General features: G+C 52.0%; 44 protein-coding genes (1 of these 44 running past the window's edge). 13 read left to right on the top strand and 31 right to left on the bottom strand.

Translation table 11 applies throughout. The features are described from left to right. The 6 genes from cas9 to pta form a co-directional block, all read right to left on the bottom strand. Positions 1 to 2,011 carry the start of a type II CRISPR RNA-guided endonuclease Cas9 gene (cas9, locus tag K5753_01650; protein ID MCR4725908.1) on the bottom strand. The gene continues 2,012 nt to the left of window position 1, outside the view, so 2,011 of the gene's 4,023 nt are visible here — the first part of the coding sequence; its start codon is at positions 2,009 to 2,011; its stop codon lies off the left edge, out of view. Between the two features lie 156 nt (positions 2,012 to 2,167). After that, entirely contained in the window at positions 2,168 to 3,241 is a 1,074-nt protein-coding gene (locus K5753_01645) for a cation diffusion facilitator family transporter (protein MCR4725907.1), read from the bottom strand. Between the two features lie 119 nt (positions 3,242 to 3,360). After that, positions 3,361 to 4,398, bottom strand: a complete 1,038-nt coding sequence (locus K5753_01640) for a WYL domain-containing protein (protein ID MCR4725906.1) — start codon at positions 4,396 to 4,398, stop codon at positions 3,361 to 3,363. Between the two features lie 183 nt (positions 4,399 to 4,581). Then, on the bottom strand, positions 4,582 to 4,773 hold the full coding sequence (rpmF, locus tag K5753_01635; GenBank protein MCR4725905.1) for a 50S ribosomal protein L32: 192 nt from the start codon (positions 4,771 to 4,773) through the stop codon (positions 4,582 to 4,584). A gap of 103 nt (positions 4,774 to 4,876) precedes the next feature. Further along, positions 4,877 to 6,070: an acetate kinase gene (locus K5753_01630; protein ID MCR4725904.1), complete on the bottom strand. Its 1,194-nt coding sequence runs from the start codon at positions 6,068 to 6,070 to the stop codon at positions 4,877 to 4,879. A gap of 11 nt (positions 6,071 to 6,081) precedes the next feature. Then, positions 6,082 to 7,077 carry a phosphate acetyltransferase gene (pta, locus tag K5753_01625; GenBank protein ID MCR4725903.1) on the bottom strand — a complete coding sequence of 332 codons (996 nt, stop codon included), beginning with the start codon at positions 7,075 to 7,077 and terminating at the stop codon, positions 6,082 to 6,084. 114 nt (positions 7,078 to 7,191) lie between these two features. On the opposite strand from pta, the gene K5753_01620 reads away from it, so the two are divergent. Continuing rightward, positions 7,192 to 8,358, top strand: coding sequence for a nucleotidyltransferase family protein (locus K5753_01620; protein ID MCR4725902.1), 1,167 nt, complete (start codon positions 7,192 to 7,194; stop codon positions 8,356 to 8,358). On the opposite strand, the gene K5753_01615 is transcribed toward K5753_01620, so the two are convergent. From K5753_01615 to K5753_01500, 24 genes are all read right to left on the bottom strand, one after another. Beyond that, positions 8,359 to 9,300 carry a hypothetical protein gene (locus K5753_01615; protein ID MCR4725901.1) on the bottom strand — a complete coding sequence of 314 codons (942 nt, stop codon included), beginning with the start codon at positions 9,298 to 9,300 and terminating at the stop codon, positions 8,359 to 8,361. It abuts the gene before it with no gap. A 79-nt stretch (positions 9,301 to 9,379) separates the two neighbouring features. Continuing rightward, on the bottom strand, positions 9,380 to 9,850 hold the full coding sequence (locus tag K5753_01610; GenBank protein MCR4725900.1) for a hypothetical protein: 471 nt from the start codon (positions 9,848 to 9,850) through the stop codon (positions 9,380 to 9,382). Continuing rightward, entirely contained in the window at positions 9,843 to 10,319 is a 477-nt protein-coding gene (gene coaD / locus K5753_01605; GenBank protein ID MCR4725899.1) for a pantetheine-phosphate adenylyltransferase, read from the bottom strand. The genes K5753_01610 and coaD overlap by 8 nt, the downstream gene beginning before the upstream one ends. Before the next feature lie 9 nt (positions 10,320 to 10,328). After that, entirely contained in the window at positions 10,329 to 10,907 is a 579-nt protein-coding gene (gene rsmD, locus K5753_01600) for a 16S rRNA (guanine(966)-N(2))-methyltransferase RsmD (protein ID MCR4725898.1), read from the bottom strand. Further along, a complete protein-coding gene (locus tag K5753_01595) occupies positions 10,904 to 11,443 on the bottom strand; it encodes a 5-formyltetrahydrofolate cyclo-ligase (GenBank protein MCR4725897.1) in 540 nt (179 codons plus the stop codon). The genes rsmD and K5753_01595 overlap by 4 nt, the downstream gene beginning before the upstream one ends. Next, the gene (locus K5753_01590; GenBank protein ID MCR4725896.1) at positions 11,433 to 12,458 is read right to left on the bottom strand and encodes an alanine racemase; all 1,026 of its coding nucleotides are present in this window, start codon (positions 12,456 to 12,458) and stop codon (positions 11,433 to 11,435) included. Before K5753_01590 ends, K5753_01595 begins: the two co-directional genes overlap by 11 nt. A gap of 31 nt (positions 12,459 to 12,489) precedes the next feature. Further along, positions 12,490 to 14,730 (bottom strand): hydratase, encoded by a 2,241-nt coding sequence (locus K5753_01585; protein MCR4725895.1) that lies wholly within the window; start codon positions 14,728 to 14,730, stop codon positions 12,490 to 12,492. Positions 14,731 to 14,758: 28 nt separating this feature from the next. Then, positions 14,759 to 15,166, bottom strand: a complete 408-nt coding sequence (locus tag K5753_01580; protein ID MCR4725894.1) for a F0F1 ATP synthase subunit epsilon — start codon at positions 15,164 to 15,166, stop codon at positions 14,759 to 14,761. Then, positions 15,163 to 16,530 carry a F0F1 ATP synthase subunit beta gene (gene atpD, locus K5753_01575; protein ID MCR4725893.1) on the bottom strand — a complete coding sequence of 456 codons (1,368 nt, stop codon included), beginning with the start codon at positions 16,528 to 16,530 and terminating at the stop codon, positions 15,163 to 15,165. Before atpD ends, K5753_01580 begins: the two co-directional genes overlap by 4 nt. Continuing rightward, a complete protein-coding gene (locus tag K5753_01570) occupies positions 16,527 to 17,345 on the bottom strand; it encodes a F0F1 ATP synthase subunit gamma (protein MCR4725892.1) in 819 nt (272 codons plus the stop codon). The genes atpD and K5753_01570 overlap by 4 nt, the downstream gene beginning before the upstream one ends. Continuing rightward, positions 17,342 to 19,057 (bottom strand): F0F1 ATP synthase subunit alpha, encoded by a 1,716-nt coding sequence (gene atpA / locus K5753_01565; protein MCR4725891.1) that lies wholly within the window; start codon positions 19,055 to 19,057, stop codon positions 17,342 to 17,344. Before atpA ends, K5753_01570 begins: the two co-directional genes overlap by 4 nt. Further along, the gene (locus K5753_01560; GenBank protein ID MCR4725890.1) at positions 19,050 to 19,550 is read right to left on the bottom strand and encodes an ATP synthase F0 subunit B; all 501 of its coding nucleotides are present in this window, start codon (positions 19,548 to 19,550) and stop codon (positions 19,050 to 19,052) included. Before K5753_01560 ends, atpA begins: the two co-directional genes overlap by 8 nt. 12 nt (positions 19,551 to 19,562) lie before the next feature. Then, the gene (gene atpE, locus K5753_01555; protein ID MCR4725889.1) at positions 19,563 to 19,826 is read right to left on the bottom strand and encodes an ATP synthase F0 subunit C; all 264 of its coding nucleotides are present in this window, start codon (positions 19,824 to 19,826) and stop codon (positions 19,563 to 19,565) included. Positions 19,827 to 19,837: 11 nt separating this feature from the next. Then, positions 19,838 to 20,551 carry a F0F1 ATP synthase subunit A gene (locus K5753_01550; GenBank protein MCR4725888.1) on the bottom strand — a complete coding sequence of 238 codons (714 nt, stop codon included), beginning with the start codon at positions 20,549 to 20,551 and terminating at the stop codon, positions 19,838 to 19,840. A gap of 25 nt (positions 20,552 to 20,576) precedes the next feature. Then, entirely contained in the window at positions 20,577 to 21,050 is a 474-nt protein-coding gene (locus K5753_01545; protein MCR4725887.1) for a hypothetical protein, read from the bottom strand. A gap of 177 nt (positions 21,051 to 21,227) precedes the next feature. Continuing rightward, positions 21,228 to 23,258, bottom strand: a complete 2,031-nt coding sequence (gene ugpC, locus K5753_01540) for a sn-glycerol-3-phosphate ABC transporter ATP-binding protein UgpC (protein ID MCR4725886.1) — start codon at positions 23,256 to 23,258, stop codon at positions 21,228 to 21,230. Between the two features lie 14 nt (positions 23,259 to 23,272). Continuing rightward, positions 23,273 to 26,149 carry a hypothetical protein gene (locus tag K5753_01535; GenBank protein ID MCR4725885.1) on the bottom strand — a complete coding sequence of 959 codons (2,877 nt, stop codon included), beginning with the start codon at positions 26,147 to 26,149 and terminating at the stop codon, positions 23,273 to 23,275. A 9-nt stretch (positions 26,150 to 26,158) separates the two neighbouring features. Beyond that, the gene (locus K5753_01530) at positions 26,159 to 27,055 is read right to left on the bottom strand and encodes a sugar ABC transporter permease (GenBank protein ID MCR4725884.1); all 897 of its coding nucleotides are present in this window, start codon (positions 27,053 to 27,055) and stop codon (positions 26,159 to 26,161) included. Beyond that, entirely contained in the window at positions 27,055 to 28,554 is a 1,500-nt protein-coding gene (locus K5753_01525; GenBank protein ID MCR4725883.1) for a sugar ABC transporter permease, read from the bottom strand. The genes K5753_01530 and K5753_01525 overlap by 1 nt, the downstream gene beginning before the upstream one ends. A gap of 10 nt (positions 28,555 to 28,564) precedes the next feature. Continuing rightward, positions 28,565 to 29,923 carry a hypothetical protein gene (locus K5753_01520; protein ID MCR4725882.1) on the bottom strand — a complete coding sequence of 453 codons (1,359 nt, stop codon included), beginning with the start codon at positions 29,921 to 29,923 and terminating at the stop codon, positions 28,565 to 28,567. A 36-nt stretch (positions 29,924 to 29,959) separates the two neighbouring features. Beyond that, on the bottom strand, positions 29,960 to 33,268 hold the full coding sequence (locus K5753_01515; GenBank protein ID MCR4725881.1) for a starch-binding protein: 3,309 nt from the start codon (positions 33,266 to 33,268) through the stop codon (positions 29,960 to 29,962). After that, positions 33,265 to 35,862 carry a hypothetical protein gene (locus K5753_01510; protein MCR4725880.1) on the bottom strand — a complete coding sequence of 866 codons (2,598 nt, stop codon included), beginning with the start codon at positions 35,860 to 35,862 and terminating at the stop codon, positions 33,265 to 33,267. Before K5753_01510 ends, K5753_01515 begins: the two co-directional genes overlap by 4 nt. An 11-nt stretch (positions 35,863 to 35,873) precedes the next feature. After that, the gene (locus tag K5753_01505) at positions 35,874 to 38,741 is read right to left on the bottom strand and encodes an InlB B-repeat-containing protein (protein MCR4725879.1); all 2,868 of its coding nucleotides are present in this window, start codon (positions 38,739 to 38,741) and stop codon (positions 35,874 to 35,876) included. A 91-nt stretch (positions 38,742 to 38,832) separates the two neighbouring features. Continuing rightward, the gene (locus tag K5753_01500) at positions 38,833 to 44,376 is read right to left on the bottom strand and encodes a starch-binding protein (protein ID MCR4725878.1); all 5,544 of its coding nucleotides are present in this window, start codon (positions 44,374 to 44,376) and stop codon (positions 38,833 to 38,835) included. 739 nt (positions 44,377 to 45,115) lie between these two features. Here K5753_01500 and K5753_01495 point away from each other — a divergent pair. The 12 genes from K5753_01495 (at position 45,116) to K5753_01440 (ending at position 54,428) form a co-directional block, all read left to right on the top strand. Next, positions 45,116 to 45,634 (top strand): hypothetical protein, encoded by a 519-nt coding sequence (locus K5753_01495; GenBank protein MCR4725877.1) that lies wholly within the window; start codon positions 45,116 to 45,118, stop codon positions 45,632 to 45,634. 14 nt (positions 45,635 to 45,648) lie between these two features. Continuing rightward, positions 45,649 to 46,488, top strand: coding sequence for a hypothetical protein (locus K5753_01490; GenBank protein ID MCR4725876.1), 840 nt, complete (start codon positions 45,649 to 45,651; stop codon positions 46,486 to 46,488). Between the two features lie 87 nt (positions 46,489 to 46,575). Continuing rightward, positions 46,576 to 47,376: a hypothetical protein gene (locus K5753_01485; protein ID MCR4725875.1), complete on the top strand. Its 801-nt coding sequence runs from the start codon at positions 46,576 to 46,578 to the stop codon at positions 47,374 to 47,376. A 438-nt stretch (positions 47,377 to 47,814) separates the two neighbouring features. Next, positions 47,815 to 48,588 (top strand): hypothetical protein, encoded by a 774-nt coding sequence (locus tag K5753_01480; protein ID MCR4725874.1) that lies wholly within the window; start codon positions 47,815 to 47,817, stop codon positions 48,586 to 48,588. 181 nt (positions 48,589 to 48,769) lie between these two features. Continuing rightward, positions 48,770 to 49,591: an alpha/beta hydrolase gene (locus tag K5753_01475; GenBank protein ID MCR4725873.1), complete on the top strand. Its 822-nt coding sequence runs from the start codon at positions 48,770 to 48,772 to the stop codon at positions 49,589 to 49,591. A 45-nt stretch (positions 49,592 to 49,636) separates the two neighbouring features. After that, the gene (locus K5753_01470; protein ID MCR4725872.1) at positions 49,637 to 50,338 is read left to right on the top strand and encodes an MBL fold metallo-hydrolase; all 702 of its coding nucleotides are present in this window, start codon (positions 49,637 to 49,639) and stop codon (positions 50,336 to 50,338) included. Positions 50,339 to 50,397: 59 nt separating this feature from the next. After that, complete coding sequence (locus K5753_01465; protein MCR4725871.1) at positions 50,398 to 51,402, top strand: alpha/beta hydrolase family protein; 1,005 nt, start codon at positions 50,398 to 50,400, stop codon at positions 51,400 to 51,402. Positions 51,403 to 51,626: 224 nt separating this feature from the next. Continuing rightward, positions 51,627 to 52,208: a hypothetical protein gene (locus K5753_01460; protein MCR4725870.1), complete on the top strand. Its 582-nt coding sequence runs from the start codon at positions 51,627 to 51,629 to the stop codon at positions 52,206 to 52,208. Next, the gene (locus tag K5753_01455) at positions 52,205 to 52,432 is read left to right on the top strand and encodes a hypothetical protein (GenBank protein ID MCR4725869.1); all 228 of its coding nucleotides are present in this window, start codon (positions 52,205 to 52,207) and stop codon (positions 52,430 to 52,432) included. The genes K5753_01460 and K5753_01455 overlap by 4 nt, the downstream gene beginning before the upstream one ends. Positions 52,433 to 52,737: 305 nt before the next feature. Beyond that, positions 52,738 to 53,217, top strand: a complete 480-nt coding sequence (locus K5753_01450; protein MCR4725868.1) for a hypothetical protein — start codon at positions 52,738 to 52,740, stop codon at positions 53,215 to 53,217. Positions 53,218 to 53,430: 213 nt separating this feature from the next. Continuing rightward, a complete protein-coding gene (locus tag K5753_01445; protein MCR4725867.1) occupies positions 53,431 to 54,057 on the top strand; it encodes a hypothetical protein in 627 nt (208 codons plus the stop codon). Continuing rightward, positions 54,054 to 54,428, top strand: a complete 375-nt coding sequence (locus tag K5753_01440) for a hypothetical protein (protein ID MCR4725866.1) — start codon at positions 54,054 to 54,056, stop codon at positions 54,426 to 54,428. The genes K5753_01445 and K5753_01440 overlap by 4 nt, the downstream gene beginning before the upstream one ends. 542 nt (positions 54,429 to 54,970) lie before the next feature. Here the strand turns inward: K5753_01440 and K5753_01435 are convergent. Then, a partial coding sequence (locus K5753_01435; GenBank protein ID MCR4725865.1) for a hypothetical protein occupies positions 54,971 to 57,671 on the bottom strand: 2,701 nt, incomplete at its 5' end.

Below are 57,671 nucleotides of genomic sequence, written 5' to 3'. Positions count from 1 at the left end.
CGAAATCCTTAAAGACAAGCCCTTTGATCCTTCCCATATTCTCACGGATCTCGGGGATCGAACCATACTTATTCTCTACAAGTTTCATAACGACGTTTTTGTCGGTATTCAGCGTGTGCCATAAGATAATGTCTTCGCAAACGCGACCGCCGCTCCTATAATCGCGATCGACAAAATCACCGAGGACGCTTTTCAGCGCGAGATAAGAAGACATGCTTGCCTTAAAATCTTCCTCTCCCGATATTTGAACGTTTGATTTCTCGGATTCGGATATTCTCCCGCTTCGAACGAGATAATCCTTGATCGATTTTACGGTGACGTTCTTTTTTACAAGGAAAAGATTATTAAAAACCTCCTGTTTCAATTCCAAAGAAATGCGCTGCCCATTCAAGAGAAGTGTGTTCAGTTGGTTCAATACGTCGTACTTTTGATAGTAAACGGAACCTTTCGGCAAAACGTCCTCGGCGTGCAAATAGGTACACTTATTCGTCATTCGACGCATAAACTCTTCATTAGACGCGGCTTTATCCACGACTTCGTCAAAATTCCACGGAGTTATTCTTTCACCTTCCATTCCCGGTTTTTTGACCATCCAACAATTAGAACGATCGGTTCCGGAAAGCGGCCCGACGTAATACGGGATTCTATACTCGAAAATCGGTTTGATTTTTTCCGCCATTTCCGCGGTTTCGGGAAGATTTCGAACCATATTCCGAACAATTTTTTCAAGTTCCGCTTTATTGATTTGATTCGGAATCAAGCCGTTATCCGAGTGCAATATCTGCGGAAGAAAAGTCTTTTCTTCGACTTCCGAAAGAATAGCATCCCGCTCGGCAACGTCTTCGCAAGAAAGCTCGTTCAAAAACTTCTTCAAGTATTCCAAAAATCCTTCGTAAGGAACGTGCGTACGTGTGACTTTTTTACCCCTTTCTTTCGTAAAACCGACGTAATTCGCATAGTTCCCCGTTTTTTTAACGGAATCGTACGCATTATCCGAAAACATTTTTTTATACGTTTCTTTATCGCAATTCTTTCTTAAAAACTCCTTCAAACGCTTCAAATCACTCTTGTGCTTTTCATAAACGGCAATCATCGCAGAAGAAATATCCGATTGGTTTTTGAGAAGCCTTTCGAAAACAAAATAGTTATATAATGACCTCATCGCTTCAAGAAGCAAAAAATCGTCGCCGTAGGTCGCTTGAAGCGCTTCAAACGTTTCTTCGTTCATTTCTGCCAAAGAAAAGGACTTCTCTTCTTTATATTGATCTGGGAAAAGTTTTTTCGGATCGAATTTTGCGCCGCAAATACCTTTTATTATTTCTTTCCCGCTCGGATCCGCAATACCGAAAAGCCTTTCCAATTCCGACTGTTTGTCGCGAAGCCGCTTTTTTCCGTCCAACAAAATCCCTTTTGCGTCTTCGATTTTCGCGGAATCAAAAGAGGGTTTGTTTTCCCATCCCAAATCTTCCAAAGCGGATTCCAACGCTTTGAATAATCTATTACAATCTCTGAAATCCGATCCCGCCTCCCCTTCAAAAAGGAAATGTCCGCGATATTTAATGATATGATGCAAAGCAAGATAATAAAGCCGAATATCTTTTTCGTCCGCAGTTTGCAAATACTTTCTCCAATGATATATCGTCGGAAATTTCTTGTGGAACGCTTTATCGTTAAATTCAATATCCGCAAACAATGAATTTTTATCGCCACCGAGAGACTCATCTTTATCTTCCGGCAAAAGTTGGCTGTTTTTCAAACGAATAAAAAACTGCTTGTCCGAAATAAAGGGCGAAAACACTTCTTGCAAATACGAAATACGTTGCTTTCTCCTTGCCAAACGCCGCCTAGCCGTCCGCTTAACTCTTCGATCCGCGGCGGTACTTGCTTCGTCAAAAAGCCTTGTCGCCCAGCAATCTTTACCTTTCGCACGAACAAGATCGTAGTTCTCGTCCGAGCAAGCGATTCCTGCGGAATTTGTTCCGATATCAAGTCCTATGTATAATTTTTCCATATTTTTCTCCTTTTATATTGACAAACAGCGACAAGCGTCGTATAATAACATTACAAACAACAAGGCAAGTTCAAATAAAACTATGTCTACCCATTTATTCGCATTGTGCGATAGAGAGCTCTCCGAAAGGAGAGTTTTTTCTTTATAAAACCTCCGTCAATCCGTGTAATTCGCGTCGAAATTGATCAGAAACGAAAAACCCGGAAGAATTTCGGAAAAATCTTCGTTTAAGGCGGAAATCAAGGCATTTTTGTCCTTAACCGTAAAGTCGATGACGACGTCCAAAAAGACCGTCTTTTTCTCTTCGTTGATGTAAAAACCGTGCGTTCCGAGGACGCCGTCTCTTTTGCAGGCGGCTTCGTTGATGCGCTTGATCTCGCTTGCGTAAGATTGGTCGATCGAATAGATCCCGACCGTCAAAAAGATATGGAATTTTTCGAAAACCTTTTCCTGAGCGGTGCGCGTTATGATATGGATCTCGTTCGCGGAAAGCGTGGACGGGACTTCGACGTGGACCGAAGCGATCGCGCTTTCGGGTCCGTAATTATGGATCAAGAGATCGTAAACGCCGAGAACGCCGTCGATCTCCCCTACGCATTCTTTGATCGCGCGCGCCGTCTCGCTGTTTGCGCGTTTTCCGAGGACGTCGCTTGCGGAAGAAAAGAGCATTTCGATTCCCGCTTTCAAAATAAACAGGGAAATGATCGCGCCGACGTAACCTTCGATCGAGATCTTCGCCGCGATCGCGACGATTCCCGCAAGGATCGTGGAGGAAGAAAGGATCGCGTCGAATCCCGCGTCCTTCCCCGATGCGATAAGGGCGTCGGAATTATACTTTTTGCCCATCTTTTTGACGTAAAAACTCAAAACGATCTTCGCCGAGACCGCAAGCGCGATCATAACGAACGTATAGACGGAATACGCGGGAAGCGCGGGCTTGATCATACTTTTGATCGCTTCCACGAGCGCGCTGACGCCTGCCGTTATGACGATGACCGCGACGATCATCGCGCTGAAATATTCCACCCTGCCGTGCCCGTACGGGTGCTTTGCGTCGGGCTTTTTCTTGGCGAGTTTTACGCCGAGAATGGTAATGACTGACGAAAGCGCGTCGGTCAGGTTATTAACCGCGTCCATAATGATCGCCACCGAACCCGCAATAAAGCCGAAAATCGCTTTTAATGCGGACAGCGCGACGTTAACCCCGATGCCGACGGCACCGGTCCTCATGATTGCTTTTTCTCTCGTTAGCATATTCTTTTCGCAAGGCGAACACACCTCGCGCTCCTTTATTACAGTATACGCGCAAGCGGCGTTTCTGTTAATTTCAAGCCGCTCGCGACCCGCGTTTACCGATATTTTTCCCGCGCGGCTTCCAAGTTTTCCTTGATCCTTTCGCGCAAAGAATCGGGCGACTTGATCTCGACGTAATTCAAATACTGCATCGCCCAATACTCCATCGCTTTCGGGCTCGTGTGCACCGTGACTTCGAGCTTATGCTCGGGCAATTCTTTGATTTGCGCGTCGTTTCCGAAATAATCGACGATATCGTCCACCACGAAATCACTCGCTAGAAAGGTCACCATTTTGATCTCGTCGCCGAACATATAGGGCAAAGTCGAAACGATGTTTTTATAGTCGTAACCGCTTTTGTACCCGGTCAATTTCGCAAGCGGCGTTAACGGTTCGCTTGCCACTTCGATATTCGTGATCTTATCGACGCGCAGGAATCCGACGGTCTTATACTTTTCGCTGCCGTACATCAAATAATACCGTTGATTATGAAGAATCAAACGGTACGGGCTTTCTTTATGAGAAACCGTCTTGTGCAGTTTCTTATCCGCGCCGTACTTATTATAATCGAAGACGATCTGCTTCCCCTTTTCTATCGCTTCGTCGATCAAATCGATATTCAAAAACAGCTGTCGATTCTCCGTTTTATTGCGATTCGGAACGGAAATATACTTAACGTGGGACTTGAAATACCGATTCGAAAGCATGCAAAGCTTTTCAATCAGATCCTTCGAATGTTTCTCCGGAATATACTTGCTAGACAAAACCGCATCGATCAATACTTTGAGCTCGGAGTTTTCGAAAAGCCTTTTCGAAAAATAGCTCCCTCTCCTTTTATCCGTTTCGAGATTAATCGCGCAAGCCGGATTCTGAAAGAAAGGGTCGGATTCGAAAAGTTCCCGAAGAAGCCTCAGGTTTCTGCCGACGAACTTCCGATCATTTACGACCAATCCGAACTCGTCGTTCAGCTTATCGAGGATCTCCTGCTGCGTCAAAGGATGCTCTTGATCCGTTTCGTTTTCGAGAATTTGGATCATTCGGATCAATGCGATCTTTTTATCGCCTTCGTTGCAATGCGCGCGCTTTTCCGTCATTCGAAATCCTCCTCTTTTTGTCTTTATACCACTTTCGAATCGCAAATGCAAGACTCGAAGAGAAAGTTGTTTCCATAATACCAAAAAACGTACATAACGCGGGAACCTGCGGTAAAAAAAAGATCCGAATAATCGGACCTCAGAATAAAAAGAAGCGCTCGGAATCATCCGAGCGCCGATTGATCAGTCGTTAGACTTTTCTTTGATTTCCACAACTTTTTCTTTGTCATAATACCCGCAAGACGGGCAAACTCTATGACTCTTGATAAGCTCGTGGCAGTTGGGACATTCAACAAGACCCGGCGCGCTGATCTTCCAATTCGCCGCGCGGGAATCTCTCCTCGATTTCGAAACCTTACACTTGGGCACTGCCATATCAAACACCTCCTGTTCCGTGCGATTAAGTACACTAACGATTATTTATTATAGTGAAAACGCAGCGTACTGTCAACGATTTTCACGAATAAATTTATTGTTCTTATTGATTCAATCCTTCGACGATCGCTTTCGTGTCACGCGCGATGACGAGTTCTTCGTTCGTCGGAATGACGAGGACTTTGACTTTGCTGTCCGGCGTGGAAATTTCGGCGAATTTTCCGCGAACCGCGTTCTTTTCGAGGTCGATCTTTACGCCGAGATATTCGAGATCGGAAAGAATTCTGCGGCGAACGTCCGCGCTGTTCTCACCGATACCGCCGGTCATAACGATCGCGTCCATTCCGTTCATAGCCGCGGCATAGCTGCCGATGAACTTTTTGACGGAGTACGCAAACATATCGAGCGCGAGGCGCGCTTTATCGTCACCGTTTTCCGCAAGCGAAGCGAGATCTCTGAAATCGCTGACGCCCGCAATCCCGTAAACGCCGCTCCTCTTATTGAGGCAGACGTTGACCGCGTCCGAAATGCTCATACCGGTCTTATTGCAGATCGCTTCGAGAAGCGCGGGATCGATATCGCCGCTCCTCGTCCCCATCGGGACGCCCGCAAGCGGGGTATAGCCCATCGAAGTATCCACGCACTTGCCCTCTTTGACCGCCGCCATCGAGGAGCCGTTTCCGAGGTGGCAGGTAACGATTTTCGCTTTGGGGTTATTCAAATACTTGATCGCTTCGCCCGAAACGTACTTATGGCTCGTCCCGTGGAATCCGAAACGGCGCATACGCCACTCGGTGTAATACGATTCGGGGAGCGCGTAACGGAACGCGTAATCGGGCATCGTCTGATGAAACGACGTGTCGAACGCGGCAACCTGCGGAACGGGAAGAAGCTTCCTGCACGCGCAGATGCAAGCGATATTCGCGGGCATATGGAGAGGTCCGAGTTCTTTGTTCTTTTCGCAGATGCGGACGACTTCGTCGTCGATCAAGACGGACTTTTTGAAATCCTCCGCGCCGTGAAGGACGCGATGACCGACCGCGTTGATCTCGGAAAGGCTCTTCACAACGCCGTACTCGGGCGAAGTCAAAGCGGAAAGCACAAGGCTCAAAGCTTCGGTATGCGTGGGCATTTCGTGTTCGATGACGATCTTTTGCCCTTTCGCCGAATGCGTCAGAGTGGAATTTTTCATCGTGACGCGTTCGCAAACGCCTTTCGCGATGACTTGCTCCGTCTCCATTTCGATGAGTTGGTATTTTAAGGAAGAACTTCCTGCGTTGATAACGAGAATTTTCATCGCCCTACTCCTTATTTTCCGCATTGAACGGCGGTTACCGCCACGACGCCGACGACGTCCTCGGGAACGCAACCGCGGGAAAGATCGTTTACGGGATAAGCAAGACCTTGGCAGATCGGGCCGATCGCTTCGGCGCCGCCGAGTCTTTGGGTCAGTTTGTAACCGATGTTTCCGGCCTGAATGTCGGGGAAGATGAGGACGTTCGCTTTGCCCGCGACCTTGCTGCCCGGAGCTTTCAAAGCGGCGACTTCGGGGACGAGCGCGGCGTCAAGCTGCAATTCGCCGTCGAGAGCGAGCTCGGGCGCTTTTTCGTGCGCGATCTTGGTCGCGTTTTGGACTTTGGTAACGGTGTCGTGCTTCGCGCTGCCCTTCGTCGAGAAAGAAAGCATCGCGATTCTCGGCTCGATGCCCGCGATCTTTACGGCGCTGTCCGCGGTCGCGATCGCGATATCCGCGAGCTGATTCTCATCGGGCATAATGTTGACGGCGCAGTCGCCGTAGACCATAACGTCTTTTTCGCCGTAAGCGGAGCCTTCGGGGAGGCACATGATAAAGCAACTCGAAACGGTGGAGATTCCGGGAGCGGTCTTGATGATTTGGAGCGCGGGACGAAGGGTGTCGCCCGTGCTGTGGACGGCGCCGGAAACCATTCCGTCCGCATCTCCCGCTTTAACCATAAGGACGGCGAAATAGGTGCAATCCTTGGCGAGGCGAGCCGCCTCTTCCTCGGTCATACCCTTCGCTTTACGGATAGTATAGAGAAGGTCGGCGTACTTTTTCGTAAGATCGCTGGTTTCGGGATCGACGATCGAGACGCCGTCGAGCTTCGCATCCGGGCATTTCGCCTTGATCACGCTTTCGTTACCGACGAGGGTCAAACGGGCGATCTTTTTCGCCGCGATCATTTCAGCCGCGCGAATAATGCGCTCCTCTTCGCCTTCCGCAAGAACGATATGCTTGTTCAAAAGAGCCGCTTTTTGCTTGATTTCATCCATCAATTTCGACATTTTCAAATCTCCTTTATAAAACGCTTTATTGCAAGCCTTAAAAAATGTATAATAATTATAACCCCGCGCGAAGGGAAAAAGCAAGAATATAAAGGGAATAATATAGCCGAATTTATGAAGATCGCGTTTATTACGGCGGAATTCAACCCGCTCCATAACGGACATATCAAATTACTGACCGAGGTCAGGGATCGACTGCGCCCGGACGCCGTCTGCGTGATTCTGAACGGAGACGTAACGCAGCGCGGTTCCCTCGCCCTTTCGGACAAATATACGCGCGCTCGTCACGCCTTGACGGCGGGAGCGGATATCGTCGTCGAATTACCGCAGATCTTCGGCGTTTCCTGCGCGGAACGTTTCGCGGACGGAGCGATCAAGATCGCCGCCGCCGTAAAAAACGAAGAAAAAGTCGTCTGTTTCGGAAGCGAGTGCGGGTCTCTTCCTTTGATCGAGAACGCCGCAAAGCTCTCCGCCGAAGAACCAGAAGAAATCTCTCTCGCGATCCGCGACCTGCTCGATATGGGGTTCTCCTTCCCGGTGGCGCGTGCGCAAGCTTTCCGCAAATACGCCGAACGAAACGGCATCACGATCCCCGAGCTGACTTCGCCGAACGACGTCCTTGCGATCGAGTACGTTCGCGCGGCGAAAAAGCGCGGCGAATTCGAATTCTTCGCGCTTCCCCGCAAAGGAAATTACAAAGCTCTTTCGCTAAGCGACGAACTCCCTTCTTCGGGCGCGATCCGAAACGCTCTAACAGAAAAGAAAACGGAAGAGATCGCCCGCGCCGTTCCCCCTTACGTTCTTTCCGATCTCCTTGCCCTTTCCGATCAAAACGCTTTCTCGGCTTTGATTCTTTATAAACTCGCAAATATGAGCGCGGAAGGTCTCAAACGAATCGCAGACGTTACGGAAGGGATCGAAAACCGCATTTTACGGCTCGCCAAAGACGCGACGAACGCCGAAGAGCTCGTCCGCACCGCGGCGACGAAACGCTATTCCGAAGCGCGCGTCAGGCGCATCCTCGCGAATGCGTTGCTCGGAGTCGGCAAAACATTTTTCGAAAGTGAGATCGACGCCGCCCCCTATTTCAAGATCCTCGGCGTAAAAAAAGACCGTACCGACCTTTTATCGTTATTCAGTAAATACGGAAAAATCCTGACGGGCGAAGAAGAAGCCAAAACTTGCGGCGATAAAAGCGCGGCGATCTGCGCCCTTTCTCACGAGATCTATTTGATTTCCAAAGGTCTTCCCCTTTCGGGTGGAGGAATGCTTCTCCTTTGATCAAAGGATCCAAACTCCCGCAACCAGACAAATCCCGAAAGTCAGCGCCGCCTGCGTCGCTTTCATCAAGGTCATTTTCCAAGCCTTTACCCCGCATTTTCCGAGAAACGCAAGCGATTGCAAAAGGACGGACAGCCCGCCGAACGAGACGGCGGCGGCAGCGCACGCGGTTTTTACGGCGCGAGGCAGATCGCACGAGGAAAAGAGTATACACCCCCTCGTTACTTCGAACAGCGAAAACACGGTCGCGCCGAGAACGCTTCCCTCTTCGATCTTCCACCCGAGCCATTTCAACAGATCCGAAACCATATCCGCCGAAAGATTGCACACGGCGATAAACCCGCCGACGAGCGCAAGCGAGATCACGCTTTCATACATTGCGCCCGCGAGGACGTCGTCCGCATTTTTCGAAGGTAGCGAAGGCAAAAAGCGTCCCCCGCCGCCCTTCCCGAACGAACAATACAAAACTCCGTTCAAAAGCGCGCCGAGATAATGGGCGACCAAGATCACCCAAGCCGCTTTTACGTCGCCGAGGATGGACGCGCCTACGCTTCCGAGGACGAACATACTCCCGCTCGTCGAACAAAACGAGGCGGCTTTTCGCGCGTCTTTTTCGCTGATCAATCCTTGCCCGCAAAGATCGGAAAGGACGCGCGCGCCGACCGGGTAACCGCTGAGAACGCTCATAACGAGCGCGTAACCGCACGCGCCGCCTACTTTATAGATTTTCCCGACGGGTCTTCCGACCGTCCGCGACAACGCTTCCGCCCCGCCGATCGAAGTCAAAAGCTTCGTAAAGAAGAAATACGGGAGCATCGACGGCAAGACGGAATACGCAAAGATCCGAACGCCGCGAGCGACCGAATCAAAGTATCGCGACGGGTTCGCGACGAGTAAGAGCAACACGAAAAACAAAAGAAAGACCGTTTTCTTTGCGCGCATATCAAACGATATTCTTTCCCGCGACGAATTATCCCGAACCGAATAAAAAAAAAGCGCGGATCAACCGCGCCGAAACGTTTTAATTCTGCCCGTTTCCGGAAGGGAAACGCTTCCGCATCTCGGAACGAACGTCGTCGATATAATCCAAAGCCTGCGTCAGATGGACGGACGAATTATAAAGCTCGGAATCGAGATCATGCATTACGTTATATTTCAAATTTTCGCAGTAGTCGCGCGTCGAACTCAAAATCCGTTCCGCTTCCGCTTCGGCGGATTTAACGACCTCGGATTCCTGGACGAGCTTATCGCGCGTCTCGTTCGCGTTACGAATGATATTTTCCGCGCGCTGTTCGGCTTCGCGGACCAAAGCGTCGCGCTGACCCAAAATGGAGCGCGCCTCGTGAAAAGAAGCGGGAACCGCGTCCCGCAGGCGGGAAAGAATCTCCGTTACTTTCAATTGATCGACGTAGATTTTACCCGAGAAAAAACCTCTTTTATTATTTAATAAAACGTCTTCGAGTTGATCGATGATCTGAACGACGTCATCCATTTTTTGCCTCCAAATAATTGACCGCGAGCATTTTGGCGCGTTCGCTCATCAGAGAATCGGGCATAATCCCCTTTTTCAATAATTCGCGAGCCGCCGTCGCGCTGACGTCTTTCAGCTTTTCGCTGGCAAAAAAGAAAACCGTTTCGAGCCCCCAAGCGCGGTTATAATCCGCCATTTCGATCTCGTAGGGAATATCCGCGTCCGCGCGAACGCCGCGAACGAGAGCGGACGCTCCGACGCATTTCGCCGCGTCCACCGCCAAACCGGAAAACGAAAATGCTTCGACTTTTTCGCCGAAAGTCTCCTCGATCATCGAGACGCGCTCTTCTTCCGAAAACAGCGGCGTTTTATCGGGGTTGATCAAGACGGCGACGGATACTTCGTCGAACGTTGCGATGGCTTTTTTGATAAGTTCCTCGTGTCCGAGGGTGATCGGGTCAAAGGTCCCCGTGACCAAACATTTACTCATAGTTCGATTTTACACTTTTTGACGTTCTTTGTCAATACTCGACCGAAAATCGAAGACAAGAAGAGAGATCGTCACGCTGCCGTATTTTCTTTCGTCGGCGGCGCGCCATCCATCGGGAAGCGAAAGCGCGCGATCGGTCGCGTGTTCGAAGACTGCGACTCCGCCCTCTTTCAGTAAAGAAAAAGACGCGATCTTGTCAAGAACGTCCTCGTAAAAGTCCGCGCGATACGGAGGATCGAGAAAAATGACGTCGAACGAGCGTCCGCGAAGTCTTTCCGCCGCTCTCGCGTAATCCGTCTCCAAAAGCTCGGCTTCCCTTCCGATCCCGAGCGCGGAGAGATTCTTTTTTATGAGTTTCACGCTTTCTTTGTCGCAGTCGACGAGGACGGCGCCCGCCGCGCCTCTCGACAAAGCCTCGATCGACATCGCGCCGCTTCCGCCGAACAGATCCAAGAAATCACAGCCGGGGATCCGCGTTTGCAATAAATTAAAAACGTTCTCTTTAATGCGATCGGTCGTCGGGCGGACGGCTTGATCTTTCGGGGAAAACAGCGTTCTCCCTTTATACTTTCCCGCGATAACTCTCATATTCTTCCTTTCTCCGTAAGGATGCGATCGGGCTTTTTATCCCAAGGATCGAATTCGACCTCGGAAAGCTCCTGCGTCGAAAATGCAAGCGCGACGGAAACGCCCTCGAAAGACGACAAAAAACGATCGTAATACCCCTTTCCTCTTCCGAGACGACGGCGCGATCCGTCGAACCCGAGAAGGGGAACGAACGCGAGATCGACTTTTCCGAGATAGGGCGCGCCCTGCGGCTCTTCGATCCCGTAACGATTCGGGCGCATCTCGGAATCTTTATCATACGGGATCAAAAACATCTCGTCGCCTTCGATCCGAGGAAGAAAAACCTCTTTCCCGAGAGAAAGCGCGGCGGCGATGATCGGCAAAGTGTCGGGCTCGTCCGTCATCGAACGAAAGACGAAAACGCGTTTCGCGCGAAAAAAGGTTTCGTCCGCGATCGCCGCTTCCGCGATCCTCTGCCCGAACGAGCGTTTTTCCGCTTCCGTCAAAGCGGCAAGCCTTTCTTTTACGATCTTTCTTTGCGCCTTTTTATCCGTCATACAGGTATTCCGCGCGCGGTCGGTCATAGCCGACGAGGACTTCGTAAGGGATCGTTCCTCGGCTTTTCGCGATATAATTCGCGTCGATCGCGTCGGACATTATTATAACACGCCGCCCCGCTTTCAAGTCAAGACGATGCGTAACGATTTCGAAACTGTCCATACAGACGGCGGCAATTCGAGCCTTTGCCCCGCCGACGAGAACGCACCTTCCCTTTTCCGATCGATCGATCCCGTCCGCATATCCTCCGAGAACGGTGCAGGCGACGAGGTTTTCGCGCGCGCGAAAAGCATTGTATCCGAGCGTTTGCCCGCGCCTGATCTCCTTTACGGCTAAGATCTCGCTTTCCACCCGCATCGCTTTTTCAAGCGGAACGTTCAGCCCGTCGCCGTACCCGTAACAGGCGAGTCCGACCCGACAAGCGTCCGCAGTTTCGACCGAGCCGCCGCCCGTAACGTGCGTAAAAATCGGAGAAAACAAGCCGAGAGAGAGCGCCTTTTCCCGAACAGCCGAAACGCATTTTTCGAAAACGGCGTTTTGTTTTCGCCGATCCCCTTCGTCGGTGCTTTTGTAATGCGTGCAAACGCCCTCGACGCGGACGCCGCCCGAGATCAGTTTATCCGCCGCCGCTGCCGACTCTTCGGGCGAAGAAAACCCGAGACGATTCATTCCGCTGTTCACTTTGATATGGCATCGCTTCACCCCCGCTTCGACCAACGCCGCCGCAAGCGTCGGTTCCCCGACGAGCGCAATCAGGTCGAACCCGCGAAGCAACGCGACGTTCTCTTTTCTCGGCGCGGTAACGTAAACGGGCGCATTCGTAAGAGAACGGACGACGACGCCCTCTTCTTCGGTCGCCACGCCGTAACCTTCCGCGGAAACCGAGCGAACGACGCGCGCCAAACCGTGACCGTACGCGTCCGCTTTACACATAAAAATAAGCGGCTTACCAAAGGCAAGCCGCAAAGCATTCAGATTGCGTTCGATCGCTTTCAGGTTGATCTTGACTTTCATACCGCTATTCTATGCGGCGGAAAGAAAAAACTTACCTCTTCGCGTAATAGTTGATCAGGCAACCTTCTTTAATGATCGTCTTTTCATCCTGCGTCAGCTTATCGACCGACGCTTCTCCTTCGATGACGGAATCACCGCGAACGATACGGATCGTAAAGGTCGAATCCGAAAGAAGCTTTTCTTTTACGTTCGGAACAATGACGATATCGCCGACCTCGAAATTCTCCTTCGTGATAAACGGGATCATACCCCAGTTGATCAAATTGCTTCTGTAACGCTTCGTTGCGTACTCACGCGAGAAATTCGCGCCGCCGCCGAGGACTCTTTGGCAACTCGCCGCCTGCTCTCTCGCGCTTCCGTCGCCGGGTTTGACCGCAAAGATCGCGCTCGCGATCTGCATCGATCCGACGAGATCTTTACCGGCAAGTTCGACGGCTTTTTTATACGATTCGGGAATTTCGCCTTGGGAAAGATAAAGATCGGAATCATTTTTGATCTCCTTGCATCTTCCGACGTACTCGGGGACTTTGCGCGACAACGCGAACTGAGCAAGGCGAAGCGGGTTGCTTCTGTAAGAAGAGGTTTCACCCGAGGGGATAAGTTCGTCCGTCGTCGTAACGGGATCGTTGATGACCGCGGCGATCTTATAGATCGCGTTATCCGCAAGCGCCTCGATCTTCGGCCAATCGGCGATATTCGGACCGTAACGCAAAGGAGCGGAAGGATCGGCTTTTCCGAATCCGTTATAGACGCGGCTCTTATAGGAGCTGTCGTCGTGTTGATACGGGGGGATCTGCGCGTCGTAATCGAGATCGAGCGCGCTCGTCAAGACGCCTCCGTTCGCCGCCGTCGCGGCAATGCTGCGCGCATCCATCAACGCGACTGCGGAAATCTGCCCTTCGAGGGGCTTGGAACCTTCGCGACTCTCGAAATTGCGCGTCGTGTGGCGAATGCTCAAACAATCGTTTGCGGGGACGTCGCCCGCGCCGAAGCACGGACCGCAGAAACAAGAACGGATCGAAGCACCCGCTTTCATAAGCGTCGCGATGCTGCCGTTATTTACAAGTTCGGTAAAGACGGGCTGGCTTCCGGGATAGACGCTCAAAGTAAATTCGCCGTTTCCGATATTCTTCCCTTTCAAAATATTCGCGCTCTCGACGATATTATCGTAAGTACCGCCCGCGCATCCCGCGATTACGGCTTGCTCCACGCGAACTTTCCCGCCTTTGATCTTTTTCGTAAGATCCATTTTGACTTTACCGCCGAGAAGTTCGTTGATATTATCGGATGCTTCGGAAAGAATATCGCCGGGATTATCGATGAGATCGCGGAGCTTATACGCGTTCGACGGATGGAACGGAAGCGCGATCATCGGCTCGATCTCGGAAAGGTCGATCTCGATGACGCCGTCGTAAAAAGCGAGATCTTTGGGTTGGAGCTTTTTATAATCGTCCGCTCTGCCGCGGATCGCCATATACTCTTTGACTTTATAGTCGGTCTGCCAGACGGAAGAGAGGCAGGCGGTCTCGGTCGTCATAACGTCGATCCCGTTTCTGTATTCGACGGAAAGATTCTCGACGCCTTCGCCGATAAATTCCATGATCTTATTCTTCACGAGACCTTTTTTGAAGACTTCGCCGATGATCGAGATCGCGACGTCGTGAGGACCGACGCCCCTTCTCGGCGCGCCTTTCAAGATTACAGCGACGACTTCGGGATATTTTACGTCGTAGGTCATCGAAAGGAGTTGCTTGACGAGTTCGGGACCGCCCTCGCCGACCGCCATCGTTCCGAGCGCGCCGTAACGCGTGTGGCTGTCGCTTCCGAGGATCATCGCGCCGCATTTTGCGTAGCATTCGCGCATATAGCTGTGGATGACAGCTTGATGCGCGGGGACGAAAACGCCGCCGTACTTTTTCGCCGCGGAAAGCCCGAAGAGGTGATCGTCCTCGTTGATCGTTCCGCCGACCGCGCAAAGCGAATTGTGGCAGTTCGTCAAGACGTAGGGGATCGGGAACTTCGTCAAACCGCTGGCTTTCGCCGTTTGAATGATGCCGACGTAGGTAATATCGTGAGACGCAAGCGCGTCGAATTTGATATTCAGAACTTTGCCTTTTTCCGCGCCGCCGAGACTATGCGCGTTCAAAATCGAATACGCGATCGTTCCGGTGTAAGCCTCGTCCACGTCTTTTTGCGAAAAACCGCCTTCGGCGAGTTCGTCTTTTCCGACGATACGTCCGCGTAACAAATAAGAAGGACCGTAAAATTTCATAAACTCTCCTTTTCAAAAAACTTGCGTATTATTTAATATTATGTCTTGCGCGTTTCAGCTTGTCAAACGCTTTCGCAAGAGACGCCTGCCCGAGTTTGTACTCCGACAGCGATTGCTTTTGCCTTTCTCTTTCCTTTTCGAGCGTCTGCGCGCGCTTTACCCGATCGTCCGCCTCCGTTTTCCGATCGTAAACCGCGGAGCAGAGAAGGACGCCCTTCCCGCCTTTCATCTCGAAGACGCCGCCGTCTTCCGAAAGATAGACGGTCTCTCCGTTTTTAACGTAACGGATCACGCCTTTTTCCACGGCGATGACCGCGCTCTCTCTTCCCGCCATGATCCCGATCTCACCTTCCGACGTAACGAGCGTCAAAGACTCGATCTCACCGTCGAAAAAAGTCCCGAGCGGCGTCAAAACGGTCAATGGGAAGGATCTCACTTTTTCAGATCCTCCAACCCGCCGATGAAATAGAACGCGCCCTCCGGGACGTCGTCCAACTCGCCGTCCAAGATCGCGTTACACCCGCGGATCGTCTCTTTCAAAGGAACGTACTTCCCGGGAATTCCCGTGTACGGAGTCGCGACGAAGAAAGGTTGCGAAAAGAATCTTTGCAGCTTACGCGCGCGATAAACGAGTTTCTTATCTTCGGGCGAAAGCTCGTTCATACCGAGGATCGCGATGATATCCTGCAAATCGTTATAGCGTTGGAGCGCGCCGGTAACGCGTTTCGCCGTCCGATAATGCTCTTCCCCGACGATCTCTTTTTCCATGATCCTCGAGTAACTCTCCAAAGGATCGACCGCGGGATAGATGTTTTGCTCGACGATCTTACGCGAAAGGACGGTCGTCGCGTCGAGATGGGTAAACAAAGTCGCAGGCGCGGGATCGGTCAAGTCGTCCGCGGGGACGTAGACCGCCTGGATCGAAGTGATCGAACCGTTCTCCGTGCTGGCGATTCTCTCTTCGAGGGAACCGAGTTCGGTCGCGAGGGTCGGCTGATAACCGACGGCGGACGGCATTCTTCCGAGAAGCGCGGAGACCTCGCTTCCCGCTTGAATATAGCGGAAAATGTTATCGATAAAAAGCAAAACGTCTTTTTTCTGTTTATCGCGGAAATGCTCGGCGATCGTAAGCCCGGTCAGCGCGGCTTTCATACGCGCGGCGGGGGTCTCGTTCATCTGTCCGAAGACGAGCGCGGTTTTGTCGAGGACGCCGGACGCGATCATTTCTTCGATCATTTCGCATCCTTCGCGGCTGCGCTCTCCGACGCCGGCGAAGATCGAGCGACCGTCCGACATCTTCGCGACGTTATTGATAAGCTCTAAAATCAGCATCGTCTTACCGACGCCCGCGCCGCCGAACAAGCCGACTTTTCCTCCTTTGACGTAGGGCGTCAAAAGGTCGATGACCTTGATCCCCGTTTCGAAAATTTCCGTGTTATGCGAAAGTTCGGTGAAAGTCGGAGGCTCGTTATAAATCCCGGAGCGCGCGCCGACGACCTCTCCTTTCCCGTCGATCGGCTCGCCATACGCGTTCAAAACTCTGCCGAGGACGCCGTCTCCGACCGGAACGGTAACGCTTTCGCCCGTCGCGACGACGGTCAAGCCTCTTTCCAACCCCTCGGTCGGATCAAGCGCAAGACATCGCGCCACGTCTTTATCCGCGTGACTGACGACTTCGAGGGAGACGTTTCGCCCTTCGACTTTCAACAGCTCGTTGATCGAAGGGGTGTGGCGATCGAACGCCACGTCCACGACGACGCCGATGATCTTTATGATTTTTCCGATATACTGCTTTTTCATAGTTTCGCATCCGAGACGCCGGCGTCCTGCAAAGCGCGCGTGATGCCCTCCTGACGTAAGCGATTGTATTTCGCGGTCAAAGCCGCAATCATTTTTTCTCCGTTATTCGTCGCCTGCGGCATCGCTTTCACGCGAGCGAGATTCTCCGCAAGAGAAGAAGAAATCAAAGCGTAATAGACGAAAGCGGACAGGTAACGCTCCATCGCTTTCGGCAAAAGATCGGATTCCGACGGCTCGATCAAAACCGCTTCGCCTTCCGAAGCGGCAAACGGCAAGACCCTTTTGAGCGCGACCTCCGCGCCGTTTTCCTTGACTTCCGTAAAGACGAACCAAATCTCGTCTAACATATCGCTCTCGAAAAGATACAAGATATCGGAAGCGATCGAAGACGCCGTCTCGGGAGAAGGATTCTCCGCCGTGTTCAAAAACTCGATATCGGGGGAAACGCCCGCTTTGCGAAAGGATTCACGGGTTACGCTTCCGACGGTAAAGACGTAGCGTTCGGTTTTTTCTCGGATCGCGCGCATCGCGCATTCGACGATTTTTTGATTGAAATCGCCGCAAAGACCTTTGTCGCCCGCGATCACGAGGAAGCCCGCCCGATCGCCTCTCGGCGCGAAATACGGTTCTTTCGCCGCCATGGAACGCGCGACGAGAGAAAGCATTTCTTCCGAAGCCTCTTTATACGCTTCCGCTTTCGGGACCACCTCTTTCGCTCTCAGCATCTTCGCGACGCTGATCGAGTACATGGCTTTGGTGATCTTTACCGTTTCTTTAACGGAACCGATTCGCCTTTTGATCTCGCGATTCGTCACTTTTCTTCTCCGACCGACGCGATCGCCTCGTCGAGGACGCGGATCGCTTCGTCCGAAAGATCGCCCGTTTCCTCGATCGAAGAAACGACGGACGGATGCTCGGACTTGATCTTATACAAAAGCTCGTCCAATTTTTCGCGGACCTTATTCGGAGCGACGTACTTCATCGCGCCTTTGCTCGTCAAATAGATTTCCAAAGCCTCGTCCGTCATCGAGTACGGACGGAATTGCGGCTGGATCAGCATATTCGTCAGTTTTACGCCTTTATCCAAGACCTCTTTGGTATCCTCGTCAACGTCCGCGCCGAACTGAGTAAACACCGCCATTTCGCGATAGCGCGCGAGATCGAGTTTCAACCCCTTCGAGACCTTGCGGATCGCGGCGCATTGCGCGCTGCCGCCCACGCGGGAAACGGAAAGTCCGACGTTTACCGCCGGGCGAACGCCCGAATGGAAAAGTTCGCTTTCAAGGAAGATCTGACCGTCCGTGATCGAGATCACGTTCGTAGGAATATATGCGGAAATATCCGATCCGAGCGTCTCGATGATCGGAAGCGCGGTCAAAGAACCGCCGCCCGCCTTTTCATTCAGCGCGGCGGAACGCTCCAACAGACGCGAATGAATATAAAAGACGTCTCCCGGGAACGCTTCGCGCCCGGCGGGACGCTTCAAAAGAAGCGAGATCGTTCGATAAGCGACGGCGTGTTTGGACAGATCGTCGTACACGATCAAGACGTCCTTCCCGTTTCGCATAAACTCTTCCGCCATCGCGGTCGCCGTGTAGGGGGCGATATATTGAAGCGGCGCACTGTCCGATGCGGTCGCGCTGACGACGATGGTATAATCCATCGCGCCGTACTCTTTTAAACGCTTGATGACGTCCGCCACGGTCGTCGTCTTCTGCCCGATCGCGACGTAGACGCAATAGACGCCTTTCCTTTTTTGATTCAAGATCGCATCCAAACAAAGAGCGGTCTTTCCGGTTTGTCTGTCTCCGATCACAAGCTCGCGCTGCCCTTTTCCGATCGGAATGATCGAATCCACCGTCTTTACGCCGGTGTACAAAGGCTGATCGACTTTCTTTCTGTCGAAGATTCCGGGCGCGGGAGATTCCGCTCTGCGAAAACCCGACGCGGCGATCTCGCCCTTTCCGTCCAACGGAGAACCGAGAGGGTCAACGACTCTTCCGAGAAGCGCTTCGCCGACGGGAACGGTGACGATGCGACCGGTCGTTACGGCGAAATCCCCGGCGCGAACTTTGGTCATCCCCGTCAACAGGATCGCGCCGACCGAACCCTCCGAAAGGTTCATCACCATCGCGAAGTACTCGTCCGCAATCAGCAAAAGTTCGCTGATCTTTGCGTCTTGCAAGCCGTCCACGAAAATGACGCCGTCCGAAACCGAACGGATCACGCCCGCGGAAAACTTCTTATTCTCTCCTTCGAAGGAACGGAATTCCCTCTTTAAGTCTTTGAGAATATGATCGAGGGGCTTTCCGTACAGATTCTTTCCCGCCGCTTTCGACGCGCTTTCGAGCTTGCTTTTAACGGATGCGTCGAGAATTTTTTCTCCGTCGGAAATCACGATACCGCCGATCAACGCTTCGTCTACGGCAAAAGAAACGGAAGAAAGTTCCGCTTTCAGTTCCACCGCGATCTTCTTCTTTTGCTCGGCGGTTAATTCTTTTGCGCTCGTTACGACGAATTTATTCATTCCGCCAGTCCTTGATCGCGTTTTCGATCATCTTATCGTCAACGTCTTTGATCTTGTCGTCGAGAATGCTTTCCGCAAGAGAAACGGCAATGTCTTTGATATCGCTTTTCGCGCTCTCGATCGCTTTATTCGCTTGGATCGTCGCGCGGTTTTCCGCGTCCTTAACGATCTCCGCAGCGCGCGCGGAAGCTTCGTTTACGACTGCTTCATACTTTTCCGCAGCGGCTTTTTCCGCTTCTTTCTTTTTCGATTCGATCTCGCTTTGAAGCTCTTTCAAGCGGGTCTCCGCCTGCTCTTTCGCTTCTTCGGACTCTTTCAAATTGCGCTCCGTCTCTTCTTTCTCCGCGCGGATCCGATCCTGACGCGCCCGTATGGATTTCATCACGGGCTTATAAAGGATCAGCCAAAGGCAGACGAAGAGGATCGCAAAATTCAAAAGATGCAAAAGAAACTTGATGAGATCCAATCCGAGAATTGCGTCCGATACGATCATGAATCCGCCCTCTTACAAAACTTTGATAACGAGCATGATCGCGATAAATAAGCCGTAAATCGCGGTCGTTTCGGTAAATGCCAAACCGAGAAGCAAGGTCGTGCGAATTTTTCCTTCCGCTTCGGGCTGGCGGGCGATCGCGTCGACCGCTTTACCGGTGGCGTGTCCCATCGCAAGACCCGCGCCGACGCCGACGAAGACGGCGATCGCCGCCGCGATCGCGAAAACCGCGGTATCGGAAATCGTGGAAATTATCGTTTGAACTGCGCTGATCATAATTCACTCCTTCAAGCGACGGTTTCGTCGCTTTGCTTTTTACTTTTCTTGGATTTGACAGACGGCACCGCCGCTTCCCCCACGAAGAGAGAAGAAAGGATCGCGAAGACGTAGGCTTGAATAAGCGCGTGGAAGCAAGTAAACAAGACGCCGACGATCACCGGAAGACCGAAAGACAGGAAAATATAATTATAGACGAGCTCCGTAATCAAAAGCCCGCTGGAAATACTTCCGAACAAACGGAAGGACATCGAGATCGGAACGGTGATATCTTTCAGCGCGCCGAGCCCGCCCTTTACGCCGTTCGCCTTGATCCCGAAGAAAAGGATCAGGAAATAGGTAAAGAGCGAAAGCGCCAAACAAGCGTTCAGATCGCCCATAACGGGGCGAAGACCGATGAGCTCGACCATCGTTCCGAGGAAGATATACGCCGCGGCGGAAAAGACGTACGCGCCCATAAACGCGCGCGCGTCGCTTTCCGTTTCGTTCATTTTGTCAAACATAAGGACGATGGATTCGAGAATGCTTTGGAATTTACCGGGAACGTCCTTAAAACGAGGGACGACAAACACGCGGACGATTACGGCGAAAAGAATCAAGACGCCCGCAATGATCAGTGACGTGAAAAAACTCGGATTGACGTTCATTCCGAGAAATTTAACGTTTTCCGGAAGCAATGCTTCCCTCATTTTTTCGCCAAGCGACGCCGCAAGAATATTTGTCATAGCACTCCTCGATCGCGCCCTTTGATCAATCCGCTTGCCCTTTCGGATTGGATTCGATCACGATATCACTCTTAAACTCGCGAAGCGCGCGTTCAAACGCCTCGCGCTTCCCTTTCCCGACGCAAACGACGAGAAAATCCACGTTTCTTTCCCCCGGTACGGATCCGTAATAATAGAGCGCGGAAACGCCGCTCTCTTCATCGGTCACAAGTTTGATGATATCCTGCCGATTCACGCGCTTTTTCAAAAACAAACGCGTAAAGACGAACGTATCGCCCGAGAACGCGTAATTCGAAAAAAGCGACAACCACAGAACGGCGAGGATCGCGATCGAAAAGACGACGATGCTCAAAACGTCCGACACGGGATAGACGGAAAAGAAACCGCCCGCGTTTCCGAGACGCAACGCGGCAAACAAGACGGAAACCGCGCTGAGCAATAAAAGCAGCGCATACACGACGTAAGCCGGAATCGGAAAAGCATAACGGAACTTTTTCATATCATAAATTATATCACCAAAAACGCGATTTGTTAAACGTTTTTTATCGCGCGCGCCCGCGCGAGAGAAGATTTCTTTTTATTTTCCCCTTTCAAAAAGCGAAAACTCTTAAAAAACAAGGGCGACGCCCGTAAGCGTCGCCCGTCGTTTTCTTCAAAAGATCCGAAGACCTTCCGATCAGATGATGCGAATGCCGCGATCCGCTTCCACGATCCCGAGCGCGGGGATATCGAGCGAGAGGAAGACTTGATCGCCCTCTTTGACCTTATCTTCGGGGCGCAGGAAGACGTTGATCTTCTGATCGCCGACCAAGCAAGTCGCGAAGCTTTCGGCTCCGTAATCGGAAACACGCTTGACTTTCGCTTCTACGCCGTCCGACGCGATCTTGACCGAATACGGATCGAAGTCGACGTCGAGTTTGATATCGAAGACTTTGCGTCCCGCCGCGTTAAAGAGCTTTTGCTGGACGTACTCGGTGCTGTAAAAGATCTTGTCCGCGATATTCAAGCCGAAGTTGAAGTCCTTTTTGCCCGTGCGCTCTTTGACCATCTTGCCGTGCAAAACGTTCATAAGAGCCAAAGCGGGGATCTCTTTTCCGGAATCGTCCACGATCGAAACTTTCTTCCAATCGATATCGGTCGAAACGGTCTTCCCTTCTTGGGTCTGTGCCGCGTCGATCGCGAAGACGGGGTCGTCGCCGAAGGCGAAACGGAGGAGCTTGGTCTTGCCGATGGTCTCGACGCTCTTCACTTCGATCGAAACTTTTCCGCCGATATGCGCGTGAGCGAAATCTTCGTGCGCGAGCGGTTTGATCGCGCCGACGAAAGCTTTCTTTTGGTACTCCGCGGGAACCGCGTCGAACGGAACGACGTACTTGGGATCGCCCGCCGCGATCGCGGGTTCGGGGATCTCGTCGTTAAAGCGGAACGCGTCCGAGGGGATCGCGAAGTGATACTTTCCGTCCGCAAGGTTCAAGACGGGAGGCAGGTCGAATTTTACGCCGCCGAAGTCCACTTTGCCGCCCTCGACCTTGCCGTTCAGCAAGTTGACGTCGGGAACTCTGGGCATAATGCTGACTTCGGTATCGTGATCGAAGAGATGGATGCGGGTCGGATCGAGCGCGACGCGGATCGGTTGATCGATTTGAAGCGTGATTCTCGGATCGACTTTAAGGACCATACGGGTGCCGCTGTCGGAGATGCTGTCGCGATCGGGATCGAGCTCGCAGTAGACGATGGACTCGCTGCCGAGCGCTTCGATAATTCCGATGTTGGTATCGAGCGCGGTCTTGGGGTTCGCCTTGACGAAATCCTCTTCGAAATGGATGTCTTCGGGGCGGATACCCATCGTAACGACGGTTTTGCCGTCCAAATACTTGCTCTTCGCTTTGACGAGGCACTCGCGAGGAACGCGGATCTTGCGATCGTTCGCGAAAGTAATCTCGATCTCTTCCCCGTCGCGCTTCAAAGTCGCGTTGAAGAAGTTCATTTGCGGAGTTCCGATAAAACCCGCGACGAACTTATTGCCCGGATAATCGTAGAGGTTCTTCGGGGTGTCGATCTGTTGAACGACGCCGAATTTCATAACGACGATGCGGGTACCCATCGTCATCGCTTCGACCTGATCGTGGGTAACGTAAATAAAGGTGGTCGCGAGTTGTTTATGAAGCTTGCTGATCTCGGTCCTCATCTGCGCCCTGAGCTTCGCATCCAAGTTGGAAAGCGGCTCGTCGAGAAGGAAGACTTTCGGGCTACGGACGATCGCGCGACCGAGCGAAACACGCTGTCTTTGACCACCGGACAATGCGCGCGGTTTACGCTCCAAGAATTGCGCGATATCGAGTTTCTTCGCCGCTTCGTCGACGCGCGCCATAATCTCCTCTTCCGAGAGATCCTTGCGGAGTCTCAAAGCGAACGCCATATTCTCGCGAACGGTCATATGCGGATACAACGCGTAGTTTTGGAAAACCATCGCGATGTTACGATCTTTCGGCTCGACGTCGTTGACGACTTCGTCGCCGATCATAAGCTCGCCCGCCGTGATCTCTTCCAAGCCCGCGATCATACGGAGCGTGGTGGATTTTCCGCAACCGGAAGGACCGACGAAAACGATAAACTCTTTATCTTCGATCTCCATGCAGAAGTCGTTGACGGCTTTAACTCCGCCGTCGTAAACCTTGTAAATGTGTTTCAAACTTAAACTTGCCATAGTATTTACCTCTCTTATTGAACCAAAATATAGGTGCCGTATGCGGGCAAAGTCACGTTGCCGCCCGTCACGTTTTGCATATTGCCGTTGTGGAATCCGTTCTCATCCGCGAGGATGCGCCAATTTCCGATAATCTCGAAGGTGCGCGCGCTCGCGTTCGGGTTGGTCAGGACGTACACCCTCGAATAGGGATCGCCTTCGACCGAGTTGAATATATACCCGATGCAATTCGCTTTGTCGCCGTCGTAGGGGATGATCTCCGCGGGTGAAGTCCCGGTCGCGATTCCCTTAAAATCGGTGCGCAGATGGATGAGTCCTCTGTACCAATCCGTGAGCGCGGCGAATTCTTTTTGGCGCGCGTAATCGAGCGCGTTGATCTTATCCTGCGCGTTATAACTGTTATGGTTGCCGTACTTCGTCCTCGCGAATTCTTCGCCGGCAAGGATGAACGCCGTTCCGCGACTCGTCAAAGTCAAGGTTGCCGCCATAATGTTTTTGCGCTCGATGACCGCGTTACGCTCGCTGTAAAGCGTCGGAGTCTTATTCGTGACGATCGTCGTGATCAGTTGATCCCAAAGCGTGTAGTTATCGTGCGACGTCGTGTAGGTGATCGCGTGATTGTTTCCCGCGGAATCCGTTCCCGCGAAGTAACCGTTGATACCGGCTTTTACGCGATTCAAAGAGTCGTCCGAAGTGTTGCCCTGAACGTACCCCGTGCCGCCGCTGTTATTTCCTTTGATTCCTTCGCGCATACGGTCGTTGAACGCGCGAATACCCGTCATTTCGACGCTGCCGAGGCTGTTCGTGTCCGCGCTGACGTAGCCCTTTTCCATTCCGAGAGAGCCCGCCGCCCACGGTTCGCCGTACAGGAAGATGCATTGACCGCCCGGCAACTCGTTCAACGAATTGCGGATGCTCTGCATCGTCTTGGTGTCGTGGATCGCCATAAGGTCGAAGCGGAAGCCGTCGATATGATATTCGTCCGCCCAGAAGGTCAAGCTGTCCACCATGTACTTGCGGTACATTTCGCGTTCGGAAGCCGTCTCGTTACTGCACCCCGAACCGTCGGAGAGGTTGTAAGCGCCGAGAGCGTTCGTCGTCCAAGCGGTCTTTCCGAAAGTTCCTTCGACTTGGAACCAGTTGTCGCCTTCGTGCCCCCATTCGAGGGCTTGGCGATAGTAGTATCCGGGGACGGTCTTTTCGAAGTAGCTGTCCGCGGTGTAGGTGTGGTTATAGACGACGTCCATGATCACGCCGATGCCCGCTTCGTGCAACGCCTGCACCATTTGCTTGAATTCGTTGATACGGACTTCACCGTGTTCGGCGTCCGTCGCGTAACTGCCTTCGGGAACGTTATAGTTTTTCGGATCGTAGCCCCAGTTCTGCTTGGTCGTATAATCGGTGTTGTTGATATACTCTTCATCGACCGTCGAGAAATCGTAGACGGGGTTCAGGTGGACGTAGTTGATCCCGAGTTCTTTGAGGTAAGCGATACCGGATTTCAGGGTCGAACCTTTGACCGTCGTATTCTGCTCGGTAAAGGCGAGGTATTTGCCTTTATAGGTCAATCCGCTGTCCGGCGAGATCGAGAAGTCGCGAACGTGGACTTCCCAAATGACGCCGTTTTGACTGTTGTTCTGACGGATCGACCGCGCGTTTGTGAGATCTTCGTCCCAGCCGTCCGGGTCGGTCGCGTCGAGATCGCAGATCATACCGCGGTTTCCGTTTACGCCGACCGCGCTCGCATAGACGTCCACCGTCTCGGGAGCGTCGCCCGCGACGTAGTTCGTGTAGGTGTAATAGATCCCGTTCAAATCCTCGTTCACCGCAAGTTCCCAAACGCCTTTCTCCCCTCTCGTCATCGCAAGCGCGCTGCGAGCGAGAGAAAGGTCGAGCTCGTTACCGGTGCGATAGAAATTGACGACGACGTTGGTAGAAAGCGGCGCCCAGACGCGGAACGTCGTGTTGTCCTTCGTGTACTCGACGCCGAGTTTTTGATCGGCGGACGGGACGCAATCCGTTTTGAACTTATCGGAGAGGAAGAGCCTCGTCTTATTCGCGGAAGTGCGGAACGCCGAGACTTCTTCGATATAGACCTGATAATCGGCGCTCCAATCGAAGCCGCTTTCGAGACCGAGATTCGTGATCTTGCCGTTCAAGCCGCCGTTCCAAACTTCGGAAACGTGCAGATTTTGAAGGAAGAGCTCGCCTTCCGGATTTTCGATCGCGTCCGTCACCTTATAAATACTGATGTCCGTTTGCGGCGTAATCGCCTTCGTGCTTTGCAAGATCAACGAATTGAAATCGTCGAAGTTCGCGGATTCGATACGCTCGAACGCGCTCTTTGCCGAAGCAAGCGAAGTATAGTTGTTTTTGTCGCCGGCGATGATCCAAATATGGTATTCGTTATTCGAGTCGAACTGGACGTCGAGATAACGGTCGCTCGAAAGATCTTTACCGGTATTGTTGTTCCAATAAGGGGTCAGATACCCGAGTTCGTCGACGTAGGAGCGAACCATAATGAGACCGAGTTTCTTGCCCTGTTGGCAAGCTTTGGTCTCGGAGGCGTTGAGGTTGATCTTGAACAGTTTGCCGATATTCGGCTCTCCGTTCTGCCCGAGTGTGACGTTTCCGTCATCGTCTCTTTTGGCAAATTCCTCGTCGTTCCCCTGCCAAGCGGTCACACGCCCCGTGTCGATCCAGTAGTACGATCCCCAGTTGACGTCCTTTTTGCCTGCCCACTCGCCCCAAGAATATTCTCCGGAGCCGTTATAGAAGTGGACGTAGACGACGCCGTTTTCCGCGGCGGAGGCAGTCGCCACCATGGAGATCGCGCCCGCCGTTACGACCAGAGCGATCAAGAGTAAAATGACTGTAAGTTTACGCTTCATAGCACCTCCTTATCCTTTGACCGCGCCGCCGGTGATACCTTCGACGAAGTAACGTTGCAAGCAAAGGAACAGGATCGTTATGGGAACCGCGATCAAAACCGCGCCCGCCATAAACATATTATAGTAGGTCGTGATGTTGTGGTCGTTTACGAGCGTATACAAGCCGACGGCGACCGTCCAGCCTTCGGTTTGCGTGCCGAGGAGGTAGCTGGAAAAGATGAAGTCGCCCCAAGGAGAAAGGAAGCTCATAAGCGCGGTGTAAACGATAATCGGTTTACTGAGCGGGAGGATAACTTTGAAGAAGACTTGCGAGTTCGTCGCGCCGTCGATACGAGCCGCCTCGTCCAAAGAACGGCTGACCGTATCGAAGAAGCCTTTGGAGACGTAGTACCCCAAGCCCGCCGATCCGGAATAGACGAGGATCAAGGCGATGAGTTTCTTCCAAACTTCGACGTTACCCGCCATACCGACGGATTTGAAGATGTAATAGATCGCCGCCATCGACATAAAGCCCGGGAACATACCGAGGATCATACCGATCGATTGGAGTCTCTTACGGCTCTTAAAGCGGAAACGGCTCATAACGTACGCCATCGAGATCGTAAAGAAGGTGGAAAGGAACATACAAACGACCGCGATGATAAAGGTATTGATGAACCATTTCCAATACGGATAATTGGTGTTCGTAAAGAGCTGCTTATACCAATACAAGCTGAACGTCGACGGGAAAAGATGCCCGTTTTGATACGAGCCTTCGGGTCCCGCGAAGGATTGAATGATCATCCAAATAAGCGCCATGATCCAAATGAAAGACAACACTCCCAAAATGATGTACGCCGAGGTTTGGCTGATCAGTTTTCTGCGTTTGATACTAGAGGTTTTCTTAGTCGTTGTAATTTGGCTCATTATTGGAAATCCTCCTCGTTTTTACTTGCAGAACTGTTGCGATACGTGATAAGCGACACGATCGAGCAGACGATAAACGTCAAAATACCCAAGGTAGATGCGAGCTTGTAGTTGCTGTTACCGGTCATCGTGTAAAGCCAAGTAACGAGCAAGGACGTTCCGCCCGCGCCGTCGCTGTACCCTGCTTCGCCGAACGGTCCGCCGCCCGTCAAGAGGTAAATAATGTTAAAGTTATTGATGTTGCCGATAAACTGCGTGATCAGGTAAGGACCAGTAACGAACAGGATATACGGCAAGGTGATCTTTCTGAACATCGTGAGTTTGCCCGCGCCGTCGATACGAGCCGATTCGTAAAGGTCGGCGGGGATATTCATCAAGATACCCGAAGTGATAAGCATCGAGTACGGAATACCGATCCACAGGTTGACCAAGATAATGATCATTCTCGCGGTATTCGTGTTATCGAAGAGATCGGTGCCGGTCTTTCCGAAGAGCTCCATGATCGGTCCGAACGGTCCGAGAAGCTGACGCATCAACAAGAGGGAGACGAACTGCGGGATCGCGATCGTAAGGACGAAGAACGTTCTCCAAACTTTCTGACCCTTGATATCCTTTTTATTGATAAGGAGCGCGAGCGCGACGCCGAGGAAGTAGTTCAGGAAAGTCGCGCAAAGCGCCCAAAGGAGCGTCCAACCCAAGACCGGGAAGAAGGTCGTGGAAAGCCCCGTCGTCCCGACGAGGGATTTAAAGTTATCCAGCCCGACCCAGTTAAAGCCGCTCGTAGCCGAGTGATCTTGGTCGAAGTTCGTAAACGCAATGAGGATCATAAAGACCAACGGAAGCACGGTAAACGCGATAACGCCGATCAATGCGACCGCAAGCAAAACGACGTAGAACTTATTGTCGAACAGATCTTTGAGATCATCCTTGAAGGTCGGAAGTTTGCGACCGACGATCGAATTCTCGTAGGCTTCGTTCGCCGAACGGATATTCGAGAAATACATCACGATAAACGCGACGATAACCGCGATCGCGACGACGCCGAACAACAGGCAAAGCATGGAGTTATCGCCCTGCACCGCCGAAGTCGTCCCGTTATTCAGATAGTGAATATCGTAGGTAAATTCCGTTCCGAGGGTAAAGAAGCCACGGATCGCGCCCGCGCCGTTGAAGATCATATAAAAGATAAACAACAGCTGGATCGCAAGATAGGTCACGCCTTTCGCGATCTGCTTGCGAGCGAACGCGCCCGCGCCCATCACGACGAAGGAAAGGCGAACGCCGAGATCTCCCTCGCGGAAGATCGACACGTAGTTCTTAACGCCATCTCTGACGCCGGTCCCGATTTTGACGCAAAGTTTCACGAAGTTTTTGGGTAACGACACGAAACCGCGACCGAACTTTGTAAGCCCCGCCTTGATCTTTTCACCGAACTTTGCAAAGCCCTTCTTGTGAGAAGACCCGACGGAGTTTTTGTTTTTCAACTCGTTTTCTGCCATACTCTACTCCTTAGCCCTTCAATTTATTCTCGACTTTTTTGAGTTCGGCGCTCCAATCCTTTTCGGGATAGCTGAGCTTGTAGACGCCGAGCAAGAAGCCTTTCATATTATCCCAATAGTTGCTCATTTGGATGAGACCGGGCTTCAATTTGCTGTAATTACTTTGTTCGACGACGACTTCGACGGTCTCGACGGAGTTCGAAGCTGCGTCGAAGAGATCGGCGTCGGTCGGGCAGAATTCACGTTCTTCGAGACGGATCGTCTGATTATCCGCGTTGGAGAGATACGCCGCGAGTTTCAACGCTTCCGCCGTGCTCTTCTCATCGCGCTTCGCGGTGGACTTACGGCTGACGCCGTACATCTTGACGCCGGAGAAGCTGACGAGCGGAGTGTCTTTCGTCTCACCCGCGAAACGGATCGTCGGAAGCGTCGCGACGGCGAAGTTCGTTCCGAGAGCGTCTTGGAATTGGCTGATCATGTGAGGACCGGAGATCATCGCGGCGACCTTACCGTTTTTCAAAGAAGCGTACTGGTCGGCTTTGGAAATCGAGCCGAGCTTCTTCTGCCCCGCAAGAGAGGCGATATAGCGGCAAGCCTTGTAAGCGTTCGCGTTATCGAGGTTCACGTCCGTCGGATCGTTGCCCTGCTCGCCGAAGATCGTTACGCCCGCGGTGTAAAGGAACATCGTGGTGTAGTAGCTGTCGCCCATATCGATGCCGAGGTTATAGTCGACGTTCTTGATTTGAGAGGTCAGGATCTTTTCGAGGGAGCTGACGTCCGAGATCAAAGATTTATTGTAATACAGGAAGCAGTTCTCGTAGCTGTACGGGAAAGCGTAGTAGGAATTGCTGTACGAAGCCGCAAGTTTCGCGACGTCGATCTGCTGATCGATCTGCGCGGTATATTGCGTCGGGACCTGCGTCAAGGCTTGGTTCTTAATGAGCAAACCGAGTTGGTCGTTTGCGAACGAGAAAACGTCCGCGGCTTCTTCAACGTCCTGAATGACCTTCGCGCTGACGACGTCCTCGCCGAGCTTTTCGATCGTAAAGGTGTAGTTGTTATCCTTATACTTTAATTCATAGGCATCGAGCATTTGATGGATCATATCTTCGTCCTCTTCGGCGCACCAAACGCGAAGTTTATAGGTGCTGCCGTCGCCCGTTCCGTCGTCGACGGGAGCCGGATTCGGATTCGGCGTCGGGTTCGGCGTCGGATTCGGCGTGGGCGTCGGGTTCGGGTTCGGAATAACCGTCCCGTTTCCGCCCGTAAAGTCCGCCACGTAGATCACTTCGGGCGAACAAGCAACAAAGACGAAGAGCATCAATGCAGCCAAGGTTATTGTCAGTGCTTTCAAAATTTTTCTTTTCATATTTGGCTTCTCCTTTTACCAAACTTTTTTGTTAGGTCAGTTCATCGAGGTAATCACGAAGGTGTGATTCTCGGGCATTTCGGTTATATCTCCGGTAGCATTATGTTCAACAGTTCCGTCTGCGCTGCGACGCGTCAACTTTAATCCTGCAAAAGTTTTCGTCGTGTCGATCTTCGCGTGATAGATTCCGTTGATGACCCAAGTCATCTTGACGCCCGGATATGTTCCGTTGTTCGTATCATCCGTATACCAAACGTACAGATAAGCGGTTGCGCTGTCGTTCTCAAACCACGGAAGCGCGGTAACGTCGATCGTCACGGTGCCGTCCCAAGCGGGCGTTTCCGCGGGATAATCCGCCGTCCAACCGTCCTTATAGTACGGCGTCGCCGCGATAAGCGCGAGATCCGCGGTCTTATTCGCATCGCCGTCCAAACCGTTGGTAAAGGCGATCTTGGTCGCGTTCTTATTGACTGCGATCTGATACCAACCGGCTTTCCCGCTAACCGCGGTCATAGCGGTGCCCGGCCAATCGCCAAGATACTTGACGGCGCTTTCACCGTCACCCGACCAAGCGTACGCTTTAACGGTGCTCCAACTATTCTTATTGTAATAGTAGACCGTAATCGTCTGGGCGGGACCCGGATCGGGCGAACCCGTCTCGATCGTGCGCTGATCTTCGGGAATCTCGCTGAGATCTGCTGCCGCAACGTGAACGATATGCGTGGCGGGCAAAGCATAGTTGACCGTCTTATTATACATCGTCTTGCCATCCGCGCTGACGCGAACGATCAAGAGCCCGGAAACTTCTTTCTTAGTCGTATCGACAACATAGGTGTAATACCCCTCTTTATTGCCTGCGGTCATCTTGACGCCCGGGTATTTACCGTTATTCGATTCGTCGGAATACCAAACGTAGATATACGGGACGCATCCTTCCGTGCCGAACCAATCGACGCCGCTGAGATCGACGGTAACCGTTCCGTTCCATTCGGGATCGGGCGTCGGATCGGGATCGGGCGTAACGATGACGCCGGTTCCGCTGAGCGCTGTTTCTTCGCTGACCCAAGTTCCCTCGAAATCGTTACCGTTGACGGAAGTCAAGCGGAAAGCGGGAAGCGCGGCGGTCAATCCGAGGTTGCCCGCGGCGGCGCTGATCTCGATCTTGTTCCAAAGACCTTCGCCCTCGCCCGTGATCGGTTTTCTCGGATCGTTGCGGGTAAAGATGATACCGGCAAGCGTCTTTTCGGAAGAATACTCGATATACGCGCAGTAATGCGTCTCGGAAGCGCCGTTCGTAAAGAGCATTTCCTTACCGGGGAATTCCGCGTTCTTCGACTCGTCGGTATACCAAACGTACGCATAAAGTTTCGCACCTGCCGAAGCGAACCAATCGACGTTACGGAAGTCGAGATAGGCTTTCTTGTCACCTGTGACGTAGATCGGGTCTTCTTCTCCGACCGCAAGCCATTTTCCGCTGAACTCGCAGACTTCATCCGCATGGCGATAGCTTCTCAGATAATAGACGGGATGATTCGCGTCGAATCCCGCAAGGTTTTCACCGATCTCGATGCGATCCCATTCGGTCACGGAACCTTCGTTCGGATTCGGGTTCGGATCGTTACGGGTAAAGATAATACCTTTGACCGTACGAGAGGTGTAATACTGTGCCTCGTACAAACCGTTCTTCAAGGTCATCTTGGCGCCCGGCCAGTTATTATTCGTGCCGTCATCATACCAAATATGGACGTTGATATTCGCGTTATTATCGGCGAACCAAGAGAAATTGGAAACGTTCAAATAGATCGTTCCGTAGGTATCCTCGACGACGGGCATATCGCGCGTGCACTTATCGCACTTACCGTCGCCGTTCGCGTCGACGTGATAATCGCAATCGGGAAGCGGATCGGGTCCGGGGCCGGGTTGCGGATCGGGTCCGGGACCGGGCTGCGGATCGGGATCGAGGGTCGTGTCGACCGTCCACTTCGCGTAAAGATCGGTCGGCGCGGTAATCTTGAAGTAACTCGATTTGCTTCCGAATTCCGCTTCGATGACGCAAGTCGGATCTTCGTACCAACCCGCGAAGACGAATCCGTTACGAACGGGTTTCGCGGGAGTCGCCATCGAACGATTGTTCTCGACGTAGACGACGATATCCGCAGGACTGTTCGGGAAATTATAGTGCAAGGTGACCGCCCACTTTCCGTCCTTCGAAGTTTCGGGAGTATCGTTTCCGCTCGATTCAGTCGCTTTAACGGTGACCTCTTTGGTCTCCGCGTTGACCAAGATCAAGAAAGATCCGCCCGCAAACGCGGTGCCTTGGCTCGCGCTGTCGTCCGAATAAGCGGTAAGGCTGTTGCCCTCGTCATCCTTAACGACGTAGGTCATTCCGTCCGTAAAGGTGGCAGCCGTGATATAGCCGCCCTCTCCGAGCAACAGTTTTTCGCCTTGGGCAGAAGCGCCCGCAAACAAATAGTAATTGGTGATCTTCGTCAAAGTCGCTTTCTTGGTAGCGGTGTTGAGTTTGATCTCATAGTCGCCGTTTACAAGCGTCGGCTTCGTAAGCTCGAATTCCGCGCCCGCATTATCTTTGACGCTGACGGAACTATCCGCTTTAAGGGTAAGCTCTGCGGAATAGACGTCGTCCTCGTCCGATTCGGTCAAACGAACCGATTGACCGTCCGCAAAGACGAAGTATTGCGATTGATCGACGTTGACGACGGTGCGATCGAACGGGACTTCGACGGAAGGAACGCTGTTTTCGTAGCCGTCGCAACAAGCGACGATGCTGACGTAATACATCAAACCGTTCGGGAGATCGTTGATCGTTCCGGATACGCTCGCGGTACCCGTCTGCCAAGTCATCTTATAAAGAGTTCCCTCGGTTTGTCCGTCTTGACGAACGTAAGCCTGATAGTCCTTCGCTTCGGAAACCGCTCTCCAACTGAACTTCTCACCTTTCAGCGTGACTTTGTTCGGCGTGGCGAGCTGACGGGAGTAATTGAATTTGATCAAGCTCCTGTCCGACGCGTTGACAGGCAATTTGTTTTTATCCAAATTGACCGCGCGAACGTACATATTATTGACGGAACCGCTGCGGAGCGACGATCGAATCTCGGGATCGTCGATGGCGAGGTAGGTATTTTCAACGTAGTAGCGGTTGACTAAATCGTCGTTGAAATAGACCAAATAGCCGTCCGCACCTTTTACCTCACCCCACATCAGGTAGCCCTCGGAAAGGTTCAGGTTGCGCGGGTTTGCAAGCTTGGTATTTCCGCAGCCGACGAGAACGACCGCGAGAGCCAAAACCGCGCAGACCATGATTACAAACAATAGTTTCTTTTTCATTGTCCGCCTCCTGTTTGTTGATCAACCGATTCCCATTTAAGGATCGGATATTGATTCGTTACCGACACGAAGTATTCGCCGCCGAGCGCGGAATTCAGCGTGCTTGCGACTGCGCGCATTTCCTGCGAAGTTACGGCGGTGGCGCCCGAAGTGCCGCCCTTGGTCGCGTTCAAAGCGAGGTTCGTTCCGCCGACTTTGCTGCCCGAAATATAGTAGCAAGAGTCGATTTGGTTATTGTAACCCGCGATCGCGCCCCAGCAAGGTTCGACGAGGTTCGCATTCGTCCAATCGCTGTTGATATAGTAGACGGCGGCGTCCGTTCCGGAAACCGCGGTAATATCCACGGTTTGGTTAAAGACTTCCGAATTGTTTTCGGGGTTGACGCGGCAGAAGATCACGCCGGAAAGTTGATTCGCGGCGAATCCTGCGGGAAGATCGATATAGTAGAAATCGGTTTCGCCGACCTTCGTCTTTTGCATTTCGATGCCCGGCCAAGCGGCGGCAGCCGTGTCCGAACCCTTCCAAATATGCGCGGTAATCTTCGGGGTGTCGACTTCCGCCCAAGAGCAAGCCGCCACGGAAAGATAGATGCGGTTGGACTTAAATCCCGCGACGACGGAATTGACGTCGCCGGAGTTATAGCAAGCGCGAAGACCGAAGCCCGCGTCCTGCTGCCCGCCGTAATACGCGTAGTTCTGACCCGCGATACCGCCGATCGAGATGATACCCGAGACGGAGCCGCGGTTATAGCAGCCGTACAAGCCGACGTTTGCGTAGCTGTCCGTTCCGACTTCGTTAAAGCCGTCCGAGCCGTTGCGACCGACGATGCCGCCCGAATAGGCGAAACCGGAGACGCTGCCCGTGTTGGAGCAATAGGAAACCATCGTTTCGTATTGCATACCCGCTACGTCCTTTACGTTATAGTTATAGCCGACGATACCGCCGGTGTAAAGGTCGCCGGAGACCGAGCCGCGGTTCGCGCATTTTGTGACGAGACCCGCGTTACGACCGACGACGCCGCCGACCGAAGCTTTGCCCGAAACGGAACCTTTGTTTACGCAGTGCTCGACGACGCCCGCGTTATAGATGACGAAGACGCCCGCTTCGTTCGCGCCGTAGACGGTGAAGTCCGCTTCCGCGGTGCAATCCTTGACCGTTCCGCGGTTGATGGAGACGAGACCCGCCGCGCCGTCCTTAACGGCGGTAACGGAACCCGAGACGAGGGTAACGTTCTCGATCAAACCGTTATTCGTGTAGGCGAGGATCGCGCATTCGCCGCCCTTTTCGTGCATAATACCGTCGTTGGTGCGGTTTGTCCAAGTGCGCCAAGCGGTATTCGCGATTTTCAAATTCCGGATCTTACCGGATTCGGTGATCGAATCGAAGATCGAGCTGTAACCGTCTTTATAATAGACGACGATATTGCTGAGTGTGTGTCCGTCGCCGTCCAAGACTCCCGAAAGCGAACCGAGGTTATAGAAGTTGCTGTAATCCTCGTCGTTTTGCGGAGAATACTGCTTAAAGGCGATATCCTGCGTCAATTTGTAATACTTGGGCTGACCGAGCGCTTCGTAAAACTCGATAAAACGCAAATGCGCCGCGCTCGAAATCAGGAAGGGGCTCGCTTCGGTGCCTTCGCCCTGCTCGGGGGTAAAGAAAGTAACGGAAACCGGCGCGGAATCCGCGATCGGAAGCGTGGTATTGCCCGCCCAAATCTCTTTTACGAGGAAATGCCCTTCGCGATCGGAAGAAAGCGAAGTGATATCCGAGCCTGAGATAGAAGTTACGGTGTTGTAGACGTCTTTGAAATAGTAGATATCCGCGCCTTCGACTTCGGCGAAATGGAGAATATCTCCTTCCATATACGCGTTCGCGGGAGCCGCAAAGGCGAGTTTATTCGCTTGCGGATCATAGACGTACTTAACGGTCGTGCTATCCTTCAAATAGTGACCGTCCGCGACGTAATGAAGGGTGATCTCGCTTTTCGCGGAAACGGAAGAAAGATCAAAAGAAGTCACGTCCGCATCGAGTTTATGTTGAACGCCCGCGACGGTGACCACCGGATACGGAGGCGCGATGCCCTTAAAGGACGCGTTGGGGGATTCCCAGCTCAGCGACGTTCCTACAAGCCCGTTGACTTGGGGCGTAACGATCGCGACACCTTCATAGGTATAAGTAACCGCTTCACTCCACGCGCTTTTACCCGCGCTCGTCACCGTGCGAACTTTGACGACGAAGCGCCCGTCCGTGGGGAGCGTGTTGACCTTCATAAGATCGCAGTTCGTAAATTTCGCGGTCAAAACTTCCCCGTTTACGTCCACTTCATAGCCCGACGCGCCGGAAACGGACGACCAAGTCGCCCTACCCGCCGTGTTGATCGAAAGCGAAGTCGGGACCTTGATCGAATCGAGAACGGGATCGTCTTCGCCCGGTCCCGGGGTCGGTCCGGGAGTGGGATCGGGTCCCGGGGTCGGGGTCGGCGTCGGATCAACCGAATTGCCGTTCCCCCTTTTCTTGCATGCCGCACCCGCGACCGCGATCGACGCGATCAGTAGGACGATCAGCAGGATTAATAAAACACGTTTAAACTTCATGCGCCCTCCTCTTATGCAATTTTAACGATAACGGTCGCGCCGGATTTCAGCGAATTCAAGGTGCTTCCCGCAGAGATAGCCGCCACTTCGCCGCTCATCGCGCTCGTCATATCGTAATCAACCGAACTGAAATTGGTAACGACCCAATAGGTATGGCCGCCGTAACTGCGGGTAAAGGAGAACAACGGATTTTGTCCTTCGCCCCAGCCGTTAATGAATTTATATTGATAATCGCCGTAACGGAGAGCCTTGCCGAGATCGGTCGAATCGTCCGATTTCAGATTGGTCCAGTAACGGACGGTATTCAGGAAGGAATTCGAATCCGAAGTCTGCTCTTGAACGCCCGCAAGGGTCTTATTGTAAGCATCCCACTCGACGTAGAACGTCCTGTCGCCGCTGATCGAGAAGTGCGTAATGTCCGCCGCGCCGCCCTGCTCGTCGTAATCGGCGGTCGTCCACTTGAACGGCTGGCGATACTGGCGGTCGACGTGCGCGCTCGTCGCGTTCTCGCCCGTCATATAGTTACTGCTCATACCGATTTCATCGCCGTAATAGATCCAAGAGATACCGGGCATCGTCATCATCGTGCTGATGACCGCGAGGGCGTACTTCTTCGCCATCGCCGCGTTCGCGCTCGTGATCTGACCTTCTTTCTGACCGGTCATATTGTTGATCAAGCGCATAATATCGTGGTTGGAGGTAAAGAGCGAATCCATGACCGTTCCGTTACCGGTTCCGACGCCCGAAATTCCGCTCTTGGCATACGCGGATTGGATCGCGAGGATCGCTTCGTAATCCCATTCGCCCGAGCGGAGTTTATCGGTATTCGTTCCCTTCGGAAGCGCGTTTTCATTGTTGGAAGAGCCGCCCGCAAGACCGTTCGCCTTGTTCGGAGCCGTGGAAAGCTCTCCGAAGTTATAGTACATATAGAAGTCGAGCATACCGTCGTAGGCGACGTAGTACGGAGCGACGTTATACGCGTGTCCGTCGAAGTTTTCGCCGACGAGATAGGTATTCGGATACTCGCTCTTGATCGAATTGACGAACCAAGAGAAGAAGTTCAAGTTCTTTGTTAAGTTGGATGAATAATCGGATTGGACTTCGTCGTCATAATCATAGATGATGATATCGTCCTTTCCGGGAGTGACTTCGTCCGCCATATAGATGTGCTTAACCGCGTCGATACGGAAACCGTCCACGCCCGTCCCGTTGCCGAGAATACCGAGCCAGTACTTGGCGACGTCCGCGATCGCGTCGCGGGTGCCCTGCCAATCGTAGTTCAGTTCGGGCATCGAGGGAGAGAATTTGCCGTAATAAGAGTAGGCGTACTCGCTGTACGGATACCAGTCGGAAGAGAGATCTTTCTCGACTTCGTGGTTACGCCATTGATAGAAGTTACGATACTCGGGATCGAGCTTCGCGGACTTTTGGAACCAAACGTTATTCGTCGAAGTGTGATTCAAAACGAGGTCCATAATGACCTTCATTCCCTTTTGGTGACACTTCGTCAAAAGTTCTTTGTAATCGTCCAACGTCCCGAACTTCGGATCGACGGCTTTATAATCGATGATATCGTAGCCGTGGTAGCTGTCCGAAAGCTGGATCGGGGTAAGCCACAGGACGTTTACGCCGAGCGCTTCGAGATAATCGAGGTGATTGATGATACCGCGGATATCGCCGATGCCGTCGCCGTCGCTATCGGAGAAGGAACTGACCATGATCTGATAGCCGACGCCGGAAACGGTGTCCAAAAGGTTGGTGCCGTAATTGACTTTGATCGTCTCGGAGCTGTTGACGTCGCCTCTCGAAACGTTCGTGCCGTCGTCATCCGCATAGGGATTCGTGATCGTTCCCTGCTGCGAGAGGTGGTTGATATCCGGGCTGACGTTATCCTGAACGCAGAAGATATGGATGCTTCCGTTCTCCCAAATCTTTTCTTTGATCGTAAAGAGTTGGTCGGCGTTACCGTCCGAGCGCCAGTGCGTTCCGGAGTTTTTGCTGTCTTCGTAGACGATCAGGAAGCCGATCTTCGGGTTCATATAATTCGCTTCGTTTTTGATATCGCCCGCTTTGTAGTTCGAGCCCGTGCAAGAATCCACGAGGAACTGCATGCTTTGGTCTTTTTCCTTACCCGCGTCGTTATAAACGGCGGTAAGGTCGACGTCGCACGTCGCGCCGACGACGTCGTCGAGGACGATCTTATTTTGCTCGTCGCGCACCCAGTTGAAGACGCGACCCGTGTATTGATACGGCCAAACCCAAAGCGTCATCGCTTCGTAATCGGCGGGATCGTTGTTAAAACGCAAATAATGGATATAAAGATGCCCTTCTTCGCTCTTTTCGGCGAGATCCGCTTCATAGGCTTCGATCGCGTTATCGTCGATCGAAGCGGTCCACTTCGCGAAAAGTTGGACGTTGCCTGCGGGCATCGTGGTGAATTCAAAGGGCTTTTCATACGTTCCGTAATCGGTAAACCAGCCGCCGAAGGTGTGGCGCGCGAGCTTCGGATCTTCGGGTTTTTCGATCTTCTGCCCCGCCTTCAAACCGTCCATCCTCGCGACTTGCGTCGCGCTTTCGCCCGTGTAGAACGAAATATGATACTGCGCGGTCAGCGCGGGAGCGGGCGTTTCGCGGTCCGAACCTTGCGAAGAACCGTTACCGCCGCCGGAACCGTTACCCGAGCCGGAGCCGTTACCCGAGCCGTTTCCGTTTCCGGAATCGGGATTCGGATTCGGGGTCGGGGTCGGATCACCCGTCTGCTCCGAATTATTACCTCCCGAGGGGGTCTTTTCCTTATTCGCGCAGGCGAAAAGCCCAAACGAAAGGGTAAACGCCAAAATCAAAACCAAAACTAAGATCAATACTCTTTTTCTGTTCATAAAGTCTCCTTTTTAAGAGATTTTCGGTAGTTTGCCGCCGCGCGTTACGCGAGCGAGCCGTCCTTTCCTAACAAAACCGATCTCGGATCTATCACAATTCGGTGATAACGATCGTGTGGTTTCCGGGGATATGGTTGAACTCCGCGGATTCATCCCAAACCTGAACGTTTCCATCGACCAAATCGGGATTGCAGCGCACGACTTTCAAACCGGAGAACGTCTTCTCGGTGTCGATCATCGCGGAATAGACGCGATCGGAGATCTTCGTCATTTTGACGCCCGGCCAAGCGCCGTTTTCCGTCGAATCCGCATACCAAACGTACAGATACGCGTCCGCGTTGTTGTTGTTGAACCAATCGATGCCGGTAAGGTCGACGTACAACTTTCCGTCCCACGCCGCGGGATAATCCGCCGTCCAGTAATCGTCCTTGCAGAAGAGCGCGTCGGGATCGATCTCGTAATTCGCGGTTTGAGCGTCCGCTCCGTCGTTAAAGCAGATCTTTTGGGCAGAGGCGGAAACTTCGATCGAGAACCAGCCTTCGTGACCGTCCACGGCGGTCATCTTCGTGCCGTGCCAAGTGCCGAGTAGTTTATCGGCGGGATCTTCGCCCTCGCCCTTCCAAGCGTACGCGTAGACGTTCGCCCAGCCGTTGCTGTTATAGTAATAGACGGTCAAAGGTTCGGGTTCGGGATACGAAGCGATCCATTGATACATATAGTAGAGTTTCGCGGGATCGATTTCGAGGTTATCGGTCTGATTGGTTATCAACTGACCGCCCGTGCCGTCGTTGAAAACGACTTTTTCGGCTTCTGCGTCGACTTCGATCTCAAACCAAGAGTCGTGCCCGTCGACCGCGGTCATTTCCGCGCCGGGGAAAGCGCCGAAGTACTTGACTTCATTCGGGGATTCTCCGCTCCAAACGTACGCGTAAACTTTCAGCCAATCTTCGGAATTGAAGTAACGGAGCGTCACGACCGAGAACGCCGAGATCCAAGCGCCCTCTTTATAATAGGTTTTATTCGGATCGATCGCAAGATCGCCGGTTTGTCTGCCTTCGCCGCCTACGCCGTCGTTAAAGATGACGTTTTCCGCGGAAACGGGGACTTCGACTTTGAACCAATTCTCTTTGCTTTGCACCGCCGTCATTTGCGTGCCGGGGAAATCGCCGAGTTTTTTAACGTCGTTCGGTTCCGTTCCGCTCCAAGCGTACGCGTAGACGTTCGCCCAAGCGCTCGCATTATAGAAATAGATCGTCCTCGTTTCTTCGGGCGTGGGATCGGCGGGATACGTCGCCGTCCATTCGCCTGCTTTATAATAGAGTTTCGCGGGATCGATCGTAAGATCTTCGGTTTGTCTGCCTTCGCCGCCTACACCGTCGTTGAAAATGACCTTTTCGACGCTTTCGGCGACTTCGATCTTAAACCATCCGTCTTTCCCTTCCACCGCCGTCATTTGCGTGCCGGGGAAATCGCCGAGTTTTTTAACGTCGTTCGGTTCCGTTCCGCTCCAACCGTACGCGTAGACGTTTGCCCAGGCGCTCTCGTTATAGAAGTAAATCGTGATATTCTCTTCGGGAACGGGATAAGTCGCCGTCCAAGTCCCGTCTTTATAATAAAGTTTCGCGGGATCGATCGTAAGGTTCGCGGTCTTGTTTTGCTCGCCTTCCATTCCGTTTGTAAAGAGGATCTTTTCCGCGTTCTCGCCGACTTCGACGGAGAACCAACCCGGATGCTCGTAGACGGGGGTCATCACCGTGCCGGGCCACGTGCCGAGTTTCTCGACGGGATCTTGATCGGAGCCGCTCCAAGCATAGGCGATCATCGGATTCCAGTTATTCGTGTTGAAGTAATAAACCGTGATCTTTTGCTCGGGTTCGGGATCGAAAGCGGTCGTCCATTCGCCGTTCTTGAAGTAAAGTTTGGAGGGATTGATCGTCAGATCGCCCGTCTTTTCTTCGGAGTTCGAGCCGTTCGAGAAGACGATCCGATCCGCATATTCGCCGACTTCGACCTTAAACCAACCGCCCTTGCCTTGCACGGCGGTCATCGTCGCGCCCGGCCAAACGCCGAGCTTTTCTTCATCGGGCGTTCCTTCCTTCCAAGCGTAGGCGTTGACGGTGTCCCAAGCGTTGGAGTTATAGTAGTAGATCGTGATCTTCTGCTCGACCGCGGGATAATCCGCCGTCCATTCGCCGTCCATATAATAAGGTTTGGTGAAATCGAGATCGAGATCTGCGGTCTTTCTTTCCAAAGCGCCTTCGAGACCGTTCGTAAAGAGGATCTTCAAAGCGCGGCTCGAGACCGAGACTTTATACCAACCGTCGTGTCCTTCGACGACGGTCATCAAAGTGCCGGGCCACGCGCCGATATAGGCGACCGTGCTCGAATCCGAGCCTCTCCAAGCAAAAGCTTTGACCGGATCCCAGTTATTCGTGTTGTAGAAATAAATTTCGTGCGTCTCGTCGGTGGGATACGAAGCGTTCCAAGACTTATCGTAGAAATAAGGCTTCGTAAGATCGACCGCAAATTCCGCGGTTTCGTTGGCGCCGCCGTTCGTAAACTTGATAAAGGTCGCGCGATCGCTGATCTTCGCGGAGACCCAACCCGCTTTTCCTTCGACCGCGGTCATTTTGACGCCCGAGTCGTTCGTAAGCACGCCGCCGTCGTTACGATAGACCGCGTACACGTCTTCGAATTGGAAAGAATTCTCGACGTAGATCGTCGTGTAAGTCACGATATCGACCCAAATCGGATTATTCTCCGTCATCTTCAAATAGAAGGTATAGGTTCCGTCCGCCGCGGCGATGCCGTTGAATCCGCAGCCGACTTCCCAATTGCAATAATTTACGCCCTTATTATCCGAGATCGAAACGTCGTCGTTTTTCGCGAGATCAACTTGGATCGTGTACTCGCCGTTCACGAAAGACAGATTTCCGACTTCGACCGTGTTCACGCGCAGCGTGTAGACGAGCGGATAATCGTCGTGCCACGCGCCGCCGTAGTAGTACAGAGCGTTCAAGTTACCGACGGCGATCTCCTGCGTGCTTTGGGTGTTCTCCGCCGCGCCGTTCGTAAAGAGCAAAGCGCGAATGCGCGTGTCGACTTGCTTGGTAAACCAGCCGTCTCTGCCTTCCACGGGGGTCATCGCCTCGCCGGGATAGACAGTCGTAAAGCCGTCGTCATTATTCCAATAATGGATGTAAAGATTATCGAAACCGAAAGTGTTTTCGACGTAAAGATCCGCATATTCGATCTTATGTACCCAAATCAAATTGCTCTCGTTCGGCTTCAAATAGAAGATGTATTCCGCGTCCGCGTCCGCGGTTCCTTTGAAGTTGCAACCGTCTTGCCAGTTATCATAGGAATCGCCTTTGTTATCGGTGATCGTGACCGCGTCGTTTTTATTGAGAGCGATTTGGAGCTTATATTCTCCGTTGACGAGTTCCATCGTCTGCGGATTCGCGCCGTTAACTTTCAACGAGTAAACGAGCGGATAGAAATCGTGCCACGCGCCGCCGTAGAAATAGAGGTTATTGAAGTCAAGCTCACTTTCCGCGGTGCTTTGCGTATTTTCCGCCGCGCCGTCCGTAAAGTTGATATGATCCGCGCGGGTGTCGACTCTCGCCTTCCACCAGCCCTCTTTTTGGTCGTGATCCATTTGGATGCCGGGCCAGCCGCTCGTTATGACGCCGTCCTTCCAATAATGGACGTAAAGGGTCTCGTAACCGAAAGAGTTTTCGACGTAAACTTCGACGTATTCGACGCAATGGACCCAAATCGGATTTCCTTCCGTCATCTTCAAATAGAAGACGTACTCGCCGTCTTTCGTCGCGGTTCCCGTGAACCCGTTCTCGAAATTGGAATAGGAATTGTTTCTGCTGTCTTTGATCGTGACGACTTCGTCCTCTCTGAGTTCGACCGAAACGGAGTACTCGTTTTTATCGGAATCGAAGACCATTGCGTGAGGAACGCCGTTCGCGGTAAGGGTGTAGGTAAGATTTTCGACGTGCTTATTGACGTAGACGAGGTTCTCGGCGACGTTCAGATAGAAGTCGTAGACGCCCGCCCCGCTCTTCCAGTTTTGATCCGCGAAGGGGACCGCCGCGTTATTAAAGTAGACGGAGACCTCGTCGCTTACGCCGATTTCGAGATCGAGCGCCTTATATTGATCGACCTGCGATTCATCGTCCTTGATCATTTGCGTCTCGTCGTTTCCGATCTTCAAGACGGCTTTGTCGCCGACCTGCTGTTTGACCGCGTAGACGAGGTTCTCGCTCGCGTTCAGATAGAAATCGTACTTGCCTGCGCCTTGGAACCAATCGGCAGACGCGAAGGGAACGTTTTTACCGTTGAAAGAAGCGGAAACTTCGGCATTTTCAGCAAGATCGACGCCCGCGATCTTGTACTGCTCGATCGGGGATTCTTCGTCTTTTACGAAATTGCTTTCCGCCGCGCCGACTTTCAAGACGATCTTGTCGGGTTGCTTGACGAGATAAGCGATATTCTCATCCGCGTTGTAGAAGAAATCGTAAATACCCGCGCCGTTCAGGCGATAGCCTTCGCGGAACGCGATCTTGGTATCGTTGAAATAGACGTCGGCGGTGTCGTTCGCTTCGATCAACACGTTCGTAACGGAGTACTGATTGAGCGCGGCGTCCTTCGTCATCGCGACTTCTCTTTCGCCGATCTTCAAAATCGCCCTGTCGGCGGTCGGAGTGGTCTGATGCTTCGTGGCATAGGCTAAATTCTCCGCGACGTCCAAACGAAAATCATAGACTTCATTGCGAGAGGGCGCGCTGCCTTCCGCATAAGGAACGACGGATCCATTATATAAGACCCTTACGTAAGCGTAATTACCGAGAGCAACGTCGGTAAGGACGAATTGAACGGTCGGAGTACCTTCGGCTTTAACCATGTCCGTTTCCACGCCATCCACGACGAGGACCGCCCTTTCGGTGGTCTGCTCTCCGCCTTGATTATCTCCGCCTTGATTATCTCCGCCTTGGTTATCGCCGCCTTGGTTATCGCCGCCTTGGTTGTCTCCACCCTGCTCGCCCGCCTTAACGGTGACGGTGACGGAAGCGGTCATCGGCTTCCCGTCCAAGGTAAAAGAGATCGAGACGGTCTTTTCGCCCGCGGTCGCGCTGTCGAAAGCGCCGAAGGTAAAGTCGGAGACTCTCTTCGTCGTCCCGTCGCTGTAATAAAGAGTGACGGTAACGTCCGAAGAAGAAAGAGAAGCGCCGACGGTTTTCTCCCCGCCGACGTACTTCGCGTCGACGCGCGTCAAAGTCGGCGCATCGGTCGAGCTTTCGGGAGCCCACTTAGCGTAAATCGTAAAATCAAAGGTAACGGTGTAATTCGCGGCGTCGAAATTCTTGGTGCAAGCCGCGTCGGTGTAAAACCCTTCAAAACGGAAACCCGGGTTCTCGGGGACGGTGATCGAGGTCAAATTCACTCTTCCGTCCGAACCTACTTCGATCGTCGTGTTCTCCGAACCTGCGAAGTTCCAATTGATCGTAACTTTCAACGGATCGTTTACAGGTTTATTATCGGTTTTTTTGCAAGCTGCGAACAACATGCTCGAAGCGATCGCAACGCATAAGATGACGAGCAGTTTCCAAAGATTGCGTTTCATAGTTCCTCCTTATGCGTAGTGCGCTCGCGCTACGAAATAGGTTTAGGGTATAAAAATCCCTTTTATAATTCTATCGCCGACCTGTCACCTTGTCAATACCCAATTTTTAAGAAATATAAAATAACCAGTGTGCGAAGATACCGAATTCCCGATTTTTCAGGCGATCGGCGTCTTTTATCCTTATTGTAATATGAATATTGCATTTTGAGAGTCGAAACGCAACGCGGCGAAAAAAAAACGCGGAAACCCGCGCGGTCGGATCGGATCCGTTTTCAAAGCGTAAAGAAAAATCTTTTGAACTTCTTAAAAAGATTCTTTTTCCGAAAACCGCCGAACAAAATAAACGCGAATCGCCCGAACTATCCGCGCAAAACGGGAAAGTATCTTTTTCTTTTCCTCTCTGAATTTCCCCGCTCGGAAAGGCGCTCGGACGCGCTCCGATTTTCGCGCTTTTCCACCGCGAAAATTTTTTTCCGACGGTCTCAAACGGCAAAATGCCTGTTACGCTTTCGTTACGCGTAAGAGAAAAATTTTTCATTTAGTCGGAAAACTCGAAGCATTTCGAGCTTTCTCTTTTTTACGGCGGGTAAGCGCGGCGGCGCGGCGGCGCGAGCGCGCTTTAATTTTTTTCCTATTTTTTGAAAAATAGGGTATTGCAATTACGATTACAATCGTGTAAAATATATATAAGTTGCCCAACTTAGCGAGGACGGCAACGAATCTTTTAAGGAGGAACACTATGAAGAAAATTTTACTGATTGTTGCTGTTGTGGTATGCGTAGCGGTCGCAGGAACGGCTCTCGCTCTTACCCAATTCAACAGCGCAACGCCCGTATCCGGAACTTTGACCGCCGATACGTATCTCGCCTTGAACTGGGGTGAGTGCACCACCGGCGACCTCGTTCTCGAAGAAGGCGTCTACACGACCTACACGATCGCGTACACCGTAACGAAATCCACGAACGCGCCCGCCGGCACTTTGACGCTGTCGATCGCCAACAGTGCGCCGAAATCGGTGGAATACGTAAACGTTGCTTTGTTTACGGATTCGAACTGCACGACGCCGTTGAAGCTGAACGCCACGACGCACGCCATCGATGCGGAAGGAACCGCAGTGACCCAAAACGGGCAAGGCACCATCACTATTAACGGATTGACCGCGGACGGAACGATCTACGCGCGCTTCGGCTTATCGAGCGGCGCCACCGTCTCCGAAGTCGGCGGTTCGATGACGCTGGTCCTTGCGGAGCAAGCGTAAGGAGGTGAGACGATATGAAAAAGACTTTACTCGTAACTGTTATCGCAATCGTCCTCGTCCTTTCGATCGCAGGCACCTGCTTCGCGCTCTATAAGACGACTCCTTCCAACAAGACCGTCAACATCTCCGCCACCGAAGGCGAAGCATGCAATTTGGCGATCGGAACCAGCGCTTCCCTCGACTTCTCGGGCATCAGCCCCGCTGAGGGACACACTTCCAAAACCGTCGACGTTACCCTTTCCATCTCGAACGCGGCCCTCGCGGACGGCGTCCACGGCATCTTCAAGGTCGCGAAGGCCGGTGATTTGGCGGCTTATATCGACGTCACCGTGAACGAGATCCCGTCCGTCGGCGGAACTCTCGGCAGTGCGGCGAATGACGCCACGACGGCGCAAGGCTTGGATATCGCGCTCAGCGCGACTCCCAAGTATTATCGCATTACGATGGCGCTCAGCGCCGCGGCGATCGCGGACTTCTCCCTCGCGGCGGAAAAGACCGGCACCCTCACCGTCACTTGGGCGGTCAACAATGAATCCGTATTTACCTTTGATCCGACCGCATACTATGTTGTTGGAACGATCAACGGAGTCACCTCTTGGACGCCGAATGAAAGCAGCGTAAAGATGAGCTCGACTGGTGTACAAAATGGAGATTTGGCGACCGTAACCCATACTTTCGCTGTTGGTGACACCTTCAAAGTCGTTAGCGGCGAACCCTTGGTATGGCACGATTTCTGGTCTGGTGCAACCGAAAACTTCTCGAATAGTGGCGGACAAATCACCATTAATACGGCTGGTACCTACAAGATTGATGTCAACCACGAAGGTCACCCCTACATTTCCTACATCGAATAAAATCGCTATCAACTTCACCCCGCGCGGAAAATCCGTGCGGGGTCCCCTTTCGGGGAAACCGTCCTCGCCTCGTTGGTACGCGAAACTATGAAACAAATTTCTCAGAATCCAACGCAGAAAAAACAGAATAAAGGACTCCGCGTTGCCAAGATCATTGGCAATATTATTTTTTATATTTTGATCCTCGCGGTCATCGCCGTCGGGATCATCGGAATCGTCGGAAAACTCACGGGAAAAGAGAATGCGTTCGGGATGTTCGGCGCGAATTATTTCGTCGTCGTGACCCCGAGTATGGCGCACGTCAATCCCGATTATAAAGACTTCCTCGCAGGTCACGACGACCGCATTCAGGTGGGCGACCTCATCATCACCCGCCGCATTAAAAAGGACGAAAAACTGCACCTTTATGACGTCGTTACGTTTACCGAGATCAAAGACGGGCAAAAACGGACGATCGTGCATCGTGTGGTTCAAATAGAAACGGGCGCGGACGGAAACGTCTGGTACACGACCCGAGGCGACTCGAATAACGTCACGGACGGAAAACGGACGATCGACGAATTTTCGGGCATTTTGACGAAAAACGCCGGGCAAGGCTGGGGCGATTTCGTTAAATTCATTCAAAGCTATTACGGCATCGCCGCCGTGGCGGGCATTGTCGCCGTCATCCTGATCACGGTCCTTATAAACGACTCGATCACGAAAAAGGAAAACGCAAAGAAAGCAGGCGGCAAAACGGAAGAAGAAAAGAAGATCGACGAGCTCTTCGGCGATTGGAACTACGATTCCGAAGAGAGCGACGAGGACAGCGACGACCTCGACAGCGACGACCTCGACAGCGACGACGACCTCGACAGCGACGATTCGGACGGCTCCGATTTCGACTGATCCCTGCCCCTTCGTCATCCCGAGAGACGTTCGTCATCCCGAGAGACGTTCGTCATCCTGAGCGGAGCGAAGCGAAGTCGAAGGATCCCCCCCTTCCGTCATCCCGAGCCACGAGCAATGCGAGTGTGTCGAAGGATCCCCTAATGCGAAGCAGTCCTTCCTTTCCGTCATCCTGAGCGGAGTCGAAGGATCCCCTAAGGCACAGCAGTCCTTCCCCCTCGTCATCCTGAGCGAAGTCGAAGGATCCCCTAATGCGAAGCAGCACGCCCAAAGCGGTTGAGATGTTTCGACACGCCTTCGGCGGCTCAACATGACAAAAAGAAGAGGACGCACAGGCATAACCTAATGTCATTTCGACCGAAACGAAGTGAAGCGGAGAAATCGCCGAATACCGATATTTGATGATCGGATCGGCTTGACGAATCAAAAAGGAGAAATATGCAAACGAACCGTATCACGAAAATTGCATTATTCCTCGCAGCCCTACTGGTCTGCACGACGTTCGTAGGCGGCGCATTCGCCGCTTATTCCGTTCGTCCGTCCGCAAAAGTCGTTGCGATTTCCGCATCTTCCGCGGCTTGGGACGGCGTTTTGAGCGTCAACACCGCGGGCGTCTCTTGGTTTGAATCGGACGATTGCCGCGCAAATATCTTCATCACCTATTCCGATTCTTCGACGAACGCCCCCTACCCCGGGGCGGCGATGACGCGGACGGCGGCGAATTCTTACACCGTTCAGACGAACGCCGCCAAGACGATTTCCAAAGTCGTCGTCATCCGAATGAATGCCGCGGGAACCTATATGTACAACAAGACGGGCGAAATCACCTCGATCCCCTCGAATCACTCGATCGCCCTTTCGAGCGGCGATCTCACCGAGATCCCCGCGGACGAGAGAACGCCCTATTACGCGCTCACCGTTCGGATCAACGTCGGTTGGTTCGATTCTTCGGTCGCGGACGCCTGCGTCTACGTTTGGTACGAGGGCGGCGCCGCCGCGGCTACCTACGATATGGTGAAGACCGAGGCGGGTAGCGACACCTACACGGTAAATTGGAGCGCCGTTAATTCCGGAAAGACGGTCGCGGGCTTTATGTTCCTGCGCGTCAAAAAGAGCGATCACGCGACGATTTGGAATAAGTCGCAGGATTACGCGCCCTCGGATATTCCCTCTTCGCGCGCGATCTCGGTCTACGACCTGTATAATTGGTAAACCGACCGAACCACCATCCATTCGCATTCGCAAGCCCCGCATTTCGAACCTCGCGGGGCTTGCTTTTTTTTGACTACGTTATTATAATAGTATCAACGCGACGCGCGCCTCGCCGCCATAAGGCGGCGAAAGATCAAAATCGACCGATCAAAGCGGCGTGACGTCATTCGGGATAAAACGTATGAAATTCGAAACCATAGAGTTAAAAGATCAATACCCTTTCCTTTCGGGCGGCTACCTGCGGATCCTCGCAATAGATTGCCCGTTTGGGATCAAAGAAGGCTGGGCGCGTCCAATGGTCATCGTCGTCCCCGGCGGCGCGTATTGGGGCGTCGCGAAGCGCGAAGCCGAGCCGATCGCCGCGGACTTTTTCGCCAAAGGCTATCAAGTTGCGATCTTGAATTATCTTTGCCGAGAGCAAGGCGCGGCTTATCCCGAGCAACTTTTCGAGCTTGCGTCCTCGATCGATTTCATCCGCAAAAACGCGAAGCGGCTGAACGTAAACCCGAAAGAGATCTTTGCCGTCGGTTTTTCGGCGGGCGGTCACCTCGTCGCGGATTATTCGAGCGAATTTCCATCGTTGAGCGAGCGCGCGGGCGTTCTGCTCGATTGCGCCGTTACCGCGGTCGGGCTTTCTTACCCCGTGATCGACGATCACGACGAATCTTTCGAAAATCTCCTATTCTCTTATGAAAGCGCGGAAAAAGAGCGTCTCAAAGGCGTTTTGAAGGCGCAAAACCTCATCTCGAAGCAGACGCCGCCGACCTTCCTCTGGACGACGGCAACGGATAATCTCGTCCCCGCCGCGAACAGTTTGCGCTATGCCCTCGCCCTCGCCGAGCACGGCGTTCCCTACGAGATCCACGTCTATCCGAAAGGCGGCCACGGGATGTCCGACGGTTCGCTCGAACTGAACGAGAACGCCGAAGCCGCGACCGTTCTCTCCGCTTGGACGAAGGATATGGCGCGGTTTTTCCGCTCGTACTGCGAAGAGAAATTTTAAGGGCTCGGGACCCCTTCGATCCGAAAACGAAACGCACGAAACGATATGAAAACGGTTTTGAACTTGGGAACGTTCTACGCAAACGCCTATTTGATCGAAATAAAGGACGGTTGGCTGCTCGTCGACTCGGGCTATTCTTTCGATTACGGGCGTTTTATTCGAAAAGCGAAGCGAAACGGGATCGAATTATCCTCGATCCGCTACGTCGTCCTAACGCACGTTCACGCCGATCACGCGGGCTTTCTGAAAAAGATCCTTGCGGACACGGGCGCGACGCTCCTTTACTTACCTGCCGAAAAAGAGCGGCTTTTGTTGGGGAAAAACGAACAAAACGTTTTCATTTCGCGCAAAAGCACGTTCTTACTGAATCGCATCTCTGCGGCGACCCCGCGTTTTCAGACGTTCGACCCGCCGAGCGTCGAGGGTGCGATCGACGCCGAAACGCAGCCGCTTGCGGAAGAAGGCGTCCGCTTTTTCGTCCTGCACGGTCACACCGATAACGATCTCTGCTTCACGGTGGACGATAAGATCTTCGTCGGCGATATTTGTATGAACGGCGCGGGCGCGACGGGCTACTCCCCTCTTTGGATCGAAGATAACGAAAAGCTCACGGAGAGTTGGAGGCGGCTGCTCGCGACGGACGGCAAGTTATTATACCCCGGGCACGGAAACCCCTTTCCCAAATCCGAACTCGCGAAATTCGTCGATAGACAAGCGAAGCGAAAACTTTGCAAACTTTTCAAATAATATGCTAAACTATAACGGAATTCGGGTTCTATATCCCGATTTCGAGGAGGATGCGCCGAATGAAATGCACGTATGATTACGAACGAGAACTTTTCCGACAGATCAAGCCGTCTATGAGTTACGACGGCGGCGATTTGAAAACGTGGCAAAAAGCGGCGCGCGAAAAGCTGCGGGAACTCATCGGGACCGATCGGATGCAGACGGCGGCGCTTGGTCTTTCCGTCGAATGGGAGAAGAAGCAAACGGGCTACACGGAGACCCGATTCACCATCCAAACCGAACCCGGCTATTACGTTCCGGCGCATCTGTTGCTTCCCGACGGAGTCAAGAAGCCTCCTCTGATCATCTGCCTGCAAGGGCATTCCCCCGGCATGTATATTTCCCTCGGCATCGTCAAGCAGGAAAAGGACGCGCTTTCGATCAAAAACGGAAACCGCGATTTTTGCATTCGCGCCGTCCGAGAAGGATTCGCCGCGATCTGCATGGAACAGCGTTCGTTCGGAGAACTGAAAAACCCGAATAAAGAGCTTGACGCTTGCTTGGAACCCGCGATGACCGCGCTTTTAATGGGGCGGACGACGATCGGCGAACGCGTTTGGGACGTCTGTCAGATGATCGACGCGGTCGAGACCTATTTTTCGGACAAGGTGGACGCGAACGCGATCTGCCTGACGGGCAACTCCGGAGGCGGAACGGCAACCGCATACGCCGCCGCGCTTGAAGACAGGATCAAACTCGCGATGCCCTCTTGCGCCGTCTGCACCTTTAAGGATTCGATCGGCGCGATGCACCACTGCTCCTGCAATTACGTTCCGCGCATCGGCTTATACTTCGATATGGGCGACCTCATCGCGATGGCTTGCCCCAAATTCTACGTCCAAGTCAACGGCGCGGAAGACAAGATCTTCCCGCTCGCGGGCGCGAAAGCCTGCTTCGAGCAAGGCAAACGCGCCTACGATTTTTTGGGCTTCGGCGACCGCTTGACGCACGTCATCGGCGAAGAAGGTCACCGCTTCTATGCGGATAAAGCATGGCGCGCCGTTCACGCGCTTATGGGGCGCTGACCCACCGCGAATCAATAAAAAAAACGAATCAAAGAAATAGGAAAATCGAATGCAGGAATCGTTTCCTGCATTTTTTTTGCGGAGCGGTAGTAACCAAAATCGAATTTTGAAAACTCGGTGTCACGAAATTACCTGTTTCGAAAAATGATATGGTATAATGTAATTGAAGGTTGAAGAAATGCCGGAGTTTCTCCAACCTTTTGTATTATAGAAAGGAGGAGAATATGGAATTATCGCAAGCAAATGATTATGTAAAAAAGATGCTTTCTTGCGAATGGGTAAAATGGATCCATCCGGGATCAATGCCCGCAAAGACAGCGGCAGAAAGAAAGAATTATGCTGAAAACCCTGCTGTAAATACAAGACACTGTGCAAGTTGTCTTAATATGAACGGATGTTGTTTTGTTAAAGGGAATTGTCCTGAGAATCCATTGCACGAACATTGCCATTGTTACTATGAAGAAGTTGGGGGGCTAAACGTTCAGACCCGAAGCGCAATAGAAAAGTATACAAAATACGTGTTTAACCAAGGCAAAGATAAAGGAAAAAAAACGTTATTTGAAGAATGGGGATTTTCGATCATTAATGCCGAGACGTTAAAGAAAGAGATTGACAGGCAAGCACAAATAGCATTTCAATGCGGAGAGTATGTTTTGGGAAAAAGAGATGGGTATGGACAAAGGATCAATATTGTGATACACTTAAAAACAAAGGACACAGGAGAAACTGTGTCTTTCGTGAGCGGATGGATGGCATACCCCGACGGCGAATTGGTTTTGGCTACGCCATACGGAGGTAAAAAATGAAAGAACTGGATAGAGTAAAACTAATAAAAGAAAGGACAGAATACAGAGAAGCCGGAGTTGAAGTAGGAGATAAAGGGACGATTATGGGCGAAGAACGTAATGGCTACGTCCTCGTGTATTTTGATGGTGAGATTTATCAAGATAAAGACGGGATATATTGCACGACGGAGAAAGATGTCGGCGTTCGGGTCGAAGACTTAAAGGTGATTCCCGATAACGAATAATTAAATAGGAAAACAAAAACGAACCTCAAGTAAACCCGGGGGTTCGTTTTTGTCGCTAATGGCGGAGAGATAAGGCTCGACGCGTTAAGAAAACGCCACAGTGCGGCGTTTTTAGCCAAAGCGCGCGAAGGATCTACGATCCGAGCGTTTGAACTATGCGGACAATATAAAAGAAAGAAACTTGATGAACACGGACAACAGTTGGCGATCCCCGTCTCGCTAAGCTCAAAGACGTTCTATTCGGGATGGATGCTGCGACCCGAGGGTGAGATCGTACTTATTACCCCTTTCGGAGGATGGATAAAATGAAAAAAGCTGATTTGATAAGGATAAACAACGAAAAGCTCAAGGCGGAACCGGGACTTCAGAAAGATACGCACGGGATAGTGCTGAAGGTCTTTGCGCATACTGCCGAAGTTTTGTTCTTTCATCCGAAGATTCTGGGCGAGTATATTATCAGAGAATTAGAGCAGAGTGACTTGATCGTTGAAAGCGAACAATTGCCCGAAGAGATTAAAAAAGAGATCTTTTCGGATTTAGAAAAGGTCTATGCCAATGCAAAAACTATTTTGGATACTCTACCATTCTCGATCGGTGATCGGGTGCAATTGATCGTCGAAAGAGAGTGCTACGCTAAGTTCGGCATACACAAGGCTGCGGTCGGATGTGTTGTGGATGACAGCGTTGTTTCGGGGAAGGTGGAAGTGGATTTCTATGAGCCGAAAGAAGCTGCGGCTTACGATAGTGCAGTCGCAGTCAAAACGAGTGATTTAAGAATTGTTTAAAAAAGTTATCTAACAAAAACGAACCTCAAGTGATCCTTGGGGTTCGTTTTTGTATCTAATGGCGGAGAGATAGTAATCAAAATTGTATTTTGAAAACACGGTGTCACAAAATTACCTGTTTCGAAAAATGATATGGTATAATGTAATTGAAGGTTGAAGAAATGCCGGAGTTTCTCCAACCTTTTGCTTTTCGTGAGGGAGGTCTTGTATAATATGATTGAGTTTGAAAAAGCTCTTGGGAATTGGATCCAAGTGGTTGACGATAAAAATACGATAACACTGGATGATTACGGGTATGACACGGGCATCATCGAAGGAACTACCGAGAATCATTGTGTTAAATGTGTTGCCGTGAATCAATGTTGGTTTAAAAATGAGCATGGGAAGAAGCCTGAAACGATGAATTATTCTTTGGATAATATTGTTGACTGTTTGAGTAAAGGGCTTACCCTCGGATTGTATCATTCCAGATGCCACTGTAAGGAAATCCCAATACAGCCAAACGATATCTCGGAAATACAAATGATTGTTCCCATTGGGAAAACTCAGTATTTGTATGAATCGAAATCAGGATGGCTCGAGGCTATGGGATATCATAATGGGGAATATGATGCTTTTGTTAACGTCTTGTTGCAAAAAACGAAGGAGGCATATTTTTACGGGAAATATCTGATTCAAAATATCTCACGATATGGTTGTAAAATCAACATATTTGTCGATATCCCCGGGGCAAACGAAAAAGAAGGGAAAACCTACAAATTGAAAACGAATTACATGGTTTTGGTTTTCCCGAATGGAAAAATCAAAATGAATACACCGATTGGGGGGTGGCAGGAATGAAACTGTTGGATGAAGTTAAAGTAATTAACAATAATTACGAAAAGCAAGGAATAAAAATGGGTATGATCGGGACGATCATTGAAGCGGATATCCGTTGGGATAGTTTTTTTGTGAACTTTCAAGATCAAAGAGCATATGATAAAGACTTCATGAGTAAAGAGGAGAATATCTTTCAACTTAAAGATGACATATGCATCGGAATAAAAATCAAGGATCTTGAACTTGTAAAAGATAACCATTGTGATGATGAAACGATCAGAGATAGTTTGCCGGAAAAGCATAAGCACCAATGGTGCAAAGTTGAAGAGGGCTTTATCTTGAACTTAGAAGGAAAAAAGAAAAATAAAATCGCTTATGATTATAACAGCTAAAAAACGAACCTCAAGTGATCCTTTTGGCGGAGCGGTAGTAACGTAAAATGAATAATTAAGCTCGTTCAAAACCTTCCATTGCTTTTATTCGCACTTTTTCTAATACGTCGCACACGTTTGATAGTCGTTCATTATACAAGGCGCAAGCACCTTGATGATATACACACCTGAAGGTGTGATGATATGCCAAACCTTGCGGTTTGGATAAAAAAGAACCTAAATTGAAGCGTGTTCAATTTAGGTTCTTTTTGGCGGAGAGATAGGGATTTGCTCTTGTTTCGCAAAAGGCATAACGTTTTTGCTTGTAATTTGCCTTTTGCTCAACTTCGGTCAGCCGCTAAAAACGCGCCAAATCAAGGCGCCTTTTCTTAACGCTCTCGTTCAAATCCCTATCGTTAAGTTTGCATTAAAAAAGTCGGATAAACCCGACTTTTTCTAAACTGGCGGAGAGATAGGGATTCTCCTATATCCAATATGTTGTATTTGATATCATTATTTTAATACGACATATTGTGCTATTTGATATAATTGTCACAAAATTATCACAAACCGCAGTATGCAAGGAAGGCTTTTTGCTGTGCCTTTGAGAGCCCAATCCTGCGAATATAACTCTTTATGAGCTCGGCATAATCGTCCACCGAGTACCCGAGGTACGCGAGGATCAACGCCTTCTCTGCACGAGTGAGCGAGAGCTTGTTCAGCAGCTTCATCACCTCCGCCTTCTTCGTCCCGGCGATCGTGTTGCCCTTCTTGTCGACCTTTCCTTCGACGGCGGAGCACGCCGCGATCGACATAGCGAACTTGCTGACTGGCATCGTCTCGGCGAAGAGCATCTTCTTCGAGTTGCTCTCCTCGCCCACGGTCTCGCAGACGGCGCTCTCGTAGTAATAGTCGTAGATCCATTTGATAGACTTCGCCTGCACCTCTTCCGAGAGCTTGTTGAAATAGGACGCCTTTATCAAGTTTTCGACTTCCTTATTCGCGCCGCTGTAAGTGTCTTTGAAAGCCTTTTGACTCTTCGCGGAGAGCTTGATCGTCTCACCTTCGTAGGTAATGCTGTCGCGGACCGTCTTCGGGAGGACGGTATAGCCTTTCCCGTAAAGCTCGCGGAGCTTCTTATTTACGAGCGGCGACGTGGAGGTCATACCGTCGTCCTTCATCATAAGACCGACGATTGTCGATGCTTTGCCCTCGTCACCTTCCTCGATCGCCTTCTTCAGATCCTTTACATAGTTCTGCGCGTAGAAGAGAGAGTTCCACTTGTAAGCCTCGCTCTCGTCGAAGCGGTTCACGATGCCGAAAGTGAGACTGTAGAGGTTTCTTGTCGGGATCCCGAGGATCTGCCCGGACGCATAGATAAAGTCGCGGAGCGGTTTTGCATAGTCTCTCGCCTCGTGCGGTTCGTCGTCTCCGATCGTTCCGAGCAGCTCAACCGCGCCCTTCGCGCCTTTAACGAAGTCGTTGATCGTCGAAGTGACAGCCTCTTCTACCTCGTACCCGTTGAAAACGTTGTAGACCTCTTTCACGAGCGGGATCATACCGATCGAGGTGGATGCGAAATCTTTGAAGAAATCCTCGACCCATCCGATCTCCTCGCCGTCTTTGTCCTTGCGGTCTTTGTTGAGCAAGAACTTCACGAGCTGCCCCATGAGCGCATATATAAGGTTCGCCACCGTGACAGCCGTCGCCGCCTTGGCGAGACCTTTTCTCGCGGCGTTCATCTCTGCAGCGGAGACATTTTCGTGCAGGACGTTCTTCTTATAGCGCAAGGCACGCACGCGACCGATGGACTCGATCAAACGAGAGTATTGCTTCAACGGGACGGAGAAGAACATCGAGAGACTCTTCGCGATCTGATTGTCGCTCCGTTGCATTGCCGATCTTTCAGTTTGCGTATAGTTTGGCTGCGTAAGGCGTCCGACCTCTTCAAGAAGCACCCCCGCCTCTTCCATATTCGCCTCGGTGCCGAACTTGTATGCGGCATCTCCTTTATGCTTCGCCTCCACCTCGCATTGGCAGGCGTTCCACAAGAAGCCGATCGTCAGACGGTCCGTCCATTGTATCGGTTTCGTGAACACGTCGCCGACGGCGCCGATCTTGTCGAGGTTGCCTTCAGCGAGCACTACGCCGTGGTCACTATTACGCACGCGCGCCCACGCGCAATATTTATCCATATTATTAAGGTTGGGCTTGTGACCATACGCTCGCACCATCGCCGGAGCCGAGAGAACGCAAAACGACGTCGGGAAAGACGCCATCTGCGAGAGCACGACTTTAATATTCGCGCCGAGCTGGAACTTCGCAAAGTTACTTCTGATGCGATCCACGAAGTTATCCATTTGAGAGCGCGACTTCCCCATTCCTTGAACGTCGGCGAGCCAGTTTGTGAAATACCTGTCGAAGCCGTTCCACACCTTTTCGTTTATAGTGTTGCGGATAGACACGGAGCCGCCGCCCTTCACTTGCGACACGTTGCAGTTATAGACCTGCTGTATCGTCTTGATCGGCACGGCGAGCCCTGCGTATTGTCCGATCTGCTTCGCGTGGCGCTCCACCACGGACAAGATCGGGTGGACGTCGAGACGGAGCTTGTTTTCCGTCCTCGTCTTTGTGATCCCCATATTTTGCACGGAGGCGTTCGAGAGTGCCAGCATATAATTCTTGTCTATGCTCTCCGCCCTATCCTTTGAGTAACGAATGATCGGGAAGTAATCGCTATTCTCCAAAGTGATCGTCGAATAGCCTTTGAGCAGTTCGTCCGTTGCCTTCATATACTCGCCGCCCTTGTCGAAGAAAGCGCGGAGAGTCTTCACGAAATCCTTGTCAGCCTCGGAAAGCGCGCGTGCAAGCGCTTTGATGTCTTCGTCGGTCAATGTGCCGCAGTCCACCCAATAGCCCTTGCTGTCGGTATATCCCCATCCGCCCTCCTTGAGTCCGGGGATGGAGTGCTCTTGCACGGACAGCATATAGAGGGAGATCGCGACCTGCACGTTGATCTCGTGCCCGGCGACCGTGATCGTGTCGTTTGCGAGGCGCTTCTTGTAGTTCTTATGATCGCGCATAAACTCGTCGATCTTTGTGATGAGCTCCAAGCGAATAGCCCCCGCCTTCGTCTCGCCGTCAAGCACGTCACGGAAAGCCTGCATAAAGGCGCCCCCGTCCTCGTAACCGAACATAGAGAGGAACACCGCGCGAGGCTCCGACGTGTTGTACTGAAACTTCTTTATGAGCTCCGCGACGACG

Source organism: Clostridia bacterium (assembly GCA_024685775.1).
Lineage (GTDB): Bacteria > Bacillota > Clostridia > Christensenellales > CAG-1252 > CAG-1252.
The sequence above is the reverse complement of the archived record's forward strand: the minus strand, read 5'-3'. Positions and strand labels throughout refer to the sequence as shown.

Bases quoted from the DNA above. Each gene is read 5' to 3' on its own strand.
- K5753_01645 (MCR4725907.1), bottom strand. From the start codon at position 3,241: ATGAGGACCGGTGCCGTCGGCATCGGGGTTAACGTCGCGCTGTCCGCA.
- K5753_01640 (MCR4725906.1), bottom strand. From the start codon at position 4,398: ATGACGGAAAAGCGCGCGCATTGCAACGAAGGCGATAAAAAGATCGCA.
- rpmF (MCR4725905.1), bottom strand. From the start codon at position 4,773: ATGGCAGTGCCCAAGTGTAAGGTTTCGAAATCGAGGAGAGATTCCCGC.
- K5753_01630 (MCR4725904.1), bottom strand. From the start codon at position 6,070: ATGAAAATTCTCGTTATCAACGCAGGAAGTTCTTCCTTAAAATACCAA.
- pta (MCR4725903.1), bottom strand. From the start codon at position 7,077: ATGTCGAAATTGATGGATGAAATCAAGCAAAAAGCGGCTCTTTTGAAC.
- K5753_01620 (MCR4725902.1), top strand. From the start codon at position 7,192: ATGAAGATCGCGTTTATTACGGCGGAATTCAACCCGCTCCATAACGGA.
- K5753_01615 (MCR4725901.1), bottom strand. From the start codon at position 9,300: ATGCGCGCAAAGAAAACGGTCTTTCTTTTGTTTTTCGTGTTGCTCTTA.
- K5753_01610 (MCR4725900.1), bottom strand. From the start codon at position 9,850: ATGGATGACGTCGTTCAGATCATCGATCAACTCGAAGACGTTTTATTA.
- coaD (MCR4725899.1), bottom strand. From the start codon at position 10,319: ATGAGTAAATGTTTGGTCACGGGGACCTTTGACCCGATCACCCTCGGA.
- rsmD (MCR4725898.1), bottom strand. From the start codon at position 10,907: ATGAGAGTTATCGCGGGAAAGTATAAAGGGAGAACGCTGTTTTCCCCG.
- K5753_01595 (MCR4725897.1), bottom strand. From the start codon at position 11,443: ATGACGGATAAAAAGGCGCAAAGAAAGATCGTAAAAGAAAGGCTTGCC.
- K5753_01590 (MCR4725896.1), bottom strand. From the start codon at position 12,458: ATGAAAGTCAAGATCAACCTGAAAGCGATCGAACGCAATCTGAATGCT.
- K5753_01585 (MCR4725895.1), bottom strand. From the start codon at position 14,730: ATGAAATTTTACGGTCCTTCTTATTTGTTACGCGGACGTATCGTCGGA.
- atpD (MCR4725893.1), bottom strand. From the start codon at position 16,530: ATGAAAAAGCAGTATATCGGAAAAATCATAAAGATCATCGGCGTCGTC.
- atpA (MCR4725891.1), bottom strand. From the start codon at position 19,057: ATGAATAAATTCGTCGTAACGAGCGCAAAAGAATTAACCGCCGAGCAA.
- K5753_01560 (MCR4725890.1), bottom strand. From the start codon at position 19,550: ATGATCGTATCGGACGCAATTCTCGGATTGGATCTCATCAAGTTTCTT.
- atpE (MCR4725889.1), bottom strand. From the start codon at position 19,826: ATGATCAGCGCAGTTCAAACGATAATTTCCACGATTTCCGATACCGCG.
- K5753_01550 (MCR4725888.1), bottom strand. From the start codon at position 20,551: ATGACAAATATTCTTGCGGCGTCGCTTGGCGAAAAAATGAGGGAAGCA.
- K5753_01545 (MCR4725887.1), bottom strand. From the start codon at position 21,050: ATGAAAAAGTTCCGTTATGCTTTTCCGATTCCGGCTTACGTCGTGTAT.
- ugpC (MCR4725886.1), bottom strand. From the start codon at position 23,258: ATGGCAAGTTTAAGTTTGAAACACATTTACAAGGTTTACGACGGCGGA.
- K5753_01535 (MCR4725885.1), bottom strand. From the start codon at position 26,149: ATGAAGCGTAAACTTACAGTCATTTTACTCTTGATCGCTCTGGTCGTA.
- K5753_01530 (MCR4725884.1), bottom strand. From the start codon at position 27,055: ATGAGCCAAATTACAACGACTAAGAAAACCTCTAGTATCAAACGCAGA.
- K5753_01525 (MCR4725883.1), bottom strand. From the start codon at position 28,554: ATGGCAGAAAACGAGTTGAAAAACAAAAACTCCGTCGGGTCTTCTCAC.
- K5753_01520 (MCR4725882.1), bottom strand. From the start codon at position 29,923: ATGAAAAGAAAAATTTTGAAAGCACTGACAATAACCTTGGCTGCATTG.
- K5753_01515 (MCR4725881.1), bottom strand. From the start codon at position 33,268: ATGAAAAAGAAACTATTGTTTGTAATCATGGTCTGCGCGGTTTTGGCT.
- K5753_01510 (MCR4725880.1), bottom strand. From the start codon at position 35,862: ATGAAGTTTAAACGTGTTTTATTAATCCTGCTGATCGTCCTACTGATC.
- K5753_01505 (MCR4725879.1), bottom strand. From the start codon at position 38,741: ATGAACAGAAAAAGAGTATTGATCTTAGTTTTGGTTTTGATTTTGGCG.
- K5753_01500 (MCR4725878.1), bottom strand. From the start codon at position 44,376: ATGAAACGCAATCTTTGGAAACTGCTCGTCATCTTATGCGTTGCGATC.
- K5753_01495 (MCR4725877.1), top strand. From the start codon at position 45,116: ATGAAGAAAATTTTACTGATTGTTGCTGTTGTGGTATGCGTAGCGGTC.
- K5753_01490 (MCR4725876.1), top strand. From the start codon at position 45,649: ATGAAAAAGACTTTACTCGTAACTGTTATCGCAATCGTCCTCGTCCTT.
- K5753_01485 (MCR4725875.1), top strand. From the start codon at position 46,576: ATGAAACAAATTTCTCAGAATCCAACGCAGAAAAAACAGAATAAAGGA.
- K5753_01480 (MCR4725874.1), top strand. From the start codon at position 47,815: ATGCAAACGAACCGTATCACGAAAATTGCATTATTCCTCGCAGCCCTA.
- K5753_01475 (MCR4725873.1), top strand. From the start codon at position 48,770: ATGAAATTCGAAACCATAGAGTTAAAAGATCAATACCCTTTCCTTTCG.
- K5753_01470 (MCR4725872.1), top strand. From the start codon at position 49,637: ATGAAAACGGTTTTGAACTTGGGAACGTTCTACGCAAACGCCTATTTG.
- K5753_01465 (MCR4725871.1), top strand. From the start codon at position 50,398: ATGAAATGCACGTATGATTACGAACGAGAACTTTTCCGACAGATCAAG.
- K5753_01460 (MCR4725870.1), top strand. From the start codon at position 51,627: ATGGAATTATCGCAAGCAAATGATTATGTAAAAAAGATGCTTTCTTGC.
- K5753_01455 (MCR4725869.1), top strand. From the start codon at position 52,205: ATGAAAGAACTGGATAGAGTAAAACTAATAAAAGAAAGGACAGAATAC.
- K5753_01450 (MCR4725868.1), top strand. From the start codon at position 52,738: ATGAAAAAAGCTGATTTGATAAGGATAAACAACGAAAAGCTCAAGGCG.
- K5753_01445 (MCR4725867.1), top strand. From the start codon at position 53,431: ATGATTGAGTTTGAAAAAGCTCTTGGGAATTGGATCCAAGTGGTTGAC.
- K5753_01440 (MCR4725866.1), top strand. From the start codon at position 54,054: ATGAAACTGTTGGATGAAGTTAAAGTAATTAACAATAATTACGAAAAG.